This window comes from Cryptosporangium phraense, from assembly GCF_006912135.1.
GTDB classification, from domain to species: domain Bacteria; phylum Actinomycetota; class Actinomycetes; order Mycobacteriales; family Cryptosporangiaceae; genus Cryptosporangium; species Cryptosporangium phraense.
Genome location: NZ_VIRS01000036.1, coordinates 1 through 56,599, shown reverse-complemented (window position 1 = coordinate 56,599; position 56,599 = coordinate 1). Strand labels below are relative to the sequence as shown.

49 protein-coding genes and 2 pseudogenes (1 of these 51 cut by a window edge) are annotated in these 56,599 nt (G+C 73.8%); 29 read left to right on the top strand and 22 right to left on the bottom strand.

What is annotated here, in order from left to right:
- Window positions 1-680 carry the 3' portion of a 3-hydroxyacyl-CoA dehydrogenase NAD-binding domain-containing protein gene (locus tag FL583_RS33720; RefSeq protein ID WP_142708945.1) on the top strand. Its footprint begins 250 nt before the window's first position, so 680 of the gene's 930 nt are visible here — the last part of the coding sequence; the start codon falls outside the window, past its left edge; its stop codon occupies window positions 678-680.
- On the top strand, window positions 677-1,258 hold the full coding sequence (locus tag FL583_RS33715) for a TetR/AcrR family transcriptional regulator (protein ID WP_142708944.1): 582 nt from the start codon (window positions 677-679) through the stop codon (window positions 1,256-1,258). The genes FL583_RS33720 and FL583_RS33715 overlap by 4 nt, the downstream gene beginning before the upstream one ends.
- Window positions 1,259-1,534: 276 nt before the next feature.
- Here the strand turns inward: FL583_RS33715 and FL583_RS33710 are convergent, their stop codons facing one another.
- Together FL583_RS33710 and FL583_RS33705 are read right to left on the bottom strand one after the other, a co-directional pair.
- On the bottom strand, window positions 1,535-2,008 hold the full coding sequence (locus FL583_RS33710; RefSeq protein ID WP_142708943.1) for a (2Fe-2S)-binding protein: 474 nt from the start codon (window positions 2,006-2,008) through the stop codon (window positions 1,535-1,537).
- Window positions 2,009-2,011: 3 nt separating this feature from the next.
- Window positions 2,012-4,256: pseudogene (locus FL583_RS33705) on the bottom strand (molybdopterin cofactor-binding domain-containing protein).
- Between the two features lie 125 nt (window positions 4,257-4,381).
- Here FL583_RS33705 and FL583_RS33700 point away from each other — a divergent pair.
- On the top strand, window positions 4,382-5,776 hold the full coding sequence (locus FL583_RS33700; protein WP_142708942.1) for an NAD(P)/FAD-dependent oxidoreductase: 1,395 nt from the start codon (window positions 4,382-4,384) through the stop codon (window positions 5,774-5,776).
- Here the strand turns inward: FL583_RS33700 and FL583_RS33695 are convergent.
- Window positions 5,773-6,351, bottom strand: coding sequence for an HD domain-containing protein (locus tag FL583_RS33695; RefSeq protein WP_142708941.1), 579 nt, complete (start codon window positions 6,349-6,351; stop codon window positions 5,773-5,775). The two genes, FL583_RS33700 and FL583_RS33695, sit on opposite strands and share 4 nt — an antisense overlap.
- 161 nt (window positions 6,352-6,512) lie before the next feature.
- Here FL583_RS33695 and FL583_RS33690 point away from each other — a divergent pair, with 161 nt between their 5' ends.
- Window positions 6,513-6,815, top strand: coding sequence for a hypothetical protein (locus FL583_RS33690; protein WP_142708940.1), 303 nt, complete (start codon window positions 6,513-6,515; stop codon window positions 6,813-6,815).
- Between the two features lie 62 nt (window positions 6,816-6,877).
- On the opposite strand, the gene FL583_RS33685 is transcribed toward FL583_RS33690, so the two are convergent.
- Window positions 6,878-7,534, bottom strand: coding sequence for an SDR family NAD(P)-dependent oxidoreductase (locus FL583_RS33685; RefSeq protein WP_142708939.1), 657 nt, complete (start codon window positions 7,532-7,534; stop codon window positions 6,878-6,880).
- Window positions 7,531-8,217 (bottom strand): TetR/AcrR family transcriptional regulator, encoded by a 687-nt coding sequence (locus FL583_RS33680; protein WP_142708938.1) that lies wholly within the window; start codon window positions 8,215-8,217, stop codon window positions 7,531-7,533. Before FL583_RS33680 ends, FL583_RS33685 begins: the two co-directional genes overlap by 4 nt.
- 82 nt (window positions 8,218-8,299) lie before the next feature.
- Between FL583_RS33680 and FL583_RS33675 the strand changes: the two genes are divergently transcribed.
- Complete coding sequence (locus FL583_RS33675; RefSeq protein WP_142708937.1) at window positions 8,300-9,931, top strand: amidohydrolase; 1,632 nt, start codon at window positions 8,300-8,302, stop codon at window positions 9,929-9,931.
- Here the strand turns inward: FL583_RS33675 and FL583_RS33670 are convergent.
- The 3 genes from FL583_RS33670 to FL583_RS33660 are packed head-to-tail and all read right to left on the bottom strand — an operon-like array spanning window position 9,922 to window position 12,293.
- On the bottom strand, window positions 9,922-10,395 hold the full coding sequence (locus tag FL583_RS33670; RefSeq protein ID WP_142708936.1) for a nucleoside deaminase: 474 nt from the start codon (window positions 10,393-10,395) through the stop codon (window positions 9,922-9,924). The genes FL583_RS33675 and FL583_RS33670 overlap by 10 nt on opposite strands.
- A gap of 15 nt (window positions 10,396-10,410) precedes the next feature.
- On the bottom strand, window positions 10,411-11,064 hold the full coding sequence (locus FL583_RS33665; protein ID WP_142708935.1) for a response regulator: 654 nt from the start codon (window positions 11,062-11,064) through the stop codon (window positions 10,411-10,413).
- The gene (locus tag FL583_RS33660; RefSeq protein ID WP_142708934.1) at window positions 11,061-12,293 is read right to left on the bottom strand and encodes a sensor histidine kinase; all 1,233 of its coding nucleotides are present in this window, start codon (window positions 12,291-12,293) and stop codon (window positions 11,061-11,063) included. Before FL583_RS33660 ends, FL583_RS33665 begins: the two co-directional genes overlap by 4 nt.
- A gap of 164 nt (window positions 12,294-12,457) precedes the next feature.
- Between FL583_RS33660 and FL583_RS33655 the strand changes: the two genes are divergently transcribed.
- On the top strand, window positions 12,458-13,969 hold the full coding sequence (locus FL583_RS33655; protein WP_142708933.1) for an alpha/beta hydrolase: 1,512 nt from the start codon (window positions 12,458-12,460) through the stop codon (window positions 13,967-13,969).
- A gap of 6 nt (window positions 13,970-13,975) precedes the next feature.
- Here the strand turns inward: FL583_RS33655 and FL583_RS33650 are convergent, their stop codons facing one another.
- On the bottom strand, window positions 13,976-16,906 hold the full coding sequence (locus tag FL583_RS33650) for a helix-turn-helix transcriptional regulator (protein ID WP_142708932.1): 2,931 nt from the start codon (window positions 16,904-16,906) through the stop codon (window positions 13,976-13,978).
- Window positions 16,907-17,369: 463 nt separating this feature from the next.
- On the opposite strand from FL583_RS33650, the gene FL583_RS33645 reads away from it, so the two are divergent.
- Window positions 17,370-18,767, top strand: coding sequence for an MFS transporter (locus tag FL583_RS33645; protein ID WP_142708931.1), 1,398 nt, complete (start codon window positions 17,370-17,372; stop codon window positions 18,765-18,767).
- A 47-nt stretch (window positions 18,768-18,814) separates the two neighbouring features.
- On the opposite strand, the gene FL583_RS33640 is transcribed toward FL583_RS33645, so the two are convergent.
- From FL583_RS33640 to FL583_RS33630, 3 genes are all read right to left on the bottom strand, one after another.
- A complete protein-coding gene (locus FL583_RS33640; protein ID WP_142708930.1) occupies window positions 18,815-19,855 on the bottom strand; it encodes a hypothetical protein in 1,041 nt (346 codons plus the stop codon).
- Window positions 19,856-19,859: 4 nt separating this feature from the next.
- Window positions 19,860-20,375, bottom strand: coding sequence for a SigE family RNA polymerase sigma factor (locus tag FL583_RS33635; protein WP_142708929.1), 516 nt, complete (start codon window positions 20,373-20,375; stop codon window positions 19,860-19,862).
- Window positions 20,376-20,475: 100 nt separating this feature from the next.
- Window positions 20,476-21,030 (bottom strand): helix-turn-helix domain-containing protein, encoded by a 555-nt coding sequence (locus FL583_RS33630; RefSeq protein WP_142708928.1) that lies wholly within the window; start codon window positions 21,028-21,030, stop codon window positions 20,476-20,478.
- Window positions 21,031-21,068: 38 nt separating this feature from the next.
- On the opposite strand from FL583_RS33630, the gene FL583_RS33625 reads away from it, so the two are divergent.
- From FL583_RS33625 to FL583_RS33615, 3 genes are read left to right on the top strand one after another with little or no spacing between them, the layout of a single operon-like run.
- Window positions 21,069-22,232, top strand: a complete 1,164-nt coding sequence (locus FL583_RS33625; RefSeq protein WP_142708927.1) for a DUF3887 domain-containing protein — start codon at window positions 21,069-21,071, stop codon at window positions 22,230-22,232.
- Between the two features lie 36 nt (window positions 22,233-22,268).
- On the top strand, window positions 22,269-24,926 hold the full coding sequence (locus tag FL583_RS33620) for an ABC transporter substrate-binding protein (protein ID WP_142708926.1): 2,658 nt from the start codon (window positions 22,269-22,271) through the stop codon (window positions 24,924-24,926).
- Between the two features lie 34 nt (window positions 24,927-24,960).
- Entirely contained in the window at window positions 24,961-26,934 is a 1,974-nt protein-coding gene (locus tag FL583_RS33615; RefSeq protein WP_142708925.1) for a serine/threonine-protein kinase, read from the top strand.
- Here FL583_RS33615 and FL583_RS33610 read toward each other — a convergent pair.
- Together FL583_RS33610 and FL583_RS33605 are read right to left on the bottom strand one after the other, a co-directional pair.
- Window positions 26,925-27,260 (bottom strand): winged helix-turn-helix domain-containing protein, encoded by a 336-nt coding sequence (locus tag FL583_RS33610; protein WP_142708924.1) that lies wholly within the window; start codon window positions 27,258-27,260, stop codon window positions 26,925-26,927. The genes FL583_RS33615 and FL583_RS33610 overlap by 10 nt on opposite strands.
- Window positions 27,257-27,745, bottom strand: coding sequence for a hypothetical protein (locus FL583_RS33605; protein WP_142708923.1), 489 nt, complete (start codon window positions 27,743-27,745; stop codon window positions 27,257-27,259). Before FL583_RS33605 ends, FL583_RS33610 begins: the two co-directional genes overlap by 4 nt.
- A 121-nt stretch (window positions 27,746-27,866) precedes the next feature.
- Between FL583_RS33605 and FL583_RS33600 the strand changes: the two genes are divergently transcribed.
- From FL583_RS33600 to FL583_RS33580, 5 genes are read left to right on the top strand one after another with little or no spacing between them, the layout of a single operon-like run.
- On the top strand, window positions 27,867-28,382 hold the full coding sequence (locus FL583_RS33600; RefSeq protein WP_205752703.1) for a PadR family transcriptional regulator: 516 nt from the start codon (window positions 27,867-27,869) through the stop codon (window positions 28,380-28,382).
- A complete protein-coding gene (locus tag FL583_RS33595) occupies window positions 28,379-29,110 on the top strand; it encodes an ABC transporter ATP-binding protein (RefSeq protein WP_240746899.1) in 732 nt (243 codons plus the stop codon). The genes FL583_RS33600 and FL583_RS33595 overlap by 4 nt, the downstream gene beginning before the upstream one ends.
- Complete coding sequence (locus FL583_RS33590) at window positions 29,107-29,889, top strand: hypothetical protein (RefSeq protein WP_142708922.1); 783 nt, start codon at window positions 29,107-29,109, stop codon at window positions 29,887-29,889. Before FL583_RS33595 ends, FL583_RS33590 begins: the two co-directional genes overlap by 4 nt.
- An 8-nt stretch (window positions 29,890-29,897) precedes the next feature.
- Window positions 29,898-30,398: a hypothetical protein gene (locus tag FL583_RS33585; RefSeq protein ID WP_142708921.1), complete on the top strand. Its 501-nt coding sequence runs from the start codon at window positions 29,898-29,900 to the stop codon at window positions 30,396-30,398.
- A 4-nt stretch (window positions 30,399-30,402) separates the two neighbouring features.
- Window positions 30,403-31,374, top strand: a complete 972-nt coding sequence (locus FL583_RS33580) for a sugar nucleotide-binding protein (protein WP_142708920.1) — start codon at window positions 30,403-30,405, stop codon at window positions 31,372-31,374.
- On the opposite strand, the gene FL583_RS33575 is transcribed toward FL583_RS33580, so the two are convergent.
- The 5 genes from FL583_RS33575 to FL583_RS33555 are packed head-to-tail and all read right to left on the bottom strand — an operon-like array spanning window position 31,313 to window position 36,792.
- Window positions 31,313-32,305 carry a nucleoside hydrolase gene (locus FL583_RS33575; protein ID WP_142708919.1) on the bottom strand — a complete coding sequence of 331 codons (993 nt, stop codon included), beginning with the start codon at window positions 32,303-32,305 and terminating at the stop codon, window positions 31,313-31,315. The genes FL583_RS33580 and FL583_RS33575 overlap by 62 nt on opposite strands.
- Window positions 32,302-33,216, bottom strand: coding sequence for an ABC transporter permease (locus FL583_RS33570; protein ID WP_142708918.1), 915 nt, complete (start codon window positions 33,214-33,216; stop codon window positions 32,302-32,304). Before FL583_RS33570 ends, FL583_RS33575 begins: the two co-directional genes overlap by 4 nt.
- Window positions 33,213-34,244, bottom strand: coding sequence for an ABC transporter permease (locus FL583_RS33565; protein ID WP_142708917.1), 1,032 nt, complete (start codon window positions 34,242-34,244; stop codon window positions 33,213-33,215). Before FL583_RS33565 ends, FL583_RS33570 begins: the two co-directional genes overlap by 4 nt.
- Entirely contained in the window at window positions 34,244-35,767 is a 1,524-nt protein-coding gene (locus FL583_RS33560) for an ABC transporter ATP-binding protein (protein WP_142708916.1), read from the bottom strand. Before FL583_RS33560 ends, FL583_RS33565 begins: the two co-directional genes overlap by 1 nt.
- Window positions 35,764-36,792 (bottom strand): BMP family ABC transporter substrate-binding protein, encoded by a 1,029-nt coding sequence (locus tag FL583_RS33555; protein WP_142708915.1) that lies wholly within the window; start codon window positions 36,790-36,792, stop codon window positions 35,764-35,766. Before FL583_RS33555 ends, FL583_RS33560 begins: the two co-directional genes overlap by 4 nt.
- Window positions 36,793-36,887: 95 nt before the next feature.
- On the opposite strand from FL583_RS33555, the gene FL583_RS33550 reads away from it, so the two are divergent.
- Complete coding sequence (locus FL583_RS33550) at window positions 36,888-37,610, top strand: GntR family transcriptional regulator (RefSeq protein WP_142708914.1); 723 nt, start codon at window positions 36,888-36,890, stop codon at window positions 37,608-37,610.
- 49 nt (window positions 37,611-37,659) lie between these two features.
- Entirely contained in the window at window positions 37,660-38,604 is a 945-nt protein-coding gene (locus FL583_RS33545; RefSeq protein WP_142708913.1) for a DUF4352 domain-containing protein, read from the top strand.
- Between the two features lie 12 nt (window positions 38,605-38,616).
- Here FL583_RS33545 and FL583_RS43205 read toward each other — a convergent pair.
- A pseudogene (locus FL583_RS43205) lies at window positions 38,617-39,226 on the bottom strand (helix-turn-helix domain-containing protein).
- A gap of 710 nt (window positions 39,227-39,936) precedes the next feature.
- Window positions 39,937-40,692 carry a GntR family transcriptional regulator gene (locus tag FL583_RS33535; protein WP_142708912.1) on the bottom strand — a complete coding sequence of 252 codons (756 nt, stop codon included), beginning with the start codon at window positions 40,690-40,692 and terminating at the stop codon, window positions 39,937-39,939.
- Between FL583_RS33535 and FL583_RS33530 the strand changes: the two genes are divergently transcribed.
- The 12 genes from FL583_RS33530 (at window position 40,691) to FL583_RS33480 (ending at window position 53,984) form a co-directional block, all read left to right on the top strand.
- Entirely contained in the window at window positions 40,691-42,166 is a 1,476-nt protein-coding gene (locus FL583_RS33530) for an FGGY family carbohydrate kinase (protein WP_142708911.1), read from the top strand. The genes FL583_RS33535 and FL583_RS33530 overlap by 2 nt on opposite strands.
- On the top strand, window positions 42,163-43,536 hold the full coding sequence (locus FL583_RS33525; RefSeq protein ID WP_142708910.1) for an NAD(P)/FAD-dependent oxidoreductase: 1,374 nt from the start codon (window positions 42,163-42,165) through the stop codon (window positions 43,534-43,536). The genes FL583_RS33530 and FL583_RS33525 overlap by 4 nt, the downstream gene beginning before the upstream one ends.
- The gene (locus FL583_RS33520) at window positions 43,533-44,726 is read left to right on the top strand and encodes an NAD(P)/FAD-dependent oxidoreductase (RefSeq protein ID WP_142708909.1); all 1,194 of its coding nucleotides are present in this window, start codon (window positions 43,533-43,535) and stop codon (window positions 44,724-44,726) included. Before FL583_RS33525 ends, FL583_RS33520 begins: the two co-directional genes overlap by 4 nt.
- Before the next feature lie 76 nt (window positions 44,727-44,802).
- Window positions 44,803-46,128 carry a hypothetical protein gene (locus FL583_RS33515; RefSeq protein WP_142708908.1) on the top strand — a complete coding sequence of 442 codons (1,326 nt, stop codon included), beginning with the start codon at window positions 44,803-44,805 and terminating at the stop codon, window positions 46,126-46,128.
- The gene (locus FL583_RS33510) at window positions 46,125-47,120 is read left to right on the top strand and encodes a glutamate ABC transporter substrate-binding protein (protein ID WP_142708907.1); all 996 of its coding nucleotides are present in this window, start codon (window positions 46,125-46,127) and stop codon (window positions 47,118-47,120) included. The genes FL583_RS33515 and FL583_RS33510 overlap by 4 nt, the downstream gene beginning before the upstream one ends.
- 5 nt (window positions 47,121-47,125) lie before the next feature.
- The gene (locus FL583_RS33505; protein ID WP_142708906.1) at window positions 47,126-48,253 is read left to right on the top strand and encodes a hypothetical protein; all 1,128 of its coding nucleotides are present in this window, start codon (window positions 47,126-47,128) and stop codon (window positions 48,251-48,253) included.
- Window positions 48,250-50,427: a serine/threonine-protein kinase gene (locus tag FL583_RS33500; RefSeq protein WP_142708905.1), complete on the top strand. Its 2,178-nt coding sequence runs from the start codon at window positions 48,250-48,252 to the stop codon at window positions 50,425-50,427. The genes FL583_RS33505 and FL583_RS33500 overlap by 4 nt, the downstream gene beginning before the upstream one ends.
- A 2-nt stretch (window positions 50,428-50,429) precedes the next feature.
- Complete coding sequence (locus tag FL583_RS33495) at window positions 50,430-51,371, top strand: PP2C family protein-serine/threonine phosphatase (RefSeq protein WP_142708904.1); 942 nt, start codon at window positions 50,430-50,432, stop codon at window positions 51,369-51,371.
- Window positions 51,368-52,654: a VWA domain-containing protein gene (locus tag FL583_RS33490; protein ID WP_142708903.1), complete on the top strand. Its 1,287-nt coding sequence runs from the start codon at window positions 51,368-51,370 to the stop codon at window positions 52,652-52,654. Before FL583_RS33495 ends, FL583_RS33490 begins: the two co-directional genes overlap by 4 nt.
- Before the next feature lie 151 nt (window positions 52,655-52,805).
- A complete protein-coding gene (locus tag FL583_RS41245) occupies window positions 52,806-52,964 on the top strand; it encodes a hypothetical protein (protein WP_205752699.1) in 159 nt (52 codons plus the stop codon).
- A 43-nt stretch (window positions 52,965-53,007) separates the two neighbouring features.
- Window positions 53,008-53,400: an FHA domain-containing protein gene (locus FL583_RS41240; protein ID WP_205752698.1), complete on the top strand. Its 393-nt coding sequence runs from the start codon at window positions 53,008-53,010 to the stop codon at window positions 53,398-53,400.
- A complete protein-coding gene (locus tag FL583_RS33480) occupies window positions 53,397-53,984 on the top strand; it encodes a DUF4232 domain-containing protein (protein WP_170324005.1) in 588 nt (195 codons plus the stop codon). Before FL583_RS41240 ends, FL583_RS33480 begins: the two co-directional genes overlap by 4 nt.
- Window positions 53,985-53,986: 2 nt before the next feature.
- Here the strand turns inward: FL583_RS33480 and FL583_RS33475 are convergent, their stop codons facing one another.
- Window positions 53,987-55,240, bottom strand: coding sequence for a family 8 glycosyl hydrolase (locus FL583_RS33475; RefSeq protein ID WP_142708901.1), 1,254 nt, complete (start codon window positions 55,238-55,240; stop codon window positions 53,987-53,989).
- Window positions 55,241-56,599 lie beyond the last annotated feature (1,359 nt).

Below are 56,599 nucleotides of genomic sequence, written 5' to 3'. Positions count from 1 at the left end.
GCGTGCCCGAGCGGGTCGCGCTCAAGCACGAGCTGTACGCGCTGATCGAGCCGGCGCTGGACGCGGACGCCGTGGTGGCGTCGTCGGCGTCGGGGCTGACGCTGGGGGAGTTGCAGGGTGGTTGGGCGGCGCCCGACCGGTTCGTGCTCGGGCATCCGTTCAACCCGCCACACCTGATCCCGCTGGTCGAGGTCATGGGCAACGAGCGCACCGGGCCGGGGGTCGTCGGGCGGGCCCGGGCGTTCTACGAGTCGGTGGGGAAGGTGACGATCGAGGTGCGGCGGGAGGTGCCGGGGCACGTGGCGAACCGCCTCCAGGCTGCGCTGTGGCGGGAGGCCGTTCACCTGGTGAACTCCGGTGTGGCGAGCGTCGAGGACGTCGACCTCGCGGTGTCGGCCGGGCCCGGGCTGCGGTGGGCCGCGTTCGGGCCGACGACGCTGTTCCACCTCGGGGCCGGGGAGGGCGGGCTGGCCGAGTTCTGCGTCCGCTACGCCGACAGCTTCCACCGCTGGTGGGACGACCTCGGCGATCCCCGACTGGACGAGGCCACCGTCCGGCGGCTCGTCGACGGCCTGACCCCGGCCGACGACCTCGCCGCCCGCCGGGACGCGCTGATCGTCGCCTACCTGGCCGCCCGGGGCCTCGGCTCGGGCGGGAGTGCGGGATCCTTTCCGGCATGACCGAACCGGCCCGGAGCTCCGCACCGAACCCCGATCGCCAGGAGCGCATCCTCGACGCGGTGCTGCACCTGCTGGCCCACCACGGCATCTCCGGAGTCAGCGCCCGGGCCGTCGCGCGCGAGGCCGGCGTCGCCCTCGGACTGGTCAACTACCACTTCGGCGACAAGGTGGGACTGATCCGGGCCGCGCTCCGCCGGGTCGAGGAGCAGGATCTGGCGCTGGTCGAGCCCGATCCGCTGAAGCTTCCTGAGGACCGGCTGCGGGCCGCCTTGCGCCGGGTCGCCGACCCGGAGTTCCTGACGACCGAGTACCTGTCGCTGCGCCTCCAGCTCTGGGCGCTGGCCCGGGCGAACCCCGAGTTCGCGCACCTCAACACCGAGGCCCAGGCCCGGTACCGGACGATGCTCGCCGCGCTGATCCGGGGCGCGCGCCCGGGCCTTCCGAAGGCCGAGGCGGCCAGGCGCGCTACGGATATCGATGTTCTGCAGAACGGGCTCTGGCTCACCGCGCTGCTGGGCCTCGACCAGGCCGCGATCCGCCGCACGGTCCGCCGCTCGGAAGAGATCGCCTTCGCCTAGCGAGGGCCCGGCCGGAGGCCGGGGGTCGGCTCCCGGGGAGCCCTGCGCGGCTCGGCGGCCGATCCGGTCGGAGCGTTCCGGACAGGTGAACGGGATCCGCCGCTCGCGGGAGCACCCGATCGGGTCGGGTGGGGAACCCGCTGGCGTTGATGCGGGCCCGCGTTTGACCGCGGTGTTCGTCAGGCGCCGGCGGCCGGCTTGGCGCAGGCTGCGCCCCCGGGATCCGGATCGCAACCGGGAGCCGCCCAGAGGCCGCAGCTACCCACAGGACACTCGCTAGGGCATGCGGCTCGCGCCATCTCGGATCGCCTCTCGGATCCGGAAATACGTCCCGCACCGGCAGATGTTCCGGATCCCGTCCAGATCAGCGTCCGTGATCTCCCGACCCTCAGCACGCACCCGCCGCACGAGCGCGACCGCGGCCATGATCTGCCCCGGCTGGCAGTAGCCGCACTGCGCGACGTCATGGTCCAGCCACGCCTGCTGCATCGGATGCAGGCCGGAATCGGTCGCCAGGCCCTCGATCGTCGTGACGTCGTCGGTCGGCTGCAGGTCCCCGACCGGGATCGCGCACGGGTTGACCGCCTTTCCGTTCAGGTGGCTGGTGCAGGCCTTGCAGACGTTGATCCCGCACCCGTACTTCGGCCCGGTGATGCCCAGGACGTCACGCAGCACCCACAGCAGCCGCACGTCGTCCTCGATGTCGACGCTCACCGGCTCACCGTTGACCCGGAACGTATGCACAACAATCTCCTACTCGGCCAGCGCGCGGCCATTGGTCGGTGACGGCGGAACCGGCGGAACCGTGGGCTTGACCGGGAACGACACCGTCCCGTGGTTGATCGGGAAACTCGTCGGCATGGTGCCGGTCGCGCGCCCGTAGGCGCAGGCGACGGCGGCGAACGTCGTCGCGACGCCGAGCTCCCCGGCGCCGCCCGGGTGGTCGGACGTGTTCGGCAGCACGACGACCCGGACGTCGGCCGGCGTGTTCCACTGCCGGGTGTAGAAGTAGTTGTCCCAGCTGGCCTCCAGGAAATACCCGTCGCGCAGGTGCAGGCTGGAGGTGAGCGCGAGCGCGATGCCGTCCGAGACGCAGCCGATCATCTGGGCCTCCAGGCCGCGCGGGTTGACGGTCAGCCCGACATCCACGGCGACCACCGCCTTCGTCACCCGCGGCCCGGTCACCCCTTCCCGTACCGACCGGCCGACGGTCTCCGGCCGGGCGTCGATCTCCACCAGCACGGCGCTCACCGACTTGTACTCGGTGTGGATCGCCAGGCCCTGGGCGGTGCCCGCCGGCATCGCACGGCCCCAGTCACCGGCCGACGCGACCGTCTCCAGCGCGGTCCGCGCCCGCGGATCCCGCAGCAGGCCGAGCCGCAGGTCGTACGGGTCCTTCCCGAGCTTCGCGGCCAGCTGGTCGAGCATCAGCTCCCGCGCGCAGGTGACGTCGGGGGAGTAGACGTTGCGCATGCTCCCGGTGTTGAAGCCCTCGTCGGTCTCGGCGAGCAGCCGGCTGACCGCGCCGAACCGGTACGGCGTCGACTGGCTGAGCTGGAAGAACGTCTCGGAGAAGCCGGCGTCGCCGACCGGCAGCTTCGCGACCGTCGCGGTGATGATCTCGCCGATCCCGTGCCCGAGGTCCGTCGAGACGCTGGTGTGCCGCTGGCTGAACCCGAGCACCCGATCGCCGACGTACGTCATCCGCACCCGCGAGCGCGCCATCGGGTGGGCCCGTCCCTGCCGGGCGTCGTCGGCGCGGTGCCACATCAGCCGCACCGGCTTCCCGACCGCCTTCGACACCTCGGCCGCCTCCAGCGCCGCGTCGAAGAACAGCTTGCGGCCGAACGACCCGCCGCCCTCGACGACGTGCACGGTCACCGCGCCCACCGGCAGGCCCAGCCGGGCGGCGATCGTCTGCTGGGCGACGATCGGCGACTTCAGCCCGGCCCAGATCTCGGCCCGCCCGTTCCGGACGTCGGCGACCGCGCAGTTCGGCTCCAGCTCGCTGTTCCCGCGGAACGCGAACGTGAACACGCCCTCGATCGTCGGCGTCAGCGGCTTCGGGCCGAGCGGTACCTCGGCCCGGGCCAGCTCCTGCTCGACGTCCTGATCGGACTTCCCCTCGGCCGTGCCCGGCCCCCACGACACCCGCAGCGCGCGGACCGCGTCGATGCACTGCCCGAACGTGTTCGCCCGCACGGCTATCCCGGTCGAGATCGGCACGACGTCGGTCACCCCGGGCATCGACCGCACCGCGTCGAGGTTCGCGACCGCGCCCGGCTTCCCGTTGATCGTCGGCGCGCGGCACACCATCGCCGGCTTCGCGTCCGCGACCTTCAGGTCCATCGCGAACGTCTTGCGTCCGGTGACCGCGGCCAGCGCGTCGACCCGGTTGCGGGGCGTCCCGATGACGTCGAACTGTTCCCGCGGCCGCAGCTCCACCGCGACCGTCGTCGTGCGTCCGCTCGCGGCTTTCGCCGCCAGGTCCCCGATGCCGACGCTCCGCCCGGCCGCGTCGCTGATCACGCCCGCCTTCAGAACGAGGACGCCTACCGGCGAACCGAGCTGGGCCGCCGCCGCCTCGAGCAGTCGCCCCCGGGGCCACCGCGGCGGCGACCCGGATCGGCGTGTACGTCGAGAACGTGGTGTTCGACCCGCCGGTGAGCTGGTTGAACACCAGCTCCGGACGGGCGTCGGCGAGCGTGACCCGGACCCGCTCGAGCGGCACCGACAGCTCCTCGGCGATGAGCATCGCCGACGAGGTCGTGATGCCCTGCCCCACTTCGGCCCGGGGCAGCGCGAACGAGACCGTCCCGTCCGCGTTGACCACCACCGAGATCAAGTTCGACGTCGGCGCCGCGGCCAGCGTCATCAGGTCGTTGAGATCGACGATCTCGGTGAGGTCGGCCGCGGCCGGACCGGAGCCGAGCAGGTCGGCCGCGGCCACCAGGGTCGGCGCGGCCAGGACATACCCGAGGAAACGTCGTCGTCCCATCGTCACGCGGGCCATCATGGCGTCCGCTGAGGCGGTTGATGGCAAGAATGTTGATTTCAGTCGTCTTTTCCGGCGCTTATGACAACACCCTTGACCCCGGCTGCCGGACCGGATTCGCTCAGGTCATGGACCCCCGGAAGGCCCTCGCCGACGTCCGTCACGGTGTGTACTGGCTCGAGGACCCGGGCCGGCCGGCCGTGACCCCGGCGCTGACCTCCGACACGACCTGCGACCTCGCGGTCGTCGGGGGCGGCTACTCCGGGTTGTGGACCGCGTTGATCGCCAAAGAGCGCGACCCGTCGCTGGACGTCGTCCTGCTCGAAGGGGCCCGGATCGGGCACGCGGCCTCGGGCCGCAACGGCGGGTTCTGCGCGGCCAGCCTCACCCACGGCCTGCGCAACGGCCTGGCCCGGTGGCCGTCGGAGCTGGCCGAGCTGGAACGGCTCGGCGCGGTGAATCTGCAGGCGATCGAGGACACGCTGACCCGCCACGACATCGACGCCGAGTGGGAACGCACCGGCGCGCTGAACGTCGCGACCGAGCCGTACCAGGTGGACGACCTACGCGCCGAAGCCGCGCAAGCCGCCGACCATGGCGTCACGCTCGACTATCTGGACGCCGACGCGGTCCGCGCCGAGGTCGACTCGCCCACCTACCTGGCCGGAACCTGGGACCGCACCGGCACGGCGCTGGTGCACCCGGCCAAGCTCGCCTGGGGCCTGGCCGACGCCTGCCGCCGGCTCGGCGTCCGCATCTTCGAAGTGACGCCCGCGTTGGGGCTGACCTCGGCCGGAGCGGGTCTGGCGATCCGGACGCCGCAGGCGACCGTGACCGCACGGCAGGTCGCGCTGGGCACGAACGTGTTCCCGTCGCTGGTGCAGCGGGTCCGGCCGTACACGATCCCGGTCTACGACTACGCGCTGACGACCGAACCGCTGACGCCGTCCCAGCGGGACGCGATCGGCTGGCGCAATCGGCCGGGGCTGGGCGACTCGGCCAACCAGTTCCACTACTACCGGCTCACCGCCGACGACCGGATCCTCTGGGGCGGCTACGACGCGATCTACCACTTCGGCGGCCGGGTCCGGTCCCGCTACGAGTACCGGCCGGAGACGTTCGCGACCCTCGCCGAGCACTTCTTCACCACGTTTCCGCAGCTGGAGGGCTTGCGTTTCACGCACGCGTGGGGCGGTGCGATCGACACCTGCACGCGCTTCTCGGCGTTCTTCGGCACTGCGTACCGGGGCCGGGTCGCCTACGCGGCCGGCTACACCGGCCTCGGCGTCGGAGCGACGCGGTTCGGGGCCGAGGTGATGCTCGACCTGCTGGCCGGGGAGTCGACCGAACGGACCAGGACGCGGATGGTCCGCTCGACCCCGCTGCCGTTCCCGCCCGAACCGCTGCGGTACGCCGGGGTCGAGCTCACCCGTCGATCGCTGATCGCGGCCGACCGGCGCGGCGGCCGCCGGAACCTCTGGCTCCGGGCGATGGACGCGGTCGGCTTCGGTTTCGACAGTTAGGCGAGGCCGCCCGCCTCTTCGAGGCGTTTCTCGACGCGCTCGGCGACGCCGAGCAGGTACGGGTCGCGCTGCGCGCGGGCGCGACCCTGCACCGAGTCCTCGCCGTGCCGCGCCGCCTTGTCGTCCAGCCGGGCCTGGACGCTCATCCGCTGGCCGAAGGTGCCGACGCGCTGATCGGCGTAGGTGAGGGCCTCGGAGACGACCGACCGCTCGTCGGGGTAGCGGGCCAGGGCTCGGGCCCAGTCGTCGGTGTCGGCGGCTGCGGCCGCGAGGAAGCGGGTGCCGGAGTGGTGGGCGACCAGGCCGCAGATCCGGGCCGGCCAGCCGTGTCGTTCCAGGTAGGCGGCACCGTCGAGCGGGTGCAGGCCGGTGTCGGAGAGCGTCGGGCTGTAGCCGATGTCGTGCAGCCAGGCCGCGACGACGAGCGTCTCGGCGTCCTCGACCGGCACCGTGACCGCGAGAGCGGCGGCGCACTCGGCGACGCCGACCGTGTGCCGCCACCGGTCGTCGTTCGCGCCGAGCAGGTCGCGGGCCAGGGCCTGCGCTGCGGTGAGGGCGTCTGCCGCGGTCTGCATGTACCGACCGTAAGCCGCGAACCGGACGACCGGACCGCTGGGGGAGGACGTTCATACCGCGTGCACGTCCGTAATCAAACGGTGACGAACGGTGGCCCACGAAGGGTGTCGATCGTTCTAGTCTGTGCGCCGGATGAACGTGGGGTATCCGGGAGGCGACTGTGCTCGGCGAGAATGGCGTTCCCAGTCTTCGGCTGCGGCAGATCCTGCGCACGTACTGTCATCAGCTCGATCCGCTCGGGGTCGCCGATCTGCGGGCGAGCCTGGCCGCGGGGAAATATCCGTGGCTGCACGACGAGCTCACCGCGGCGCTGACGACGTCGTCGCCGGACGGGGCGTGGTGGCTCGAGTCGGTCGGCGCGGCCGCCGAGAGCAGCCCGGCGCCGGCCCGTCTCGGCACCGCCGCCGCTCAGCGCTACCTCTGGCACACCCTGTTCCCCGCCGAGTCCGCCCCGGTGCGTTAGCCCGGTCCCTCGTTCTTCGTGACGGGCCCACCAGCCACCGCACGCGCCGCGGCCGCTCGGGGCTAGTCCAGGTCTCGGGCGAAGACGCGGAAACCGGTTCGGTCGGTGTGCAGGTGCCAGAGGGTGGCGGCCAGGGTGTCCGGGTCGGTGTGCGGGTCTCCCGCGGTGATCGCGCCCGGGATGATCAGCTGCCCGACGTGGATGTTCTCCGGTGCCAGCTCGGTGTGCAGCATCGACGCGTACGCGCCCTCGCCCGCGAAGGCGATCGACGTGCCGGCCACGCGCGGGTTGGGCCGGGCGCCACTGCCCCCGTTGGCGAACAGGATCGTGCCGCGGCCGAGCGTCCGCATGCCGGGGAGCACCTGACGCACGGCGGTGACCGGTCCGTAGATGGAGAACTCGACCGCGCCGGTCAGGTCGGCGACGGTCGTGTCGAGCAGCGGACGGAGGAAGTCGCGGTGCGGCAGCGGGCTGTACTGGAGAACCTCGATCGGGCCGAGGTCGCGGGCGGCCGCGTCGAGCGCGCCGGTCAGTGCGGTCGGGTCGCGGACGTCGGCGGCATAGCCGGCACAGTCGGCACCACCCACCTCCTTGGCGAGCTCGTCCACGTGCTCCTGCGACCGGGAGATCAGCGCGACCGAGAACCCCTCGGCGGCGAAGCGCCGGGCGACCGCGGCCCCGAGTCCGCGGCCGGCTCCGACGATGGCGAGAGTGGTCATGGGGTCCTTCCGATCAGGCCGTCCAGGAACAGGTCCAGCGCGGCCGGGTAGGCGCTGGTCCGCATCGTTGCGGCCAGCGCGTCCGAGCAGGCCGCGATGTTCGGGTGGGTATCCGCGCCGAGCCGCGCGTACACCGTGGTCCAGGCCGCGTCGTCGGCCGTGTCGGTGTCGTGCGGAAGGGCCGCGGCCGACGCGTCGAGCGCGGCGAAGCCGAGCGTCAGGTCGATGAACGCGTGGTAGTGCCGGGCCGCCTCGGCCGGGGTGAAGCCGGCGGCGCGCAGGATCCCCAGACCGACCTCGATCGTGCTGATCTCGTGCGGACGCCCGGTGACCCGGGACGCGGTCAGCGCGGAGATCCGTGGCTCGGCGACGAGCGCCGAGTGGATGCGCAGGCCCAGGTCGCGGAGCGTGCGGCGGAGGTCGGGGCCGGGCCGGAAGTCGGCCAGGTACTGGCCGATCAGGTCGTCGGCGACGGCGCGGATCAGGTCGTCGGTGTTGCGGAAATACCGGTAGACCGACGACGGATCGGCGCCGAGCGCCAGGCCGAGCCGCCGGACGCTCAGCCCCTCGGAGCCGTGCTCGTGGATCAGCCGGATCGCGGTGCGCACGATCAGCTCGTGGCTGAGCACGACACCGGTCTTGGTCGGCCGGTTCCGCCGGCGGGTGGTCGTCACTCGGGCCATGCCGTTATGACAACACTCTTGACCCACCGGCGCCACCGGTAGTTCTCTCGGGGGCGGCCCCGACGAACGGAACCCTGACCCGATGAGCAACCACCACGCGGACATCGTCTTCGCCGGAGGACCGGTGCTCTGCACCGACGGCGCGCGCACGCGGGCGCGCGCGCTCGCCGTGCGCGACGGCCGGATCGTGGCCGTCGGCCACGACGTCTCCGACCTGGTCGGTCCGAAGACCGAGACCGTCGACCTCGCCGGTCGCTTGCTCCTGCCCGGTTTCCAGGACGCCCACGTGCACGCGGTCATGGGCGGGCTGGAACTGGGCCAGTGCGATCTGACCGGCACGGTCGAGGTGGACGAGTACCTCCGGCGGATCCGGGCGTACGCGTCCGAGCACCCGGAGGCGCCGTGGATCCTCGGCGGGGGCTGGTCGATGGAGAGCTTCGCCGGTGGGGTGCCGACCGCGGACGTGCTGGACGCGGTCGTGCCCGACCGGCCGGTGTTCCTCTCCAACCGCGACCACCACGGGGCCTGGGCCAACACGCGGGCGCTCGAGCTGGCCGGCATCACCGCGGACACGCCCGACCCGGTCGACGGGGTGATCAACCGGGACGACCGGGGCCGGCCGGTCGGGGCGCTGCAGGAGGGCGCGATGTCGCTGGTGGCGGCCATCCTCCCGCCGGTGACCCCGGCCGACCGGCTGGCCGGGCTGCTGCGGGCGCAGACCCTGCTGCACTCGCTGGGCATCACGGCCTGGCAGGACGCGATGGTGTGCGCGTCGAATGGGTATCCGGACGTCTCGGACGCGTACCTGACCGCGGCCCGGGACGGGCTGCTGACCGCGAGCGTGGTCGGGGCGCTGTGGTGGGACCGGGCGCGGGGCGCCGAGCAGATCCCCGACCTGCTGGAACGGCGGGAAGGGCTGACGCTCGGCCGGCTGCGGTGCTCGACCGTGAAGATCATGCAGGACGGGGTGGCCGAGAACTTCACCGCGGGCATGACGACGCCTTACCGCGACGCGTGCGGGTGCGCGACGACGAACGCCGGGCTGAGTTTCGTCGACCCGGTGGCGCTGCGGGAGTACGTGACGTCGCTGGACGCGCTCGGGTTCCAGGTGCACTTCCACGCGCTGGGCGACCGCGCGGTGCGCGAGGCGCTGGACGCGGTGGAGGCGGCGCGGGCCGCGAACGGGTTCCGGGACACCCGTCCCCACCTGGCCCACCTGCAGGTCGTGCACCCGACCGACGTGCCGAGGTTCCGGCGGCTCGGGGCGACGGCGAACCTGCAGGCGCTGTGGGCGGTGCACGAGCCGCAGATGGACGAGCTGACGATCCCGTTCCTGGGTGGGGAGCTGGCCGGGTGGCAGTATCCGTTCGGTGATTTGCTGCGGGCCGGGGCGACGCTGGCGGCCGGGAGCGACTGGCCGGTGAGCAGTCCGGATCCGCTGGCGGCGATTCACGTGGCCGTGAACCGGCGGTTGTTCGGGGTGTCGGGTGCGGCGTTTCTGCCGGAGCAGCGGTTGGATCTCGGGACGGCGTTGGCGGCCTATACGGCCGGGTCGGCGTACGTGAACCATCGGGACGACTCGGGGTCGTTGCGGGTCGGGGGCCGGGCGGATCTGGTGGTGCTGGATCGCGACCCGTTCGAGGGGCCGGCGGAGGAGATCGGGGCCGTCCGAGTGGCCGAGACGTTCGTCGACGGGTTGCGGGTCTACGGCTGACGTTCCGGGAGGGCGGAACGGTGAATGGCTCGCATCCGGTCGTCGAACGGGGGGACTGGGCCGACGACCGGGATGCCCGGGGCGACGTCGGTGATCGCAAGCGGGCGGACCGGCGACGCCGGGAGGCCCCAGGACTCGCGCCAGGACGCCAGCTGCGCGCCGGACGCCGCGTACACGATCCGGCCGAGCCCGGCCCACCCGTGCGCGGCCGCGCACATCGGGCAGTGCTCCCCGGAGGTGTAGACGGTCGCGGTGGCCCGGTCGGCCTCGGGCAGGTTCGCGGCCGCCCACCGGGCCAGCGCGAACTCCGGGTGAGCGGTCGGGTCGTTCGTGCTCGCTTCGCGGTTCGAGTCCTCGTGCAGCACGCGCCCGTCGGCGTCGACGAGGACGGACCCGAACGGTCCGTCGCCCCGGGCCAGCGCCTCTTCGGCGAGTTCGACGCAGCGCTCCAGATAGGTGATCACCGGCCCACCGTAAGGCTAGGTGACCAGGCCGGTGCGGTAGGCGTAGACGACCGCCTGGACGCGGTCGCGGAGGCCGAGCTTGGTGAGGATCCGGGACACGAACGTCTTGACGGTCTCCGGGCTGACCTGCAGCGCGACCGCGATCTCGCGGTTGGAGAGACCGTCGGCGATCAGGCGCAGCACCTCCAGCTCCCGCGGGGTGAGGACGTCGGTGGGCCCGCGGCCCTCGGGCGGGCGGATCCGGGCCGCGTACCGGCCGACGAGCCGGCGGGTCACCTCCGGGTCGAGCAGCGCCCCGCCCGACGCGACCGTCCGGATGCCGTTGAGCAGGTGGGCCGGCGGGGCGTCCTTGAGCAAGAAACCGCTGGCGCCGGCCCGCAACGCCTCGTAGACGTACTCGTCCAGATTGAACGTGGTGACGACCAGCACGGTGACCGGGTCGGCAACACCGGCCCCGGCCAGGCGACGGGTGGCCTCGATGCCGTCGCCGCCGGGCATCCGGACGTCCATGACGACGACGTCCGGGCGGAGCCGGTGGGCCAGGTCGACCGCGGCGCGGCCGTCGCCGCACTCGCCGACGATCTCCAGGTCGGGCTGGGCGTCGATGATCGTGGCGAAACCGGTCCGGATGAGGGCCTGGTCGTCGCAGACGAGAACCGAGATCGTCACGGGCGCGTCCCGGCCGGGATCCGGGCTTCGACCAGGAAGCCGCCGTCGTCGCCCGGTCCCGCGCGGAACTCGCCGCCCACCACCGCGACCCGCTCCCGCAGGCCCGACAGCCCTCGGCCACCCCCGCCGGCCGAGCTCCCGGCCCAGCCGCCGGCCGAGCTCCCGGCCCAGCCGCCGGCCGAGCTCCCGGCCCAGCTGCCAGCCTGCCCCGCCGAGCTTCCGGCCTGCCCGGTCGAGGTCCCGGCCGAGCTTCCGGCCGAGCCCGAGCCGTCGGTGCGAACCCGCACGATGATCTCCCTCCCGCCGTACCGCACCCCGACGACCGTCCGGCCGCCGTGGTCGTGTTTCAGGGCGTTGGTCAGCGCCTCCTGCACGACCCGGTACGTCACCAGCTCGGCGCTCCCGCTGGTCTCGGCCGGTCGGCCCTCGGCGGTGAACTCGACCGGCTGCCCGGCCTGGCGCGTCTGCTCGACGAGCGCGTGCAGGTCGCCGGCCGCGGGCTCCCGGGCGTCCCCACCGTGGTCCGGGTCGAGCAGGTCCAGCAGGTGACGCAGGTCGGAGATCGCCCGCCGTCCGGTGTCGGAGACGGCGGCGAGCGTCCGGTCCAGACGGTCGGGCGCGGCGGTGAGGTACCGCGCGGCCTCGGCCTGGACGACCATCGCGGTCACGTGATGGGTCACCACGTCGTGGAGCTCGCGGGCGATCCGGGTGCGCTCGGCGACCCGGGCCGCCTCGGCCAGCCGCAGCCGGTGCTCGGCCTCGGCCGCCCGGCCGGCCCGTAACCCGCCGCCGACGCGCCACGCGCCGGCCATGAAGACGTACAGGATCACCGCCTCGGCCGCGCCCACGTGCAGCGGCAGACCCAGAGCGACGAAGACGACGGTCGCGGCCACGACCGTCGCCCGGCGGTGACGCTCCACGTGGACGCCCGCGCTGAGCAGCGCGAGCAGCACCGCGGACCCGGCGACCGTGTGGTACCCGAGGAGCTGGTCGGCGACGAACCCGGCCGCGACCAGCCCCAGCGACGTGACCGGGAACCGCCGCCGGATCGCCAGCGGCAGCGTCTCGCCGGCCACGACGAGAACCCCGACGGCGTCGAACGCACGGTCGGGGCCGGGGCCGATCTGGGTGCCGTGACCGTGCAGACCGGGTAGCAGCGCGGCTCCGAAGAGGACCAGCGCGAGCGGGAGGTCCCGAACCATGACGTCCGCCCGTGACCACCGTTCCATGGCCACTCACGGTACGGAGCGCTCCGTCCACAGTCGTCACCGCGTGGGGGACACCTTCGCGTAGCTCGCTCGGGGGACGGGCAGGTGCGCTCCGATGGGTGACGATTTGCCGGTCTTCGCTCCCTAGCGTGTGGCGGGACATCGTCACCGAGCGAGGAGTGAACGTGAAGAGGCTGTTCTGGTCGATGACGGCGGTGGCCGCCGTCCTCGCCGCCGGATCACTGTCCGTCGTGGCGCAGGCGTCGGACGCACCGGGCATCGCGTGGGGGAAATGCCCGGCGCCGCCAGTCGGCGTCACCGTCGACCCGACGCAGCAGTGCGGGACGGTAACGGTCCCGCTGGACTACCGGCATCCCGACGGTAAGACGATCTCGATCGCGGTGTCCAAAGTTCCGGCGACAAATCCGGCGAAGCGTCGCGGTGTGCTGCTGATGAACCCGGGCGGGCCCGGCGGCGAGGGGCTGAACCTGCCCAGCACGTTCCCCGCGTCGCCGTCGGTGGCGGCGGTCTACGACCGGATCGGGTTCGACCCGCGGGGCGTCGGGCACAGCAACCCGGTATCGTGCGGTTTCACCGCGGCCGAGATGACGCCCCCGTACCCGTATCCGGCGCCCGACGGGTCGATCGCGGCCAACGTGGCGTTCGCGAAGTCGGCGGCCGCGCGGTGCGCGGCCCGGTCGGGCGGCGTGCTGCCGTTCCTGACCACCGCGAACACCGCCCGCGACCTCGACCGGATCCGGGCCGCGCTCGGCGAGAAGACGATCTCCTACGTCGGGACGTCGTACGGCACCTACCTCGGCGCGGTGTACGCGACGCTGTTCTCCGCGCGGCTGGACCGGGCGCTGCTGGACAGCTCGATCGACCCGGCCAAGGTCTACTACGGCAACTTCCGGCTGGAGAGCACGGGCTTCGCGGCCCGCTTCCCGGACGCGGCCTCCTACGCGGCCGCTCGCGACGCGTCACTGCACCTGGGGGCGACGCCGGAAGCAGTGACCGCGTCGTGGGTCGCGCTGACGAAGAAGCTCGACCGGAAGCCGGTGACCGTGGCGGGCGCCCCGGTCGCGTTGTCGGGCAACGTGCTGCGCGGGCTGACGACGATGCTGCTGACCTCCGACCAGGCCCTACCGCTGCTGGTCGGGGCCTGGCAGGCGGCCGCCTCGCTCGCGGCCGGCTCCGCGACCGACGCCGACGTGCAGGCCCTGCAGCAGCTGTTCGCGCTGGCCGACCCGGCGAGCGCGGTGTCACCCGGCGTGCCCGCCGACAACACGCTCTCCGCTGCCTACGCGGTGGCCTGCGACGACGTCCGCTGGCCCTCCGACGTCCGGGTCTACGCGCGGAACGTGGCCGCGGACCGGGCCGCGCACCCGCTCTCGGCCGGCGCGCTGTCGAACATCTGGCCGTGCGCGTTCTGGCCGACCGCGCCGGTCGAGCCGCCGGTGCGGGTCACCGCGAGCGGGCCGCGGAACATCCTGATGCTGCACCACGAGCGCGACCCGCTGGCCGCGCTGGAGGCCGGCCGGGGCATGCACCGAGCGCTGGGCCGCCGGTCGGTGCTGGTGACCGTCGACGGCGGGGGACACGGCGTCTACGGGGTGCCGGGGTCGTGCGCGACGGCGGCCGCCGACGCGTTCCTCCTGTCCGGGACGCTCCCGGCCCGCGACACCCGCTGCGCCTGACCCCGGTCAGGCCGGCAGCAGGCCGTGGCGGTGGGCCATCGTCGTCGCCTCGGTGCGGCTGCCGACGCCGAGCTTGGCCAGGATGTTCGACACGTGCACGCTGGCCGTCTTCGGGCTGATGTAGAGCACGCCGGCGATCTGGCCGTTGGACCGGCCCTCGGCCACCAGGCCCAGCACCTCCCGCTCCCGGTCGGTCAGCTTGAACTCGTTCTCGACGTCGGGGACCGGACCGTCGGGCTGCTCCAGGCGGATCCGCGCGCGTCGCACCAGCGCGCGGACGTCCTGGGCGGTGGCCGCGGCCAGGTCGTCGGCGTAGCGGAGACATTCCTGGGCGTCGGCGGCGGCCCCGGTGTCGAGCGCGGTCGCCGCCCGGGCCTCGGCCAGCCGGAACAGGCCGTAGCACAGCGGGAACAGCTCGGACGCCTCCCGGCACGCGGTCACCGCCGCCTGCCAGGCCCCCACCTCGCCCCGGCCGCCGGCGCGGGCCAGCTCGGCCCGGGCCATGGCCGCCGCGGCCCGGGCCGGTGGCGTCGTCGCGGGCAACGTCTCGATCAGCGTCCGCAGGGCGTCGACGTCACCCGGGTCACCGACCGCGCCCGGCCGGGCGTCGGCGTGAACACGGGCGCCCAGCCAGGCCAGGGGCCAGCAGTAGCGGACCGCCATCGGGACGATCGGCGGCCGTAGCGCCGGACGAACGTGGTCCCAGGCGGCCTCGAGGTCGCCGGCGGAGCGGGCCAGCTCACCGTCGAGATAGGCGAGCGGGACCGAGTACTGGACCTCTTCGTTGCCGCCGAGGTGGCGGCCGGCCTCCTGCCGGTCGGCGGCCGCGGCGGCGCGGTCGCCCTGCCAGAGGTGCAGCTCGGCGCGGAGCAGGAAGAGCGACGCGGCGAACATGCTGACCGGGTCGTCGGCGAGGGTCTCGGTGATCAGGTCCTGGGCCTCGCGCCAGCGCCCGAGCCGCAGCAGCGGCTCGACGATGTTGCCGGCCAGCATCGCGCCCCAGGACCGGGCCGAGCCCACCCGGCCGCTCAGCGCGAGGCCGTCCCGGGCCGCCTGGGTGGCCTCGGCGTGCCGGCCGATCATCTCGAGCAGGTCGGAGAGGTTGATGTAGCCGCGCAGCGCGGTGTTGTCGTACTGGTGCGCCCGGGCCAGGTCGATGCCCTGGTGCAGCGTGGCCAGGCCGGCCGGGACGTCGTCGAGATAGCCGGTCGCCGACCCCAGCGTGATCAGCGACTCGGCCTCGTAGGCGGTCGCGCCGGACTCGGCCGCGGCCGCGGCGGCGCGCCGGGCGATCGCCTGCGCCCCCTCCTCGTCACCGCTGCGCCGGACCATCGTGGCCAGCGAGGCCAGCACCGCGGCGTGGGTCACGGTGACCGGCCGCTCGGGCAGCAGCGCGAGAGCCTCCCGCAGTTGCGCGGCGGCCTCCTCGGTGCGTCCGCCGTGGCCGAGCAGATGCGCCCGGCGTTCGGCGACCCGCGCGCGGCGGACCGGGTCGGCGACCGACGCGGGGTCGGCGAGCACCTCGTCCACCAGCGACAGGCCGCGCTGGAGCTCGCCCGCGTAGAACGCGGCGTCGATCGCCGCGAGGTTGGCGTCGGTCCAGTCGATGCCGGCCCGTTCGACGGCGTCGCCGACCCGGGGCCAGAGCTGCAGCACGCGCTCGAAGTGGTGCAACGCTTCGGCGGGCGCGTACCGGGCGGCCGCGTGCTGGCCGGCCCGGACCGACGCCGAGAGCGCCCGGGGCAGGTCGAGCGCGGCGTACCAGTGGTGGGCCAGCGTGGCCGCGATCGAGCCGCTGTCCTCGCCGAGCAGCGTGGCGTCGCCGCTCAGGGCCTCCCCGTAGGCGGCGTGCAGCCGGACGCGTTCGCCGGGCAGCATGTCGTCGTAGAGTGCGTCGCGGGTGAGCTCGTGGCGGAACTCGTAGCCGTGGCCACTCGAGTCGATCACCAGCAGGTGGTGCTCGACGGCTTCGCGCAGCGCCGGGTGCAGCTCGGCCGGGCCGGTGCCGGACACGGCGGCCAGCAGCCGCTCGGAGATCCGCGGACCGGCCGCGGCGGCGACCCGTAGCACCGACTGCGCGGCCTCGGACACGGTCTCGGTGCGGGCCAGCAGCACGTCACGCAGCGAGGGCGGCAGCGCGGACGGATCGGCGCCGCCCTCGACCGCGGCCAGGATCTCCTCGACCAGGAACGCGTTGCCCTGCGACCGTTCGAAGACGACGTCGAGGAACGCGGCGTTCGAGCGTCGGCCGCGGATCGCCCGGAGCTGTTCGTCGACCTCGCGGCGGGTGAACCGGCCGACCTCGAGCCGTTCCACCGACCGCATGCGCTCCCAGCCGGTCACCAGCGGACGCAGCGGATGGCGGCGGTGCAGCTCGTCGGAGCGGTAGGTCATCAGCAGCATGACCCCGAGTTCCTGCAGCGTCTGGGCCAGGAACGAGACGAGATCGCGGGTGGAGCGGTCGGCCCAGTGCAGATCTTCGACGACCAGCAGCAGGGGCTGGTCGGCGGCGAGCCGGGTGATCAGGCCGAGGACCTGCTCGAGAAGCCGGCTGGTCGGATCCTCGGCGCTGGTGCCCGCGGTCGGGCCCAGCTCCGGCAGCAGCCGGGCGAGCTCCCGGCGGGCCGGGCCGAGCAGGCGGTCGAGCTCGTCGGGCGTGCTGGTCCGGGACAGGGTCCGGAGGACGTCCACCAGCGGGGCCAGGGCCAGGCCGGCGCCACCCAGGTCGACGCAGCGGCCGCGCAGCACCCGGACGCCGAAATCGTCGGCGGCTTCGCGGGCGACCTCGGCGACGAGCCGGGACTTGCCGACCCCGGCCTCACCGGAGAGCACCGCGACCGCGGGCTGCCCGGCGGTCACCCGCTCGAGAAGTGCCCGCAGCCGCGCCAGCTCCGCGCGCCGGCCCACGAGCACCGAGCTCACCAGCCCTCGCTCCATCGCTCCAGGGTGGACGTCGGCCGGGGGTTAGGGCAGGGGCCTAACGACCGATGTGCGGGCCAACAAAAGAGCGAGGGCCGTGCAACGCACGGCCCTCGCCTATCGGGAAGTTCCTCAGGCAAGACGCTTGCGACGCATGGTCGGTCTCCTTTCGGGCGGGGCCGGCGAGGTGCTCGGCGTGCTGAGGAAAACGCTAGGTCTAAGCAGGCAGGCGTTCCCATATGGCGCGTGCCGTATCTCGTTCGGACGCCTCCCGGCTAAGCCGCGGCGGCCGGTGCCGGCTCGGTTGACCTGCAGGTTCGCGGTCGACGCGCAACCGGGACCGCTGTCGCGTTGGCGACGCGTCCGAGCCGGTCGAATCCGGGGTCCTAGACGGTCCCAACAGCGCAATCAGCGAACCTGAGGTACCGCTAGGGAGGTTGCCCGATGCGCCCGGGAACGCCTTAGCCCGACTCTCGATCCCATGGAGATGCTCACGCTCGTGCGGAAGAATCGGACGCTGCGCCGGCTGCTGGCCGCGCTGGCGGTGTCCCAGGTCGGTGACTGGCTCTACAACCTCGCGCTGCTGGCGTTCGTGTACGACCGGACCCACTCGGTCGGCTGGACCGCGGCGACGACGGCCGCTCGGGTGATCCCGATCGTGCTGCTGACCCCGCTGGGCGGGGCGCTGGCCGACCGCTACGACCGGCGAGGGCTGATGATCGCGTCCGACGTCGTGCGGATGGCGACGATGGGGCTGCTGGCCGTCGTCGCGCTGGCCGGGCTGCCGGTGGTGCTGGCGCCGGTGCTGGCGGCGCTGGCGACCGTGGCGTCCACGGTGTACCCGCCGGCGGTGGCGGCGTCGGTGCCGCGGATGGTCGACGAGGCCGACCTGGCCCCGGCCAACGCCGCCCGCAGCGCGATCGCCTCGGCGTCGGTGCTGATCGGGCCGGCCGGTGGGGCGGTGTTGCTGCTGGCCGGTTCGCCCGCGGTCGCGTTCCTGATCAACGCGGCGACGTTCGGTCTGTCGGCGTTGTTGCTGGTGGGGTTGCGGCTGGGGTCGTCGCCCGGTTCCGCGGGCGCCGGTGGTCTCGTCACCGAGATGCGCGAGGGGCTCGGCGCGCTGCGGGCCAACCGGGCCGCGGTGTGGCTGATCGGCGCGGACGTGCTGTGCAGCCTGCTCTACGGCGGCCAGACCGTGCTGTTCCTGCTGCTGGGGCGTCAGCTCGGCTGGGGCGACGCCGGGTACGGGGTGCTGCTGGCCGGGGTGGGCGTCGGCGGGCTGCTCGGCGCGGTGATCGTCGCCCGGCTGGGCGTCGATCGGCAGACCCGGGGCGCGATCGCGGTCGTGCTGATGCTGGTCGCGGTGGCGGCCGCCGGGCTGGCCGTGGCGCCGGTGATGGTGGTGGCGGTCGTGCTGGCGGCGGCGGTCAGTGCCGGGTCGATGGTGGTGGAGATCGTGGTGGACACGGTGCTGGCCCGGACCCTGGACGAGGCCGTGCTGGCCCGGGCGTACGGGTTCTCGTACCCGGCGGCGATCGCCGGGATCGTGGCCGGGTCGCTGGTGGCCGCGCCGCTGGCCGGGGCGTTCGGGCTGGCCGGGGCGTTGGCGGTGCCCGCGGTGCTGATCGGTGGGTACGCGTTGCTGCTCGGGGTGGTGGCGACCCGGCCGGCCGCGCGGCCGGTGGCGGCTCCGGTCCCGGTTGCGGGTCCGGGTCCGGCGGTCGGGCGGGCCGTCGTGCGGTATCCGGCCGGGCCGTCGGCCGAGTGGTCCGGCACCTGGCGCCCGCCGGTCCCGGCCCCGTCCCCGGCGCCCGGCCCGTCCTCGGCGCCCGGCCGGGGTCCGGTGGTGGGCCGGGTGGCCGTCCAGCCCGCCGCCTGACCGACCGCGCCGACCCCCCCGGGGAGGAGCTCCCCGGGGCGTCGGCGTCACCGCAGGTAGGACGCGGTCCAGTTCGCCTGGTCTCCGGGATTCGACACCAGCCTCACCGACGAGCCGAGCCGGGTGATCCCGGCCTGGTCGAGGGTGGGCACGGGCTGGTCCGTCGGCCGCGCCGTGGACATCGACGCCGCCAGCACGAAGTCGTGCGCCAAGCGCACCCCGAACCGGTTCAGCTCGCGCGCGGGGGCCAGAATCGACCCGTTGACGGCCCGCCGGTACGGCTTGTTCGCCGCGAGTGACGCCGGGTCGTTGGTCACGTTGACGCTCGCCCACTCCGAGAACGCCCAGCCCGACGGCTTCGCGAACAGCAGCTCGGCCGCGTACTGACCGTTGGGCCCGGTCACCGTCAGTACGTCGACGAGTTGCAGTCCGGCCGGTCGGGACACCGTGAACGGCACCCGGACCATGGTCTCGGACTCCGTCCGCACGGCCCGGGCCAGCTTGACCGCCAGCTCGAGCGGCCGGTCGGCGTCGTACACGGTCAGGAACGCCCACGCGCCCGGCCCCCAGAACCAGTACAGCGTGCCGCCGGCCGCGCTCGGGACCCAGTGGCTCGGGATCCCGTTGCCGTAGATGTCGTCGGCGACCTGCGCGTTCGGGTGTTCCCCGGCCAGCACCTGGCCCTTGCCCCACACCTCGACGGTCGCGACCTTGGTGAACGCCGGCCCGCGACCGCGCAGCAGCGTGAGGCGCTGGCCCCAGCCGTTGGTCTCGGTCTCGACCCGGGTCACCCCGTCCGGCTGCCAGTCCAGGCTGATGTTCAGGTGCGCCGGGTTGAAACGGAACGCCGGCGACAGGTTCTGCGGCGGCGGTTGCTTCGCCACCGGGGCGTCGGACGTCCGCAGTCCGGGCAGGACGGCGGCCCCGACCACGAGCGCCACCACCGCGGCGGCGACCAGCATCGCTCCGGCTCGTCTCCTCCGGCGCCGCTTCGCGGCCAGAATCGCCTTCTCGACGTCGATCCGGCTGGCCGGCGGCTCGTCCGCCAGCAGTTCGCGCAGCAGCGTGCCGGCAGTTCGATCGTCCATGTCGTCACCTCCTCGTCTCGACGACGGCACTGTCGGTGAGTGCCTCGCGCAGCTTGTCCAGACCCCGCGCGGCCTGGCTCTTCACGGTCCCGGTCGCGCACTGCAGGGCGTCCGCGGTCTCCTCGACCGACAGGTCGCAGAAGAACCGCAGCACGAGCACCGCCCGCTGCCGGGGCGGCAGCTCGCGCATCGCGGCCTCGAGCGCGAGGCGGTCGGCCAGGTCGGGAGCGGCCGCGGCCGCGTCCTCCGGCAGCCGGTCCAGGAGCACGACCCGGCGGGCCCAGGCCATCCGCTGCTCGCCGAGGAAGACCCGGACCAGCACGGTCCGCGCGTACGCGGCCGGCGCGTCGGCCTTGGAGGCCTTCGACCAGTGCCGGTACAGCCTCTCGAGCGTGCTCTGCACCAGGTCGTCGGCCCGGTGCCAGTCCTGGCACAGCAGGTAGGCCACCCGTCTCAGCCCGGGGATCAGACCGTCGACGTACTCCCGGTATGCGTCATCGCTCCGGCCTGCCTCGGCCATCGCGTCCCTCCGTTCGCCGGTTCCACCCTTCTTGATGCGGACGTCCGACGGATCGGTTGCTCGCGATTTCGGCTACTGCGGACGCGTGAGCGCGCGGACGTCATCGGCGCGACGTTCGAGGCGTCTCGTCCGTCTCGGCGGGGAAGAGGATCGGGCTGAGCAGGTAGCGGGAGCGGGTCGCCGAGTACGGGTGGTCGAGAGCCGGTCGGATCGCGGCGCGGAGACCGTCGATCAGCGCGGTCAGTTCGTCCGGCGTGAGCCAGAGCGCGTGCTGCCGGTAGCCGACCGCGTCCTTCGACAGATCGGAGGACGTGCGGTCGAGGTAGGCGTCGAACTCGGCGGCGAGCGTGGCCATCGCGGTCGCGAACGCCCGGCGGTGGTCGTCGGGGGTGAGGGCGGCGGCGGTGTCCGGGTCGATGCCGGCCGCGGTGCGGTTCAGGCGGTAGTGGCGTTCGACCGCGCCACGGACCCGTCGCTCGGCGGCGATCTCGAGGACGCCGCCGGCCGCCAGCGCGTCGACGTGCCGGTAGACGGTCGCCTTGGAGACGTCGGGGAGCTTCTCCGCGAGCTCGGCCGTGGTCAAGGTCCGGTCGCCGCGCAGCGCGTGCACGATGCGGAGCCGGGCCGGATGCCCGAGCAGTTCGAAGACGTCCATGGCCGAACAATCTCATTTCCTGCTACCGTTTGCAAACTATGAGAAGGGTAGTGGAGGCGTTGGTGGCGGGCCGGTTCGACGAGGTCTCGTCGATGTTCTCGCCGCGGTTACGGGCGGTGGTCTCGGCGTCGGCGCTGGCCGCCGCGTGGGACGGGGAGATCGCCCGGGTGGGTGCGGTGGTGTCGGTCGGGGAGGCGGCGGAGGAGCCGGGGGTGGAGGGCCTCACCCGGGTGAGTACGCCGGTGACCGGCGAGCGGGGCGGGTTCACCGTGGTGATGTCTGTCGACGCCGACGAGGTGATCCACGGGTTGCGGCTGGCCCCGTCCGGACCGACCTCGGCGGGCTGGGCGCCGCCGCCCTACGCGCGGCCGACGCGGTTCGTCGAGCGGGAGATCCTGGACGGGGCCGGGACGCTGACCGTGCCGCGCCGGCGCGGGATCCGGCGACGGTCGCGGGTGGGCGTCGTGCTGCTCAGCGGTGGAGGACCGTTCGACCGGGACGAGACCAGCGGGGTGAACAAGCCGCTCAAGGACCTGGCCTGGGGCCTCGCGTCGCAAGGGATCGCGGTCGCCCGATTCGACAAGCCCGCGGTCGAGCCCGGCTGGACGATGTCCGACGAGTACCTGCCGCGCGCGCTGGCGGCAGCCGAGACGCTGTCCACCGACCGGATCTACCTGCTCGGACACAGCATGGGCGGGCGGGTCGCACCCCGGGTCGCGGCTGCCCTCCCGTCGATAGCGGGGTTGATCCTGCTGGCCGCGGACGCGGAGCCGCTGCACCACGCGGCCCTCCGGGTCGCGCGCCACCTCGGCTGGGATACGTCCACTCTGGAGCGGCAGGCCGCGCTCATCGACTCGCCGTCGCTGACCGCGGCGACCCCGGCCGCGGACCTTCCGTTCGGCTGGCCCGGGTCGTACTGGCTGGACCTCCGCGACGACGATCCGGTCGCGACCGCTGCGGCGGTGGACGTGCCGGTGCTGCTCCTGCAGGGAGGGCGCGACTACCAGGTCACGGTCGACGGGGACCTGGCGCGCTGGCGGGCCGGGCTTCCCCGGGCCGCGGTCCGGGTGTACGACGCGGACGACCACCTGTTCTTCCCGGGTTCCGGTCCTTCGACGCCGGCCGGATACCTCCCCGCGCAACACCTGGACGCAGCCGTGGTCGCCGACGTCGTGCGCTGGACCGCTGGTGACGGATCGTGAGCACGGGGCCGGTGGGGCCTGGATAGGCTAGTGCGCATGCCGTCGGCCGGGTATCTGATCGGGATCGATTTCGGAACGTCGAACACCGTCGGTGTTCTCCGGTACCCGGACGGCCGGAGCGAGTCGTTGCTGTTCGACGGGTCGCCGGTGCTCCCGTCGGCGGTCTGCCTCGACGAGGACGGCCGATTCCTGACCGGACGCGACGCGACGCACGTCGCCCGGACGCGGCCGGACGCCTACGAGCCGAACCCCAAGCGCCGCATCGACGACGGCACCGTGCTGCTCGGCGGCCGGGACGTCCGGGTCACCGAGCTGCTGGGCGCGGTGCTGTCGCGGGTGATGGCCGAGGCCGCGCGGGCGACGGGCCGGGCGCCGGAGCGGGTCGTGCTGACGCACCCGGTCGCCTGGGGCCCGCGGCGCCTCGACGTGCTGGACCAGGCCGCCCGGGTGGCCGGGATCTCGCTGCCGCTGATGGTGCCGGAACCGATCGCGGCGGCGTTCAGCTCGCTGACGTTACCGCGGATGAACCTGGCGCCCGGGCAGAGCGTCGTCGTCTACGACTTCGGGGGCGGGACGTTCGACGCGACGGTCGTGCGCCGGAACGCGTCCGGATTCGACGTCGCCGCCTACCAGGGGCTCGACGACGTCGGCGGGCTGGACATCGACGCGGCGGTCGTCGGGTATCTCGGGAACGCGCTCGGGCACCGGTCGCCGGAGGTGTGGGAGCGGCTGACCGCGCCGTCCTCGGGGACGGACCGGCGGGCGTCGCGGTTGCTGTGGGAGGACGCGCGGCAGGCCAAGGAGACGCTGTCGCGGACGTCGACCGTCCACATTCACGTACCGCTGCTGGACGACGAGGTGCCGCTGGGGCGGGAGCAGCTCGAGGAGCTGGCCCGGCCGTTGCTGGCCCGGACCGTGACCGTGACGCGGGACGTTCTCCGGACGGCGGCCGTGCCGGCCGGGAGCGTCGCGACCGTGCTGCTGGTGGGTGGGTCGAGCCGGATTCCGCTGGCCGCGACGCTGCTGCACCAGCAGCTCGGGGTGGCGCCGACGGTCGTGGAGAACCCGGAGCTGGTCGTGGCTCAGGGAGCGATCGCGGTGGGGGAGGCATTCGCCCGGGGCGCGTACATCCCGCCGGGCGCGCCGCCGACCGGGCCGGCCGCCGGCGGCCCGCCACGCGCGCCGGGCCCGGGTGAGTCGCCGTCCGGGGCGAGTCCGTTACCGGCGTCGAGCCCGCTGCCCGGTGCCGGAGGGTACGGGCCCGGCGGAGCCGGGTCCGTGTCGGGCGGGGGAGCGTACGGGCCCGGTGGGTCGGTGTCCGTTGGTGGCGCGTACGTGGGAGGCGGGCCGGGGTCCGTATCCGGGGGCGGCGCGCACGCGGCCCCCGGCGTCCCCGGCGCGGGCGGTGCGCCGCCCGGCGGGGGTGGTGCGCCGCCCGGCGGGGGTGGCCTCCCGGCGGGGCCGGGTGGGCCTTCGCTCGGGGTGGTCGGCCGGGCTCGGTCGAGGGCGTGGATCATCTGGGCGGTGGTCGGCGTCGTGTCGCTGACGCTGCTCGCCTGCTGCGGCTCGTGCGTCCGCGAGATCGCCCGCAACACCACCGTCACCGACCCCGACGCCACCGAGTCCGCCGCCGCGGCCCCGTCCGCACCCCCCTGCGACCAGCACCTGGCCTTCCTCGGCCCGCAGACCGGCCCCGACCGAGACCTCGGCGTCCGCGTCGACTACGGCGTCCGGCTCGCGGTGGCGCAGTACAACGCCTCCCACGACGGCTGCGACGTCGCGCTCACCACGCACGACACCGGCAGCGACCCGGCCAAGGCCGGCCGCCTCGCGAAACAGCTCGCCGACGACACCAGCGTGCTCGGCGTCGTCGGCCCGGTCACGCCGGCCGACACGGCGTCGGCCGGGGAACCGTTCGACAACGGCGGGTTACCGTTCGTCTCCCCGGTCGGGGACGCGACCGCCCTCGCCACCTGGAACCTGTACCACCAGGTGATCGGCGACGAGGACTCCTCGAACCTGGTCGCGCCGAACTACCTGACCAAGATCCTCAAGGCCCAGAAGGTGTACCTGGTCGACGACGGATCCACCCACGGCACCAAGCTGGCCGGCTACCTCAGCGACAGCCTCGACGACATCGCCGCCGGTCGCGACACGATCAAGCCCGACGTCGCCGACCCCACCGTCTACTCCGGCCTGGCCGCGCGGATCCAGGCGGCCGGCGCGACCGCGGTGTTCTACGCCGGTGACCCGGCCGTCGGTGGTCGGCTCCGCAAGGCGCTCACCGACAACGGCGGCCGGGACGTGAAGCTGTTCGGTTCGTCCGACCTCGACGCCCCGGCGTTCTTCGACCAGGCCGGCGACGCCGCCGAGGGCACCGCGCTGTTCGGCCCGTTCTTCCCCGAGGCCGACGCCCCGCCGACGTTCCGCGACGCCTACCGGGCCGCGTACGGCGAGCAGCCGGGCCGCTACTCGGCCGAGGGCTTCGACTCCGCGAAGATCTTCCTCGACGGCATCGAGGCCGGCACCGCGGACCGCGCGACGATGGCGACGTTCGTGAACAACTACGACGCCGACGGCCTGACCAAGCACCTCCGGTTCAACGATCTGGGCGACCTGGCCAGCCCGGTGATGTGGCTCTACGAGGCCAAGAGTGGCCATTTCGTCAGCGCGGGCAAGCTCTCAACGTCCTGATTTGGGACCTCCGGTGTAACGGTAGGGTGGCCGGGTGCTCGCCCAGGGACTCCGGCTCGGGAATCGGTATCTGCTCACCCGTCGTATCGCCAAGGGGGGCATGGGCGAGGTCTGGGAGTGCACCGACACGCTGTTACACCGCACGGTCGCGGTGAAGGCGCTGTTACCCGCGCTGATCGACGACGAGCAGTTCATCACCCGGTTCCGGGCCGAGGCGCGGATGATGGCGGCGCTGCGCCATCCGGGAATCGTCCAGATCTACGACTACGGCGAGAACGTCGAGGTCGGGGACGTGCGGATCGACTACCTGGTGATGGAGTACATCGAGGGTGCGCCGCTGGCGCAGCGGATCGAGTCGGCGCGGCGGCTCGGGGTCGCCGAGACGCTGTCGATCGTCGCCCAGGCCGCGGAGGCGTTACAGGTCGCGCACGACTCCGGAATCGTGCACCGGGACGTGAAGCCGAGCAACCTGATGGTGCGCGCGGACGGCGCGATCGTGCTGGTCGACTTCGGGATCGCGCGGTCGGGGGCCGGGAACGGCACGTCGGTCATCATCGCGTCGCCGCAGTTCATGGCGCCGGAGCAGGCCGCGCGCGGTCCGGTGACGCCGGCCATCGACGTGTTCGCGCTGGGGGCGGTGGCGTACTGCTGTCTGAGCGGGAAGCCACCGTTTCCCGGGGACGATCCGGTGCAGGTGATCGCCGCGCTGATGCACGGGTCGCCGGCTCCGTTGCCCGCGGACGTGCCCGGGCCGGTCGCGGACCTGGTGTTCCGGGCGTTGGCGAAGGAGCCGTCGCAGCGGCCGCCGAGCGCGGCGGCGTTCGCGGCCGCGGCCCGCGCGGCGTCGACTACGGATCCGATCGCCGCGGTGGCGTCACCGGCCTCGGGGGCCGGTCCCGGTGCCTGGCCGGCCTTCGACTCGGGCGCCGGCTACGTCGATGGTCCTGACCCGGGCGGCTATCCGGCGCCACCGCCGGTGCCGGCCGGCCCGGCGCTGCCGTGGCCGCCGCTGTTCCCCTCCGGCCCGGTCCCGCCCGGCGCGTCCCTCCCGACGATGCCGACGCCTCCGTCGTCGGCCGCCCCTGCCGTCCGGAGTGCCGCACTCCGGCGGACGCCCGACGGCCCGCCGACGCCAGTCGCCGGCGGTCCCGGCGGACCGGCGGTGCCGCTCGCGGGTGGGCAGCGCGGGCCGGTGAATCCGGGCGGAGGCGGGCCGGTCGCCGGCGGGCATCGGGGGCGGAAGTACGCGATTGGTGGGGTTGCGGCGGCGGTTGCGCTCGGGCTGATCGCGATCGGGGGAGTGATCGTGCTCCGGTCCGGCGGCGACGAGAACCTGCAGGCCACGGCCCAACAATCGCTGGGCGCACCCCAGGGCGCGGGCGTCGGCGAGAACCCGAGCGTCCCGTCCGGCGGCGGCTCCACCCCGTCGGCCCCACCGTCGCCGACGACCAGCACCACGGTGACCCCGTCGCCGCGGCCCGGGAAGACCACCGGGCAGTCCGCCGAGGACCCGGTCCGGTCAGCGCCCACCGGCTTCTACCAGCTCGAGAACGCCAACTACGACGGCTACTGCCTGTCCGCCAACCTCGGCCAATCCTCCAGCGGCGCCGGCACCCACTCGATCTACCTCGTCACATGCAACCCGGGCGCCGACGGCCAATGGTGGTCGGTGCAGTCGTCCGGCCAGCTGAAGAACCGGCTGGCCGGCGACGGAGGCACCAGCTGGTGCCTGTCCGGCAACCTCACGACCCCACCGAACGGCTTCTCCGGCACCCACGGCGCCTACACGTCCCAGTGCAACGCGAACACCGCCGGCCAGTACTGGCAGCTCCGCGCCGGCGCCGGGGACACCTGGAAGATCGGCAGCAACGTCCCGGTCGACGGCGCCACCTGGGAACTGAGCACCACGTCGTCGAGCCCGCTCGCCGGCGGCGGCTACCAGGTCTTCACCGCCAACCCGGGCAACGGCTCCGTCGCCACCCACCTCTGGCGGCTCGCTCAGCCCTGACCGTCCGGCGGGCGGGGCGTGCGCTCGACGATCGCGCGTAGCGCCTCGACGTGCGCCAGGAACCGGGCCCGCCCCTGGTCGGTCGCCCGCACGGTGGTCTTGGGTACCCGACCCAGATAGGTGCGCCGCTGCTCGACGTCGCCATTGGTCTTGAGCGTCGCCAGTTGCTTGGAGAGCGCGGAGTCCGAGAGCGCGACCTGGTCGCGCAGGAAGGCGAAGTCGCACCAGTCGACCGAGCAGAGGACCGACATGAGGGCCAGCCGGGTCGGGTCCGACAGGAGTCGGTCCAGGCCCGGCGTCCGGCTCCAGGCCGGGGATTCGGTCATCGAGCCGGACGGTGGGGCGCGCCGACCAGCTGAGCCAGCGCGAGCACCCCGACGATGAACGCGCCGGCCAGGACGCCGTCCACCGTGTACGGGAACCGGTGCAGGCCGAGGTCGTCGGCCAGCCGCTCGGCGGCCCCGCTACCGAAGCGCGCGGCCAGCCACCCGCCGACCGCTCCGGCGATCACGACGACCATCACCGCACGCGCGTCGTACGACCGCGGCTGCACCCCGCGGAGCTGGCTGAGCAGCGCGGTTCCGCTCGCGTACCGCGCGATCATCACGACCGCCAGCACGACGACGATCACCCCGGCGAGCACTTTCGCCCCGCTGAGGCTGACGAAGTCGTTGCTCGCGACGCCGGCCGCGATCAGTACGAACGCCGCGGCGTAGAACCACCACGGCAGGCGGGCCGCCCGCCGGGCCCGGTCCTGATGGGACTGCACGGCCGCGAGCGCTTCGGCCGCAGTGCGCTGTTCGTCGTCCATGACGCCTCCCTCGACTACTTGCCTATCTAGAAAGTAGTCACTGTTTTCCGTTCGGGCAAGTAGTGGCTCACGGCTGGGGCCAACCGTTAGAGTGACGGCTAACCGTTAGCTAGGAGGGGCCGTGCAGCAGGAGGTCGTGCTCGCGATGCTGGCCAAGGAGCCCTCGCACGGATATCAGCTCCGCGCCCGCCTCCGTGACGCCCTCGGTCCGCTCGGCGAGGCCCTGAACGCGGGCCAGATCTACGTCACGCTGACCCGGCTGGAGAGAGCCGGCCTGCTGACGGTGGACAACGCCGAGCGGTCCGACCGGAAGGTCTACGCTCTCACCGCAGCGGGCCAGCATCGTGTCGCCGAATGGATCGCCGAGGTCAGCTGGCCGAAGCCCGACCTCGCGGAGTTCCACCTCAAGCTGATCGCCGCCGCCCAGGCCGGTCTCGCCGACCCGATCACGATCGTCGACACCCAACGCCGCGAGCTGCTGCGCCGGTTGCGCGAGGCGCAGCGGGCGGCGATGTCCGAACCGGACGGATCGAACGCCCGACTGCTGCTCGAAGGCATCGTGCTCCGCCTCCAGGCGGATCTGCGGTGGCTCGAGGCCTGTGAACAGAGCTGGACCCAGCGAAGGAGTGGATCGTGACCGTGCTGTCCGCCCGTGGCCTGCACAAGTGGTACGGCCGGGGCGAGGGGTTGGTCCGCGCCGTGGACGGCGTCGACCTGGAGGTACGCGCGGGGGAGACCGTCGCGGTGATGGGGCCGAGCGGCTGCGGGAAGTCGACGCTGCTGCACCTGCTCGGCGGCCTCGACCGCCCGTCCCGAGGCGAGATCGAGCTCAACGGCCGCCGGATCGACGACGTCAGCGAGACCGGCGTGGCCCGGATCCGGCGGAGCGACGTCGGGTTCGTCTTTCAGACGTTCCACCTGATGGAGGAGCTCACCGCGGTCGAGAACGTCGAACTCTCGGCCCTGCTCGCCGGCCGGTCACCGCGGACGGCCCGGCGCCGGGCGCTGGAACTGCTCGAGCAGGTCGGGCTGGCCGACCGGGCCCGGTTCCTGCCGTCCGCGCTCTCCGGCGGGCAGCGGCAGCGGGTCGCGATCGCCCGCGCGCTCTCCAACGAGCCGCTGGTCGTCTTCGCCGACGAGCCGACCGGCAACCTCGACAGCGCCGCCACGATGGACGTCCTCCAGCTCTTCGACCAATTGCACGCGGCCGGGCAGACGCTGGTCATCGTCACCCACGATTCGCGGATCGCAGCCACCGCCGACCGCCTGATCACGATGCGCGACGGCGTGTTCGTCGACGAGACCTGGCTCTCCGGCGGCGCGACCGGGCAGCTCTCGGCACTGATCGGGTTCGACGAGCAATGATCCGCCTGATCGCCCGGCTCACCCTGCGCGACGCGGCCGCCGACCCGTACGCCGACACCCGGGCCGCGACCGCCGGGCCCGACGTCGTCGCCGTGGGACGGGCGACCGATCTGGCCGGGCTCGCCGGCGCCGACGGCGTCACCGGCTCCGTCGACCGGCCCGAGGTGCTGTACGGCAGTTGGGTCCGCTCCGGCGGCGTCGTGGTCGAAGGTGCTCTTGCGGACGCCTTCGGCGTGCGGGTCGGCGATCCGGGCACCGTGGACGGGCGGTCGTTCCCCGTGGTGGGCGTCGCGGTCAGTGCGGCGCTGCCGCCCTATCCGGCGGCCTACTGTCTGGTGCACTGCGGGCACGGCGCGGCCGACGACCTCCCGGCCGACGTGCTGCGCAATCCCGGGCTGATCTGGCTGACCCGGTCCGACCTGCAGAGCCTCGGTGCGGACGTCTACGTCGACTACCTTCGGCTGGCCATCCGGACGCGGCGCCGCGACCGAGCTCGCCGCAGACACGCAGATCCTGCTGCTGATCGGGGACTGGCTGCTCGGCCTGCTCGCCGTGGCCGGGCTGTCGGTGCTGGTCGGCGGACGGATGGCGGATCAGTCCCGGCGGGTCGGGCTGCTCGAGGCGGCCGGCGGTACGGCCGGGCTGGCCGCGGCCGTGCTGCTGGCCGAGTACCTGCTGGTGGCCGTCGTCGCGGCGGCGGCCGGGCTGACGCTCGGCGCCGTGGTGGTGGAGCGGGACGCGTCCGGCCACCGGGCCGTCCTGCGCCGCACCGCTGCTGACCGGCTCGGTGGCGGGCCTGCTGGGCCGCGCGGGCACGCCGGCGCTCACCCCGGCGACGATGGGGACCGTGCTCGGCGCGGCCCTGCTGGTCGTCGGCGTCGCGACCGCGGTTCCGGCTCGGCGCGCGGCCCGGACCAGCACCGCGGTCGCGCTGGCGGACGCCGCCCGGGGTCCGGCGGGCGCGTCGCGGCGGGTCGGGTGGCTGATCGGGGTGTCGTCCCGGCTGCCGGTGGCGTTGCTGCTGGCTCTCCGGGTGGCCGGGCGGCGACCGCGCCGGGCGGTGCTGGCGGCGGTGAGCGCGATCGTGCTCGCCTGGGTGACCGTGCTCGACAACCGGCGGTCGTCGGCGCTGGCGCAGGCGCTGGGGGCGTCGCCGGGGCAGGCGAGTGTCGGGCTCGCGGTGCTGGTCGTTGCCGCGGGTGGGGTGATCGCCGGGCTCACCGCGGGGCCGGGCGGTGCTGGGCGGCCGCCGGTCCGCGGCCGAGGGGCTCCGGGCCGGATAGCGTGAGCGGGTGAAGATCCTGGTCGTCGGGGGTAGCGGGTTTCTCGGGTGGGAGGTCGTCCGGGTGGGGCTGGCGGCCGGGCACGACGTCGTGGCCACGTACTACGGCAACCCCGTCCGCGGCGGCGCGGTCGGGGGCGGCGCGGTCGGGGGTGGCGCGGTCGGGGGTGGCGCACCAGGGGGCGGCGCGGGGGCGGTTGGGGTCGAGTGGCGGCGGGTCGACGTTCGGAGTCGGGAGGGCACGGTTGCGCTGGGCACCGCCGTCCGGCCCGACGTGATCGTCAACGCGGCGTACCGGCAGTCGGACTGGGCCACCACCGCTGCCGGCGGGGCACACGTGGGGCTCGCGGCGGCCGCGGCCGGGGCGCGGCTCGTGCACGTCTCCAGCGACGTCGTGTTCTCCGGGGCGGCGCCGAGCTACGACGAGACCGCGTTGCCGGATCCGATCACCCCGTACGGCGCGGCCAAGGCAGCCGCCGAGACCGCGATCGCCGCGATGGCGCCCGACGCGGCGATCGTGCGAACGTCGCTGATCGTCGGGCCCGGGCTCGTCGGGCCCGGGCTCGTCGGGCCCGGGGTCGTCGGGGAAGGGGAGTCGCAGCACGAGCGGTTCCTGCACCGGCTGGCCGCCGATCCCAGCCGCGGGGTCCTGTTCACCGACGACATCCGCTGCCCGGTGCACGTCACCGACCTGGCGTCGGCGCTGCTCGAACTGGCCGCGCACCCCGGCGTCCACCACGTCGCCGGTCCCGACGCGGTCAGTCGGCACGAGCTCGGGGTGCTGATCGGGCGCCGCGACGGCGTCCCGACCGATCACCTCCCGACCGGGCGGCGAGCCGAGCTGGGCCCGCCCGCCCCGCTCGACGTCCGCCTCGACTGCACCGCCACTCAGGCGAAGCTCACCACCCGGCTCCGCGGTGCTAGGACCTTCCTGGCCCCTCGCCCGCCAGGCGAGCGTCCGCATTGGCCAGGACGTCGGTGAACTCGGCGAGGAAAGCCCGCTGATCGACGTCGAGCACGACGTGCGTGTCCGGCGTTTCGACGAGCGGGAAGGCCGGCAGCTCCAGGTCGGCCGTGCGCATCAGGCGGGCCCGGACGGCGTAGCCGTCGTCGCGGACGTTGACCGGGCCGTCGGCCGACCGGGTGATCCACGACGGGTGCAGCAGGATCCCGGCGGCCAGCGGGTCGTGCGCCGAGCAGATCCGGCGGCCCCACTTCTCCTGGTAGAAGTCCAGGTAGTACCCGAGGATCGCCGAACAGAACGAGGTCACCGGGCCGGCCTTCGCCGCCAGCGCGGCCATGAACTGCTCGTCGAGGATCGCCGGCGTCGTCACGTTCACGCCCACCATCACCAGATTCCCGTGCTCCGCGCCGTACACCACTTCGGCCGCCTGCGGGTCGGCGTCGACGTTCGCGTCGACCTCGAGGATCGTGCCCGCGGGCTGGTAGGGCCCGGAGCCGCCCATCACGACGACCGACCGGTACCGGGTGAGGACCAGCGGGTCGATCGCGATCGCGTCGGCGATATTGGACATCGCGCCGAGGACGAGCAGGTCCACCTCGCCCGGCCGTTCCCGGCTGATCCGGACCAGCGCCTCGGCCGCCGGCTCGGCCGACTGGTGGCCGGGCAGGCGATCGATCCCGAGGTCACCGAGGCCGTCGTGCCCGTGGACGTGGAACGAGTACCGCGGGTCCTTGCCGCTGATCGGGCCGGGGCGCCCGAGGTGGATCGGCACGTCCGGAAGCCCGCACAGCGCGAGCACGTGCCCGACGTTGAGCGCCGAGTCGGCCGTCGAGCAGTTCCCGTGGGTCGCGGTGGCGGCGACGATCTCGACGCCGCCGACCGCGGCCAGATAGACGAGCGTGAGAGCGTCGTCGATGCCGGTGTCGGTGTCGATCACTACCGCGGTCATGGGGTTCCTCCGGTGGGTTGCACGGTCCGGCGCCAGCGGACCGAGGTCAAGATCAGGGCGAGCAGCGTGATGACGTAGGGCGCAGCGTCGGTGGCCTGCTGGGGGAGTCCCAGCCCCTGCAGGCGGAAGCCGAACGCCTCGGCCGCGCCGAACACGACCGACGCGCCGAGCACCCAGCCGGGCCGGCCGCGGCCGAGCATGACCGCGACGACCGCGACCCAGCCCCGACCGGCGGTCATCTGCTCGCTGAACAGCTGGACGTTGCCGAGCGCGAGCTGCGCACCGGCCAGCCCGCAGAGCGCACCGGCGACCAGAACGGCGGCCTGCTGATAGCGCGACACGTCGACCCCGAGGCTGCGGGCCGCGTCCGGGTTCTCGCCGATCCCGCGCAGCCGCAGGCCGGCCGGGGTGCGCGACAGGAAGACCGCCAGTACGACGACGAGCACCAGGCTGAGCACGACGAGCCAGCTGCTGCCGGCCAGCACCGTCCCCAGCACCGGGATCGAACCGACCCAGGTCGACCCGAGCGGCGTCAGACCGGCCAGGTCGGGGCTGCTGTACGTGCCGCTGGTGCCCAGCACCGAGCGCAGCAGGAAGCCGGTGAGCCCGACCGCGAGCAGGTTCGTGCCGATCGCCAGCACGATCGGGTCGGCGTTGAGCCGTACCGACCCGATCGCGAGCACGAGCGCGGTCAGCACCCCGGCCCCGGCGGCGGCGGCCACCCCGAGCTCCGCGCTGCCGGTGCGAGCGCTCACCGCGACCGCGGTGAAGCAGCCCAGCAGCATCTGCCCTTCCAGGCCGATGTTGAACACCCCGACGCGGGCGCAGAGCGCACCGCCGAGCGCGGCGAGCAGCACCGGTGCCAGCGCGATCAGGACCGCGGCGACGAATCCGAGCGTGAAGACGTTCATCGGGCGACCACCTTCCGGCGGGCCCGCACGGCGACGATCAGCACGAACGTGATGACGACGGCGGCCTGGATGATCGCGGTGAGCTGGCGGGGGATGCCGACGTCCCGCTCCATCCCGGTGCCGCCGACCTGGAGCGCGGTGAACAGCAACGCCCCGGCGAGCAGCCCGGCCGGACGGGCCGACGCGATCAGTGCGACCGTGACGCCGGTGAACGTGTAGCCCGGCGCCACCAGCGCGCCGTCGATGAACCGGTACGGCGGCCCGGCGACGATCAACGCGCCGGTCAGGCCGGCGATCGCCCCGCTGACGGCCAGCGCGCCGAGCGTCCGCCGTTCGACGTCGATGCCGACGTACTGCCCGAAGCGGAGATTCGCGCCGAGCGTCCGGAGCTCCAGGCCGGTGCCGGTTCGGGCGTCCACGACCCAGTACGCGGCGAACAGCACGATCGCGACGACCAGGCCGACGTTGACGTACGCGCTGGCCGGGAGCGACGGCAGGTGCATCGCGTCCGGGAGGCGCGGGGTCTGCGGGATGCCGGTGCCCTTGTCGGTGAGCGGGTAGCGCGCCAGATAGGACGCGAACGACACCGCGGGGAACCCGAGGAGCAGCGTCGAGATGATGATCGGGACCCGCCCCCAGCGGGCCAGCGGCACCGAGAGCGCCGCCCAGACGGCGGCCGCCGCGGCCCCGGCCAGCGCGGCCAGCGCGAAGCCCGGCAGCCCGGCGTCCGGGACGGCCGATGCGACCGCCGCCGCGGTGATGCCCCCGAGCACCAGCTGGCCGTCGCCGCCGAGGTTGAACTCGCCCATCCGCAGCGGGACCGCGAAGCTCACCGCCATGCCCAGGATCGGCGCGAAGGCGGCGGCCAGGTAGGGCAGGTTGGTGTCGAGCAGCACGCCCCGCACCAGGGCCTGGTAGCCGGTGAGCGGGTTGGTTCCGGCGCTGAGCAGCACGAGCGCCCCGACCAGGAAGCTGGCGACGAGCGCGGGAAGTGCGGCCCCGGTGAGTACCCGCCGCAGGATCGCCATCAGTCTCCTTCCGGCGGGGTCAGGGCCGCGGTCCCGGCGCCGGCTCCGGCATTCGTCATCGCCTCGCCGAGGCGGCCCTCGGAGAGCTGAGCCCGCTCGAACGACGCCACGAACCGGCCGCCGACCAGCACGTGTACCCGATCGGCCAGCGCGATCAGCTCGCTCAGTTCGTTCGACACCAGCAGCACCCCGTTGCCGGCCGCCCGGTACGCCAGCAGCTCGCGGTGGATGTACTCGATCGCACCCACGTCGACGCCCTGGGTCGGGTTCTCGGCCACCAGCAGCGGCGCCCGCTGCGAGAGCTCGCGCGCCAGCACGACCTTCTGCGCGTTCCCGCCGGACAACGACGACATCCGGGCCTCCGGGCCGGCCCCCCGGACGTCGTTCCGTTCCATCAGGTCGGCGGCATGTCTGCGCAGCGCGGAGGGCTTGAGCCAGCCTCGGAACCGCCCCACCGCCAGGTTATCGGAGATGCTCAGAGCCCGGGCCGACCCGACGGCAGCGCGGTCTTCCGGCACGTACGCCATCCCGGCCCGGCGCCGCCGCCGGACGTCCGCCCGGCTGACGTCCACGTCGTTGATCGTGACCGAGCCCGACGCTGGCCGGAGGCCGACGACGGCCTGGACGAACTCGGCCTGGCCGTTGCCGGCGACGCCGGCGATCCCGACGATCTCCCCGGCGCGGACCCGCAGGTGGTCGCAGGCGATCGCCGCCCGGGTCCCCTCGGCCGGAATCCGCAGGTCGGTGACCGTGAGCACGGCCGCTCCGGGAGACGCCGGGGCGTCGTTGACCGCGGTCTCGATGTCCCGCCCGGTCATCGCGTGGGCCAGCGCCGCCGGGGTGGTGTCGGCGGTCGGGACCGTCTCGACGACGCGGCCCTGCCGCAGAACCGTCACCCGGTCGCTGACCTGCATCACCTCGTCGAGCTTGTGGGTGACGAGGACGATCGCGACGCCCCGCTCGGCCAGCCGGCGCAGCGACGTGAACAGCAGCCCGGTCTCGGCCGGGGTGAGCACCGCGGTCGGCTCGTCGAGGATCAGCACGTCGGCGTGGCGGTAGAGCGCCTTGAGGATCTCGACCTGCTGCCGCAGCCCCATCGGCAGCGTCCGGACGGCCGCGGACGGATCCAGCGTCGAGCCGTACTCCTCGATCAGCGCGGCGACGCGGTCGCGGGCGGAGGCCCGGTCGATCACCCCGCGCCGGGACGGCTCGGCGCCGTAGATGACGTTGTCGGTGACGCTGAAGCTCTCGAACAGCTGGAAGTGCTGGTGGACCATGCCGATACCGGCGGCGATCGCGTCGCCCGGCGACGTGAACCGGACCGGGACGCCGTTCGCTGCGATCTGGCCGGCGTCTGGATGGACACTTCCATACAGAACAGACATCAATGTCGACTTACCGGCGCCGTTTTCGCCGACGACGGCGTGGACCTCGCCCGAGAGCAGGTCGAGATCCACGTCGTCGTTGGCCAGGACCGGCCCGAAACGCTTGGTGATGCCGGTGAGCCGGACCCGGGAGGTCATGCGGCCGCGGGGTCCTTGATCGTCAGCGTGCCGGCGACGATCTGGTCACGCGCCTCCTTCACCTTCGCGAGCACGTCGGGGTGCTGCGCGATGAGGCAACCGGACGACGCCACGTCGTCCTCCAGGCCGGTCAGACCGACCCCGTCCTCCTTGAGGCCGTACTCGGTCACCCCGCCGGGCTTCCCGCCGTAAATCGCCTTCACCGCGTTCTCGATCGCGACGTCCACCCGCTTGATGGCGTTGTCGACGACGACGCCGGGCTGCTTGCCGCACTCGTTGACGTCGACGCCGAACGCGTTGAAGCCGCCGGCCTTCGCGGCCTGGAAGACCCCCGTGTTGCCGGCCGACGAGGCCGCCATGACGTAGTCGACGCCCTTCTGGCCGAGCGTCGTGGCCTGGGCGTTCGCCCGCGCCGGGTCGCTGAACGGGTTGTTGCCGCCGACGAAGAGCGGGGTGAACGCGGTCTTCGGGTTGACCGACTTCGCGCCCTCGCCGAACGGGTCGGTCCAGCGGTGGATGAACGGCGAGTCGAGCGCGGCGACCGCGCCGATCGCGTTCTTCTTGGTCAGCAGACCGGCCTCGACGCCGGCCAGGTAGACCGCCTCGTACTCCTTGAACCGGGCGCAGGTGAGGTTCTTCGCCGGGTTCTCCGGGCACGAGTCGACCTGGAGGAACTGCTGGTCGGGGTTGTCGACCGGCGCGGTCTTCATGAGGTCGTCGAAGTTGAAGCCGATCGCGATGATCAGCTTGGGCTTCGCGTCGATCGCGGCCTGCAGGTTCTGCGAGATGCTCGTCGGGTCGGTGCTCTCGTACACCTTGACGTCGGCGTTCTGCGCCTTCGCGGCGGCCTTCGAGCCGTCGACGCTGAGCTTGAGGAACGCGTCGACGCCGACCGGGTTCGGCGTGATCACGACGATCTGCGACGAGCCGCCGCCGGACGAGCCCGAACCGCTGTCGGCACTGCAGCCGGTGACGGCCATCACGGTCAGCGCGGCTCCGAGGCCGATGGCCAATAACCGTCTCATCTTCACTTCTCCTACCGGCTAACTGGGTTACGTTCCGAGCAGCTTAAGGGATTGAATCAGTGATTCAACAACTTCGGCCTTCTGGGGGTTCGCCTGTGCCTCGACGCCCGGTCCGCGCTACCGCACTGCCGGAGGCGATCGCCGCCTCGCTCCGGGAACGCATCGGAGCCGAATGGTCCACCGGAGACCAGTTACCGACCGAGGCCGAGCTGGCGGCCGAGTACGGGGTGTCGCGGCACACGATGCGCTCGTCGCTGCTGCAGCTGGCGCGGGCCGGGCTGGTCGAGACCCGGCACGGGTCGGGCACGTACGTGACCAGGTACAACTCGTCGATCCGGGCCGGGCTGCAGGAGCTGCGGTCGCTGCACGACGTCATCGCGTCGCAGGGTCACCGGCCCGGGTCGTCCTACCGGTTACGGCAGCGGCGTCCGGCCTCGGCCGACGAGGCCGGACGTCTGGAACGGGAGCCGGGGGCCGACGTCTTCGAGATCGAGCGGGAGATCACGTCCGACGACCGGACGGTCGCGTTCGACTACTCGGTGATCGCCGCCGACGTCGTCGACCTGGAGGTCTCCGACCTGTCCGGGTCGATCTTCGAACGCTTCGCGTCGGTGAACGCGCTGCCCGAGCGCGCCGTCTGCCAGGTCCGCGCCGTTCTCGATCCGGACGCCGGGTGGGGCGCCGGTCGGAGCGGCTCCGGGTTGTACCTGCTGCTGGACCAGGTGCAGTACCTGCCGGGCGGGCGGCCGCTGTCCTGGTCGCGGATCTACTTCCTCGACGACGGCTTCGACTTCCTGCTCGTCCGTCACGGCCATTGACACGAATCCGGGAGAGGGGGTCGGCCCGGCACCGGTAGCGTCGCTGCACATGACGTTCCCTCACGACCCGCAGCAGCCGTACGGTGAGCCGCTTCCGCCGCCGCCCGGGTCATCGCCCTCGTACGGTCAGTCATCCGGTTACGGTCAGCAACCTTCGTACGGGGAGCCGGGGTCGGGGGGTCCGTACGGGCAGCCGGCGTCCGGAGGGCCGGCGTCCGGAGGCCCGTCGTACGGGCAGCCGTCGTACGGGCAGCCGTCCTATGGGCAGCCTTCCTACGGGGATCCGTCGTACGGGCAGCCGGCGTACGGGCAGCAGCCGTACGGGCAGCCGCCGGTCGGGCCGCCCGGGGTGGGGCAGGCTCCGTACGGGGCGCCGGGCCACGGGGCGGGGTTCGGGGCGCCGCCGTACGGGCAGGTGCCGCCGCCGAAGAAGTCCTCGGGTGGCAAGATCGCGCTGGCCATCGTCGGGGGCATCGTCGCGTTATGCCTGGTCTTCGGCATCATCGGCGCGATCTTCATCTCGAACCTCGACTCGGGCTCGTCTTCCGGGTCGAGCAGTGACCCGGTCTCCCAGGGCGGCCGCGAGGTCGCCGACCAGAGCAAGATCAATCAGGCCGTCCGCGACGGGAACGCCGAGTTCACCGTGAAGTCGGTGAAGTGCGAGGTCACGTCGGTCGGCGGCAAGTACACGCGGAAGACGCCGCAGGGTCAGTTCTGCGTCGTGAGTTCGTCGGTGAAGAACGTCGGCAATGCGCCGTTGTCGCTCTCGGTGAGCACGAATACCGCGTACAACGCGAGCGGGCAGGAGTTCCGCGCCGACATCGGCGCGACGATCTCCGCCAACGACGATTCGTCGCTGTTCATCAGCGACTTGAACCCGGGGAACAGCACCGCGGTGAACTGGGTGTTCGATCTCCCGAAGGGCCAGACGATCGCGCGGCTGCAGCTCCACGAGTCGTTCTCCAGCACGGGAGTGGACGTGACGGTCGCCTAGCGCGTTGACCATTCAAGGTTCGCGGCGTCGTGCTGCCAGGAGATCGGGATGCCGGACGTTGGTGTTGCGCCATCGAAGGTATCGGTGCAGGTCCCGGGGCAGCGCGATGTGGTTGGAATCACCGTCTGGCCGGGCGGCCCGGATCGACTTCAGGGCTGCGAGGGTGTGATCGCCGCCTTTGCGGCGGCGCAGCACGCCGCAGAGGCGGTCCTCGGCGAGGGACTAGCAGCCGTGGATATACCGGATCCCCCTGCACCCGCCGGTACGTGGCCGGCCGACGATCCGGACGGGTCCGGGGCGCCCATCCGGCACCGTGGTGAGGGCGGATGGCCAGGGGCCCGAACTGGCCGAACGCGAAACGGCGGTGCGGCGAGTTTCCGCAGGCTCCACCGCGTGAACGGCGGGGACGGCCTCCCGCCCAACGAGGGTCCAGAGCTTTGAGCCCGCCCTCGCTGAACCGGTGGATCACCTTCCGCACGGTGCCCTCATCCGCGGCCACCTGCGAGGCGATCACGCTGACCGGCGTCCCCGACGACGACGCCAAGATCATCGTCGCCCGCCGCACCCGGATCAGGTTCCGACCCGGCGGACCAGCCTCATCGGTCAACCTGCGAGCTTTCACCGGATCTGGTGACAGCCCACCACCCGGCCTCGGGCACCCCCACCAGGCTGGACGAACCTGACCGCCGCGATCAGCCCCGAACACCGGGACGGGGCGTCGCGGCGGGGGTGGTGGCTCGTGGATCGCGCCTGAGCGTCGGCGGTGGTGATCCGCGGATTTGATGCGAGAGCGGCCGCGCCGGGCGGTGGCGACGATCGTCGCGAGGCCTCCGGACCGGGGCCGCCAGGCCAGACCGGGCTGACCGGCCGCTGGGGTCAGATCCGCCTGGCGTTTGGCGCCCGGAGACGGCTGGCGCAGGCTGTTCGCGATATGTCGCGGGTGCGGCCGACGGCGAGCGCGTGGCGCGTGGCCCGGCGCGCGGCGGTCTGTTGCCCGGAGTTCGCTGGGGCGGCCTGGCTGCGGTGCGCTGCTGGCGTGCGGCCGACGCCCGGCGCGTCGACCGCGGAGAGCCTTCCGGCCCGTCCAGCCGACCCGGCCGCTTCGACCCGGCTGATCTGACCCGGCTGATCTGACCCGGCCGATCTGACCCGGCCGCTTCGACCCGGCCGATCCGGCCGATCCGACCCGGCCGGCGGCCGGCCCGGCCGGTGGCGGTACCGCGATGGTGGCTTGGGCGGCGAGGCCGGGCCCGGGGTCCGCCTGCGGCGCGTCGGCGCTTCCCGGCTCGGTCGGCTACCGGTCACACAACTTGACCCGAGTCCGAACGACTCTCACTCCACCGGCACCGGAATCGTCGCCTCCACCTCGAACGACGCCCTGTCCGCCCGGTACACGTCCCGCGCGAACTCGATACACCGCCCGCCCCCGTCATACGTCCACCGCGTCAACAGCACCCCGGGCGACGCGCTCCGCACCTTCAACCTCGCACACGACGCGTCGTCGATGACGATCGACTGGATCGTCGCCCGGGCGTGCGTCGGGACGATCCCGTACTGCCGACGCAGCACTTCCCACAGCGACCCGGTCAACCCCTGCTCCAGCAGACCCGGCGTCAACCCGCTCGGAAAATACGTCGTCTCCAGCGCGATCGGCTCGTCGTCGGCGAAACGCAGACGGTGCAGCGCGTGCACGGTGACGCCGGGCGCGAGGTCGAGCGCCTCGCGGGCCGACGGGCTCGGCTCCCGCTCCTCGGCCCACACGACCTGCGCGGACGGCCGTCGCCCGACCCGGGTGATCTCGTCGGAGAAGCTTCCGATGTGGAACCGGACGCGCGGCTCGGCCACGAACGTGCCCCGCGGCGGGCGCCGGTAGACGTAGCCCTCGTTCTCCAGCAGCGACAGCGCATGGCGCGCGGTCATCCGGCTGACCCCGTACTGGTCGGAGAGCTCTCGCTCGGACGGGATCAGCGTGTGCGGCGCGAGCTTCTCGGTGGTGATCCGGTCGCGCAGTTCGCCGGCGATCGTGAGATAACGAGGCGCGGACGCACCCTTGGTATTCTTCGCCGCCACGCCCGACAGCCTAACCATGACCGACGGTACCTTCCGGTCCACACCGCATGGTCTATACAGTAAAGCCGTGAACATCCTCGCCATCGATCAGGGGACGTCCGGCACCAAGGCGATCGTCGTCGACGAAACCGGGCGGGTCCTGGCGATCGCCGAGGAGACGCTGCACCCGCGGTACCTCGACGGCGGGGGCGTCGAGCAGGACCCGCGCGCCCTGCTCGACTCGGTGCTGACCGCCGGGCGCCGGGCCGCGGCCGAGGCCGGCCGGCCGCTGAGCGCGGTCGCGCTGGCCAACCAGGGCGAGACCGTCCTGGCCTGGGACCGCGCGACCGGCGAGCCGCTGACCCCGGCGATCGTCTGGCAGGACCGGCGGGCCGAAGCGATCTGCGCCGGCCTCGCCGCGCACGCCCCGGCGGTCGCCGAGCGGACCGGCCTGGTCCTCGACTGCTACTTCTCCGCGCCGAAGATGCGCTGGATCCGCGACTCGCTGACCCGCGACGGCGTGGTCACCACGACCGACACCTGGCTGGTGCACCACCTCTGCGGCGCGTTCGTCACCGACACGTCGACCGCGTCGCGGTCGCTCCTGCTCGACGTCGACGCGGTCGCCTGGAACGACGACCTGCTCGACGTGTTCGGGCTGGGCGACGAGCAGCTGCCGGAACTCGTCGCCTCGGACGACGTCGTGGGCACGACCACGGCGTTCGGCGGCGAGCTGCCGGTGACCGGGCTGATCGTCGACCAGCAGGCCGCGCTGCTGGCCGAGTCGTGCCTCTCGCCCGGCGAGGCGAAGTGCACCTATGGCACCGGGGCGTTCCTGCTCGCGCAGCTCGGCGGCACCGCGGCCCGGTCGAGGGCCGGGCTGGCCACCTCGGTGGCCTGGACCCTGCGCGACGGCACCGCGTACTGCGTCGACGGGCAGGTCTACACGGCCGCGTCGGCGGTCCGGTGGCTGATCTCGCTCGGGCTGATCACCGGCGCCGACCAGCTCGACAACGCGTCGGCCGCCGCCTCCGACGGGGTGCTCTGCGTGCCCGCGCTGGCCGGCCTGGCCGCGCCCTGGTGGGACCCGGGCGCGACGGCGACGTTCTCCGGGATGACGCTCTCCACCGACCGCGGTCACCTGGTCCGGGCCGTGCTCGAAGGGATGGCCGCGCAGGTCGCCGCGCTGGCCGTGCTGGTCGGCGACGACCTCGGCGCCGCGCTCACCCGCCTGCGGGTCGACGGCGGCCTGACCCGCTCCCGCGTGCTGCTGCAGGCCCAGGCCGACCTGGCCCAGCTGCCCGTCGAGGTCTACCCCTCGCCGCACGCCACGCCGCTCGGCGCCGCCGCCTGCGCGCGCCTCGCGCTCGACCCCACCGCCGTCGTGGCCGACGTCGTCGGCGGCTGGCGGCCCTCGTCGGTCTTCGAACCCCTCTGGACGCCCGACCGCGCGGCCTCGCACCTCGCACGGTGGCGCGAAGCGGCCGCCTTCTCCTCGAAGGGAACCTCGTGACGTTCGACATCGCGGTGATCGGCGGCGGACTCGTCGGGGCCGCGCTCGCCCGGACGCTGGGCGGCACGTCCCGCTCGGTGGCGCTGCTCGAGGCACGCGACGACGTCGGCGACGGCACCAGCAAGGCCAACACCGCGATTCTGCACACCGGGTTCGACGCGACCCCCGGCACCCTCGAGTCGAGGCTGGTCGCCCGGGGATACGCGCTGCTCGGAGCGTACGCGGCGGAGACCGGCGTCCCCGTGGAACGGACCGGTGCGCTGCTCGTCGCCTGGACGTCCGAGCAACGGGACGCGCTGCCGGGCCTGCGTCGGAAGGCCGAGCAGAACGGGTACACCGCGTGCGGGATCGTGTCCGCGGACGAGGTGTACCGGCAGGTGCCGGACCTCGGGCCGGGCGCGCTCGGCGGGCTGAGCGTGCCGGGGGAGTCGATCATCTGCACCTGGACGACGAACCTGGCGCTGGCGACGGACGCGGTGAACCGCGGGGTGACGTTGCTGCGCGGGCACCGGGTCACGTCGGTGGCGGTCGGGCCGTCGACGACCGGGATCTCGACGACGGCGGGCCGCGTCTCGGCCCGGTGGGTGATCAACGCGGCCGGGCTCGGCGCGGACGTGCTCGACCGGCTGTTCGGGTACGACCGGTTCACGGTGACGCCCCGGCGCGGCGAGCTGCTGGTGTTCGACAAGCTGGCCCGGCCGCTGGTGCCGGTGATCGTGCTGCCGGTGCCGTCGAAGGTCGGCAAGGGCGTGCTGGTCTCGCCGACGATCTACGGCAACGTGATGCTCGGCCCGACGGCCGAGGACCTGTCCGACCGGACCGCGACCGGGACGTCGGCGGACGGGTTCGCGTTCCTGCGGGAGAAGGGCGCGGAGCTGATGCCGCGGCTGCTCGAGGAGGAGGTGACCGCGACGTACGCGGGCCTGCGGGCCGCGATCGACCGCGGTGACTACCTGATCGACGTGGACGCCGACCAGCGGTACGTGCTGGTCGGCGGGATCCGGTCGACCGGGCTGACGGCCGGGATGGCGATCGCCGAGCACGTGTCCGGGTTGCTGAGCGGGTTTCTCGACCTGGCCCCGCGGGAGAACCTGCCGGCGCCGCCGCGGATGCCGAACCTCGGCGAGGCCGGCATGCGTCCGTACCAGGACGCGGCCGCGATCGAGGCCGACCCGGAGTACGGGCGGATCGTGTGTTTCTGCGAGCGGGTGACCAGCGGGGAGATCCGGGACGCGTACGCGTCGGTGATTCCGCCGTCGGATCTGGACGGCCTGCGCCGCCGGACTCGGGTGATGAACGGCCGCTGCCAGGGTTTCTACTGCGGCGCGCACGTCGCCGAACTGGTCGAGGCCCAGGGCGCCGCCCGATGAGCGGGCGCGTCGTGATCGTCGGCGGGGGGCCGGCCGGGCTGACCGCGGCGGCCGCGCTGGCGTCGTCGGCGGAGGTGCTCGTCCTCGAGCGGGAGGCCGAGACCGGCGGGATCCCGCGGCACAGCGACCACCCGGGATTCGGGCTGCGCGACCTGCACCGGTTCCTCTCCGGACCGGAGTACGCCCGCCGGCTGACGCGGACGGCCCGCGACGCGGGCGCCGAGCTGGAGACCGAGGCCATGGTGACCGGCTGGGCCGGGGCCCAGGCCCTCGAGGTCACCTCGCCCCGGGGCCGACGGGTCGTGACCGCGGACGCGATCGTGCTGGCCACTGGAGCCCGCGAACGCCCGAGGGCGGCCCGGCTGATCCCCGGCGACCGCCCGGACGGCGTCTACACGACCGGCCAGCTCCAGAACCTCGTCCATCTCCACCACCGGGAGGTCGGCACGAGGGCGGTCGTGATCGGCGCCGAGCTGGTCAGCTGGTCCGCGGTCCTGACGCTGCGCGAGGCCGGCTGCCGGACGGTACTGATGACCACCGAGCACGAGAAGGCGGTCACGTTCGGCGTGCCGGTGCGGCCGGCCTCCCGGGTCGTCGCGATCCACGGCAAGCGCCGGGTGACCGCGGTCGACGTCGAGGACCGGCGCACCGGGGAGCGCCGCAGGGTGCCCTGCGACACGGTGATCACCACCGGCGACTGGATCCCCGACCACGAACTGGCCCGCACCGGAGGCCTGGACATGGACCGCGGCACCCGCGGCCCGCGGGTCGACACGGCGCTGCGCACCAGCACCCCGGGGGTCTTCGCGGCCGGGAACCTTCTCCACCCGGTCGACACCGCGGACGTGGCCGCGCTCGACGGCCGGCACGTGGCTCGGGCGGTACGCGCCCATCTGGACGGTCGGACGGAACCCTCCGCTGGGCTCGGGCTCTCGGTCGACCCACCGCTGCGCTGGATCGCCCCGCAGATCTTCGAGCCCGGGGGCGCCGCGCCCGCCCGCGGCCGCCTGCTGCTCCGGTGCGACGTCTTCCACCGGTTCCCGGTCGTCACCGCGCTCCAGGACGGCCTGCCGATCGGCGTCGTCCGTCCACCGTGGCCGGCGGCCCCGGGCCGCGTCTTCCGGGTCCCGTACTCGATCCTGCGTCACGCCGACCCCCGCGGAGGCCCGGTCCGCCTCACCGTGGTCTGACCGACCCGCATTTCTCGCTTCGCATCTTGCGGCCCCGTCCTAGCCTGAAATGCAGTCGGAAGATCGGGGGCGGTCCGTGGTCCTGACGACAACTCCTCCTGCCCCACCCACGCTCCGGACGAGAACCGCGCCCACGCTCCGGCGGGTCCGAACCACCCCCGGGCTGCTCCTCGCCGTCACCGCCGGGCTCGTCGTGCTCGGGCTGCTCTGGGTGGCGATGGCCAACAGCGGCACCCGTGCCCGCGAGGACCAGGTCCGGGACGTCCGGACGGTCAGCGGCCCGCTCAGCGTCCACGCGCTCGACATCTACCGCTCGCTCTCCGACGCCGACGCCTCGGCCGCCACCGCGTTCCTGGCCGGCGGCGACGGGACGCCCGCCCTGCGTCAGCGCTATCAGGACGACATCGCGCGGGCCGGCTCGGCCCTGGCCCAGGCGCTCCGGGCCACGAACGAGCCCGACCGGCGCAGCGAGGAGAAGCTCCGCTCGCTCGCGATCGGCCTGCCGGTCTACACCGGACTCGTCGAGACCGCCCGGTCCTACGACCGTCAGCAGCTCCCGCTCGGCGCGGCCTACCTGCGGGAGGCGTCCGGGCTGATGCGCGGCACGCTGCTGCCCGCCGCCCAGGACCTGTTCACGCGGGAGACCGACCGCCTGGCCGCCTCCCAGCGGGCCGGCGCCGACTTCCCGGTGAGCGTTCCGGTCCTCGGGCTGCTCCTGCTCGGCGCGCTGGCCGCGGCCCAGGTCTTCCTCCTCCGGCGGACGAACCGCGTGCTCAACCCCGGTCTCGCGGTCGCGACCGCGGTGACGGTCGTCGGCCTGGTCTGGTCGACGGTCGCGATCGGCTCCGCGGTCGGGTACCTCGACGACGGACGGAAGCTCGGGTCGGAGCAGTTCATCCGGCTGGCCGAGGCGCGGGTCCTCGTCCTGCAGGCCCGGGCCGACGAGTCGCTGACGCTGATCTCCCGGGGTGACGGCGCGGCCGACGAGAGGCACTACGTCCAGGTGCTCACCCGGCTGGTCGGCGCCGACGGCCGGTCCGGACTCCTGGGCGACGCCGCCGACCGGGCCTCGTCCGACCGGGACCTGTTCGACCGCGTCGCCGGGCTGACCCGGTACTGGTGGGGGCTGCACAAGAAGGTCCGGGCCCTCGACGACCGCGGCGACTATCGCGGCGCCGTCGCGCTGGTGTCGGGCCCGGGGGAGACCACGTCGGTGGCGTTCGAGCGGCTCGACCAGCGGCTGGCCGAGTACGTCGAGCTCACCGGTGACTACTTCGACGACCGCGCCGACGGCGCGGCCGGTGACCTGGCCTCGGCCCGGGTCGCGATCGTCGCCCTCGGCCTGCTGGCCGTCGTCGCGGTCGTCCTCGGCACCCGCAAGCGCATCGGAGAATACCGATGACCCGGGCCGCCGTGCTTTCCCGCGCGGCGGTGCGGCTCGGTGCCGCCGGGGTCGTCGTCGCGCTGCTCGCCGCCTGCGGGGCCGCGCCCGGCGAGACCGGTACGCCGGCCCCGGCCCCGGTCGTCCCGGAGCCGCTCAACGTCGCCGACCCGGCCGTCGTCCCCAGCCCGTCGCCCCAGCCGACGTGCAACCCGGTCGCCAGCTTCCGGCCGCCGGCGTCGCTCCCGGCCCCGAACAGGATGCCCGCCGGCAGCACGATGGCGCGGATCGTGCGCCGCGGCCGCGTCATCGTCGGCATCGACCAGAACGCCTACCTGCTCAGCTACCGCGACCCCACCACCGGCGCCCTGGCCGGCTTCGAGATCGACCTGGCCGAGGCGATCTCGCGCGCGCTGTTCGGAACCCCGGACCGCGTCCAGTACCGCCACATCACCACCGTCGACCGCATTCCGGTCCTCCAGCGCCGCGAGGTCGACATGGTGATCCGCACCGTGACGATGAACTGCGAGCGCTGGCAGCAGGTCAACTTCTCCACCGAGTACCTGCGGGCCCGGCAGCGCATCCTCGTGAACAAGGGCTCCGGCATCACGTCCATCCAGGACATCGCCGCCCGGCACGGCAAGGTCTGCGCGACCAAGGGCAGCACGAGCATCGCCAAGGTCGCCGCGGTCCCCGGCGTCGTGCCGGTGTCCACCGACATCACGCTCGACTGCCTGGTGCTGCTCCAGCAGGGCCAGGTCGACGCGGTGTCCACCAACGACACGATCCTGCTCGGCATCGCGGCCCAGGATCCCGGCACCGAGCTCGTCGGGCCCCCGATGAGCAGCGAGCCGTCCGGCGTCGCGATCCCGCGGGACGACCGCGACCTGGTCCGGTTCGTCAACGGCGTCCTCGCCCGGATGCGGTCGAGCGGAGCGCTGGCCCGCAGCTACGACCGCTGGCTCGGCCGGCTCGGCCCCGCGCCGACGCCCGTCGCCGTGTACCGGGACTGACGGCCGTGCCGGCGATCGTCGACCGGGCCTGGATCGCCCGGACGCTCACCCAGCTGGCCGGTGACCGGCACCGGGTGGCGGACGCGCTGTTCGCGCTGGACACCGCCGACAACGGCCTGGCCTACCTGCGGACCGCCGAGCTCGCCGGGGCGACCCGCGAGCTGTGGGAGCGGCTCGCGCCGCGGCTCGACGCGCTCTGGGGCGCCTTCCGCGCGTTTTGCGGTGCACTCGACGCGGCCGGTCCGCCGGACGCGGCCCGCCCGGGCCGGTCCCCTCTCACGGCGGTCTCCGCGCTGCTCTTCGCCCCGATCGCCGACGAGGACGTCCCGGCCGGCCTGCGCTCGACCGACCTGGTCGACGTCGGCCCCTGGCTCACCGAGGAGTGCCGCCAGGTCACCGCCGTCGTGGCCGAGGTCGCCACCCGGCTGACCGAGGTCACCGCCCTCACGTCCTTACAGACCCGTCTGGACGCCGCCCAGCGCGCCGTCGGCGCCGGGGACAGCACGGCGGCGCTGCGCCGGTTGGCCCGGCGGGCGGAGGCGGATCCGATCGGCACCGATCTCACGGACCCCGGGGCGGCCGCCGTCGTCGCGGCCGCCACCGACCGGCTCGACGAGCTGACCCGGCTCGCCGCCGCCCGGGCCGGGTACCCCGGGCGCATCGCGGCGCTCGGCGAGGCGCTGGAGCGGCTGGCCGCGGCCGAGGAGGCGGTGACCGCGGCCAACGCCCGGGCCACGGCCAAGATCCGCGATCCCCGGCTGCCGGCCGGCGACGCGTTGACCGGGCGGCTCAGCGCCCGGCTCGGAGCCCTCGACCGGATTCGCGGCACCGCGCTCGACCAGGCGCTCCCGGACCTGGAGCAGGCGGTCGCCGCCGCCCACGACGCGGCCCGCGACCGGCGCGCGTTCGCCGACGGGCTGATCGAGCGGCGCGAGGAACTCCGGGGCCGGCTCGAGGCCTACCGGATGAAGGCGGTCCGGTCCGGGCTCGGCGAGCGCGCCGACGTGCTCTCCGCGTACGACGACGCCCACGCCCTGCTCTGGACCGCGCCCTGCGACCTGGCCGCCGCGACCCGGGCGGTGGTGGCCTACCAACGGTCCCTGCGACCGAGCTCAGGAGGCGGTACGGCATGAGCGGCTCCTGCATCCGGCCCGGCTGCACCGGCAGCTACGACCCCGACGGCTACTGCGACGACTGCGGACGCAAAGCCCCGGCCAGCCCGCCGAGCCCGACGAACGACGACGGACCGTCGTCCAGCGGTACGTCGTCGATCGAAACGGGGGACCGGTCGACCCGGGGAACCGGGCCCGGCCGTCTCGGCGGCGGGATGGTCGATCTCCCGCGGGTCCCACCGCCGGACCCGGCCGGGGCCGTGCTCGCGGACCCGCAGGTGCCGGAGAACAGCCGGCACTGCGGGAAGTGCGGCGCGGAGGTCGGCCGGAGCCGCAACGGGAAGCCCGGCCGGGTGGAGGGTTTCTGTCCGAAGTGCCGGACGCCGTTCTCGTTCGTGCCCTCGCTGACCCCCGGAACGCTGGTCAGTGGGCGCTACGAGGTGCTGGGGTGTCTGGCCTACGGCGGACTCGGCTGGATCTACCTGGCCCGGGACAAGAACGTGGGCGACGACGTCAGCGACCGCTGGGTGGTGCTCAAGGGTCTGATCAACTCCGGCGACCCGGACGCGATGGAGGCCGCGGTGTCCGAGCGCCGGTACCTGGTGACCGTGGACCACCCGTCGATCGTGAAGATCCACGACTTCGCGAAGCGCCGGGACCGGAAGCTCGGCGCCGACGTCGGGTACATCGTGATGGAGTACGTCGGCGGCCGGTCGCTGCGTGACCTGCGGGTCGACCCTCCGCGGCCGCTGCCGCTGGCCCAGGTGCTCGCGTACGGGCTGGCGGTGCTGCCCGCGTTCGGCTACCTGCACGACCGCGGGCTGCTGTACTGCGACTTCAAGCCGGACAACGTCATCCACACCGACGACAGGCTCACCATCGTGGACCTGGGCGCGGTGCGCCGGATCGACGACCACGTCAGCGCCGGTTGGGAAACGCCCGGCTACTCGGCGCCGGAGGTGGGGACCGCCGGGGCGTCGGTCACGTCCGACCTGTACACGGTGGCCCGGACGATGGCCGTGCTCAGCCTCGAGTTCGCCGAATTCTCCACGACGTACCGCTACCGGCTGCCGAGCCCGGCCCAGCACCCGGTGCTGGCGGACAACGAGTCGTACCACCGGCTGCTGCTGCGGGCCACCCACACCGACGTCGCCCGGCGGTTCGAGTCGGCCGCGGACCTGGCCGACCAACTCGTCGGCGTCCTCCGGCAGGTGCTGTCGGCGGCCGACGGGACGCCCCGGCCGGCCGCGTCGACCCGGTTCGCCGGGGAGGGGGCGGCGTTCGCACCGTCGACCGGCCGGGGGGTGCTCGACGGACCATCGATCGCGGCCGCGCTGCCGGTGCCCCAGGTCGACCCGGCCGACCCGGGCACGACGTTCCTGCTCGCGACGCGTGAGCGCGGCGCGGCCGAGCTGACCGAGGCGGTGAGGAGCGCACCGGCCGACAGCGTCGAGGTGCCGATCGCGCTGGCCCGGGCCCACCTGCGCGAGGGCGATCCGGCCGCGGCCCGCGCCGTCCTGGACGCGCTGGCCGCGGTGGCCCCGCTGGACTGGCGGATCCCCTGGTACCGGGGCCTGGCCGCGCTGATCGACGAGCGGCCGGGCGAGGCCCTGGCCGCGTTCGACGACGTCTACGGCGCCCTGCCGGGAGAGCTGGCGCCGCAGCTGGCGATGGCCGTGGCGGCGGAGTGGGCCGGGGAGACCGAAGCCGCCCTCGGCCGGTACCAGCGGGTGTGGAATTGCGATCACGCCTACGTCGGAGCGGCGTTCGGGCTGGCCCGGCTCCTGCTCGCCGGCCGGAACCCCGGGGGCGCGATCGGGGTGCTGGAGTCGGTGCCGTCGTCGTCCGCGCAGCACTCGGCCGCGCAGGTCGCGGCCTTGCGGGCCCGGCTGGCCGGGCCGGGGTCGGCGCAGATGTTCCGGGATGTCTCCGACCGTGTGCAGGGCCTGCCGCTCGACGACGGGCCGCGGGCGCGGCTGTCGGTGGAGATCCTCGACGCGGCGCTGGGTTGGGTGAGCGGCAACGGCGCCGGCCACGGGACCGAGCACGTGCTCGGGCACCCGCTGACCGAGCGGGGGCTGCGCCTCGGGCTGGAGCAGGTCTACCGGGCGCTGGCCAAGGCCGCGCCGACCGTGGACGAACGGATCACGCTGGTCGACCGCGCGAACGCGGTCCGCCCGAGGACGCTGGTGTAGCGATGACCGTTGCCTGCCCGGAGTGCGCTCACGTCGCCGACGACGCCGACGTCTTCTGCGAGGCCTGCGGCACCGAGCTGGCGCCGCCCCCGCGGTCCGAGGCGCGGGTGTGGGCGAGCTCGGCGGTCGCGGCCGGCGAGTGCGGGCACTGCGGAGCCGCGCCGGCGAGCGAGTTCTGCCCGGAGTGCGGCCGCCGGACGGGCGCCGGGCGGGACCGGTCCGAGCTCGCGCTGCCGGGCGTCGGCGCGGTGACCGACCGCGGCCACCGGCGCTCCGCCAACGAGGACGCGATCGCGGTCGGCGCCGACGACGGGGTGGCGGCGGCGATCGTCTGCGACGGGATCTCGACGTCGCCGCGGGCCGACGTCGCCGCGGTGGCCGCGGTCGAGGCCGGGCTGCCGGCCGCGCTCCGGGCGGTCACCGGTGGCATGCCGCCGGCCGGCGCGGTGCGCGCCGGGTTCGCCCGCGCGTTCACCGCCGTCGACGCGCTGACCCACCCGTCTCCGTCCGATCCGGCCCCGGTCGGCATCCCGAGCTGCACGTACGTCACCGCGATCGTCACCGCCGACGGCTTCGCGGTCGGCTGGCTCGGCGACAGCCGGGCGTACTGGGTGCCCGCCGACGGTGACCCGCGCCTGCTGACGGTCGACGACGCGCTGCCGGAGAGCGACGGGGGAGCGCTGACGCACTGGGTCGGCGCCGACGCCCCCGACGACGAGATCCACGTGGTCACCGAGCAGCCCGACGGGCCTGGCGTCGTCGTGCTGTGCTCGGACGGGCTGTGGCGCTACCTCGCCGGCCCGTCGGATCTGGCGCCGATCGCCGTGCGGCCGCCCGCGGACGGCGCGCGGCTTCTCGTCGACCTTGCTCTGGAGAGGGGCGGGGCCGACAACGTCGCGGTCGCCGTCCTCGTCGTCGCCCGACCGGAGGGAGAGACCGCATGACCAGCCCGTCGCAGGTCAGCATCGAGACACACCAGAACGAGTACCTCCCGGCCGGCGGGCGGACCGTCGACGCGGTGGTGACGGTGACCGGATCGGAGAGCGCGGCGCAGCCGCGGGCCGTGTCCCGGAGTTCGACCGCGGAGATGATCCTCATCGACGTGTCCGCGTCGATGAGCGGGGCGAAACTGCAGGCCGCGAAGCAGGCCGCGGCGGCGGCGATCGACACGCTGCCCGACGGGGTCGCGTTCGGGATCGTCGCCGGGGACACCGGCGCCTGGCCGGTCTACCCGAGCCGGAACCGGCTGGCGACGTCGTCGGCGGCCAACCGGGCCGAGGCCCGCGACGCGGTGTCCCGCCTGCGGACGAAGGGCGGGACGGCGATCGGGGCCTGGCTCACGCTCGCGGCCGAGATGTTCGGCCAGCGCGGAGCCGCGCTCAACCACGCGATCCTGCTCACCGACGGGGCCAACGGCGAGGACGGCCCGACGTTCGACCGGGCGCTCGACCGGTGCGAGGGCCTGTTCGTCTGCGACAGCCGCGGGATCGGCGACGGGTGGGTGGCGCGTGACCTGATCAAGGTCGCCGAGAGGCTGCTCGGGACCGCGTCCGGGATCGTCGACCCGGACGCGCTGACCGCCGACTTCCTGGCGATGACCGAGGCGGCGATGGGCAAGACGATGGCCGACGTCGTCCTGCGGGTCTGGACGCCGGCCGGGGCGGGCGTCCGGTTCCTCAAGCAGGTGTTCCCGGAGATCGTCGACCTGACCGGGCGGCGGACCGACCTCACGAAGCGGGTCGGGGCGTACCCGATCGGGTCGTGGGGCGCGGAGAGCCGGGACTACCACCTGCGGGTCGACGTGGAGCCGGGTGAGCTCGGCGAGGAGATCCTGGCGGCGCGGGTCAGCGTGGTGCACGGGGACGACGTGCTCGGCCAGAGCCTGGTGCGGGCGATCTGGACCGACGACCTGTCGTCGACGACGACGATCAACGGGCGGGTCGCGCACTACACCGACGCGACCGAGCTGGCCGACGCGATCCGGGAGGGCACCGAGGCGCAGAAGGCCGGCGACCTGGAGCGGGCCACGGCCAAGCTCGGGCGGGCGGTGCAGCTCGCGACCGCGTCCGGGCAGGAGGGGACGGCGAAGATGCTGGCCGAGGTCGTCGAGGTGGTGGATGCGCCGTCCGGGACGGTGCGGTTGCGGCGGCGGGGGGCGAGCAGCGCGTCGGAGTTGCTGGAGGTGACGTCGCGGAAGACGCAGCAGATTCGTCCGGCGCGGCCGTGAGCGGGGTCGTCTGTCCGAACGGGCACGAGTCGGAGGCCGAGGACTACTGCGACGAGTGCGGGCTCCGGATCGGTGAGGCGGTGCCGCCGGCCGTTCCTGCGGCGGTTTGCCGGGAGTGCGGGGCCGAGGCCGGGGGGCGGTTCTGCGAGGAGTGCGGAGCCGATCTACTGGCTCGGCCGGCTGGGCCGGCTGGGCCGGCTGGGCCGGCTGGGCCGGCTGGGCCGGCTGGGCCGGCTGGGCCGGGCGGGCCGGCTGGGCCGGGCGGATCGGCTGGGCCGGGCGGATCGGCTGGGCCGGGCGGATCGGCTGAGGTGGCCGCGCCAGTCGCGGTTGACGATGAGTGGTGGATCGTGGTGAGCGCGGATCGGGGGTTCTACGACCGGATGCGGGCGCTGGACGGACCGGACGCGGGCGAGGTCGACTACCCGGTCTACTGCCCGGACCGGCGCTTCCCGCTCACCGGCGGGCAGCTCCTCATCGGACGCCGGAGCCGGGCCCGGGGCATCTACCCGGACATCGACCTCATCGGCCCGCCGGAGGACGCCGCGGTCTCCCACACCCACGCCCTGCTCGTGCCTCAGCCCGACGGCCGCTGGGCGGTCATCGACCTCCGCTCGACCAACCACACGTACCTCGACGGCAGCCCCGACCCGATCGACGCCGAACGGCCGGTACCGCTCGCCGACGGCACGTATGTGAACGTCGGCGCCTGGACCCGCCTCACGCTGCACCTCGGGGAGCCGTGAGGGTTCGTCTCGTCCTCGTCGCGGCGTTGCTGCTGCTCGCGGGCTGTACGGAGACGCCGGACACGCTCCGCCCGGCCGCGGGGCCGGAAGCGGGGCCGGCGGCGCGGCCGGCACCGGCCGCGCCGGTCGCCACCACGCCGGTGCCGGCGCCGAGCTCCGGACCCCGGTGCCTCGACCCGGGCGTCGAGATCTCGGTCGGCGAGACCGAGGGCGCGGCCGGCCTGCGTCTGGTCACGCTCCAGCTCCGCAACTGCGGCACCCGGCCGTACACCGTCCAGGGCTACCCGGTCGTCACGGTCCTCGACGCCGACGGCCGCGCCACGGACGTCCGCACGTTCCACGGTACCCAGCACGTCTACACCCTGGGACGCCCCGACCCGCCGCCGAGGCGGGTCACGCTCGCCCCGGGCGAGCGCGCCCGAGCGGCCCTGATCTGGCGCAACCTCACGACGGCCGCCGAGACCGTGGTGGTCGGTGAGTACCTCCGGGTGGCCCCGGCCCCCGGGGCGCCCGCCCACCGCCTCACCCTCCACGTCGACCCGGGCAATACCGGCACCATGGCCGTCAGCCCCTGGGCCCGGTGAGGTCAGAGGGGGAGGTAGCGGCCGGCTACCAGGGTCATGACCTGGAGCTGGATCGTGTCGCCGAAGTAGTTGCCGCTCTCGACGTCGTTGTCGGCGAGCTTCGTCCAGAGCCGATCGAGCCACTGCTGCGCGCCCGGGTCGGCCATCGCGCTCACCGCCAGCGGGGCCCAGAACGCGTTCTCCGGGCCCGCGTTCTCCCGGGTGCCGTCCAGCCGGTAACCCGACCCCACCTTCCCCGGATCGCCGCCGGTCGACGTCCGGAACCAGGCGTCCACGGTGCGCGCGGCGGCCACCGACCCGGCGTCGCCGGTGAGGATCGCGTCGGTACCGAGGCGCCACGGCGTGCGGCAGGCGTTGAACGAGTAGTCGCCGTCGTTGGCGGTCTCCAGCACCTTGCCGGTGACCGGCTCGAGCCCGTCGCCGGTGGTGTGGGCGAAGTCGGGCAGCAGACCGGTGTCATCATCGCCCTGCAGGTCAGCGACCGCGCGCTGGTGGGCCTCGCGGATGCTCGTCCACGACCGATCGCCGGTGACCTCGGCGAAGACCCGGAAGTAGTACGGCATCCAGTCCGACGTCCGGGTCGTCGCGTAGAGCGTCGGATTCGCCGGGGTGCTCCAGTCGCCGAGCAGCATCAGGTCGGTCGCCGGACTGACGGTCTTGTTCTTGATCGCCCGGATCCGCTTCAGCGCCAGCCCGCGGTAGTCCTGGTCGCCGTCGCTGCCCCAGAGCTTGTCGGCCAGCAGCAGGCCGTAGGCGATGTCCAGGTCGCCGTCGGTGGCCGAGTCACCGCCCGCGCGGTCCTCGCAGTCCTTGTTCTGCTCGGCCGCCATCAGGTCGGGCGTCCGGGTGGACGGGTGCGCGAGGACGTAGGCGAGCAGACCGTCGAACGTGTCCTTGGCGTCCAGGTCGGCCGGGGACATCATCGCGGTGATGACCAGGCCGTACCCCTGGGCCTCGGCGACGTACGGGTACTTGGCGTCGGGCGAGTGGACCTGCAGCGTGCCGTCGCCGCAGTCGTCGACGACGTACTCGTCCTTCCAGGACCGGTAGAAGTCCAGGAGCGCGCCGTCCAGATCGTCCTGCGACGCCGACGGACGGATCACGGCGTGCGCGGTCGCCGCCCGGTCCGGCGCGCTCGGGAACGCCAGCTCGGGGGAGCGGTTCAGCGCGACCACCGCGGCGACCGCCCCGAGCAGGACGACGACCACGGCGGCGACGAGGAGGACCAGGGTCCGGCGGCGGAGAACGGGCCTCATGAGGCGATCGAGGCGGGCGGCGCGGACATTCCCGCAGCCTACGGCAGCAACCCGCCCCGCCCGCCCACCCGGTCCACCGCTGGACCGGGGCCTCGTCGCCCATCAGGCCCCGGTACCAGCGGTAGCACCAGTCCCCGATGATCGCCGCCTCCAGCGGCACCAGCGCGCCACCCTGCCGGTAGGTCCGCGACGTCTTGTTCGGCTGGCACCACAATCAGCCTTTGGCGCGGGAGGCGGACGCGGCCCGGGCCACCGCGGCCTCGTCCGGGCCGGAGACCTCGTCGAGCAGGCGGCAGCGCGCCGAGGTGGTCGGCGGGGTGTCGGCCGGCGTGGGTCGCTTTTTCCCACCTGGATGTGAGGGTCGCAACGGCGGCGCGCCCGGGCATCCGTCATCACGTCGCGGGTCGCCCCGGCGCGATTGGTCATCCGTCTCACGGCCGTTTTCCGATCGGGGCCGGCCGTCGTGCCGCCGACCGCAGACGCGCCCCGAAGATTTTCGCGCCCGCGCCCGCGCCCGTGCCTGTGCCCGCCCTCGCCGATCGGACCGGCCCCGGCCGCCGCGCCGGGCGCGCCGTGGCGGGCGCCCGCCGTGGCGCGCGCCGGAGCTTCGGCCGACTCCGTCGGGGGAATGCGGCGCGGAGGTAGGTGACCCGGCCGCTTCCCAGGATCGGGTCGGCATCATGGACCGAGATCGCCCTCCCAAGCCGGCGCGCCGCCCGGGCCGTCCGCGGCGCCCGAGACCGCCGCCCCCGAGCCGCGAGCCGCCTCCGAGGCGAAGGCCGCCCGGAGGCGCGCGCCGGAGCCCCGGCGGACTCCGTCCGGGAATGCGGCGCGGAGGTAGGTGGCCCGGCCGCTTCCAGGATCGGGTCGGCATCGTGGACCGCGATCGCCCTCCCAAACCGGCGTGCCGCCCCGTGCCCTCGACGGCGGCTGAGACCTTCGAGAGGCGAGCCGCCTCCGAGGCAGATGCCGCCCCGAGGCGAAGGCCGCCCCGAGGCGGAGGCAGCCCTGAGGCGGAGGCAGCCCTGAGGCGGAGGCCGCCCGCGCGGCGGAGGCTGCGGTGATGGCGGGTGCGGCCGATGCGGACGAGGACGCGGCTGCGGTGGAATCGGACGCGGCGGCGGAACCTGCACGCCAGTGGACGTGGCCGCACTCGTCGGCCGGCCCGCGCTTCCGCACCACCCCGCGCCCATCGACCAGCACCCCCGGGCCCGCTCGCCGCGTGCAGCACGAGCGCGGATCCGGCGCCCCGGACCCCCGCGGCCTCCGCCGACCGCGTCGCGATGTTCCCGATCCGGCGCCGCGGCCCGGCCCGGCCCGACCGCTGGACTGTCCCGATCGAGGCCGCCGCCGGGCCGC

Excerpts from the sequence above, each read along its gene's own strand:
- FL583_RS33715 (WP_142708944.1), top strand. The coding sequence starts at position 677 with ATGACCGAACCGGCCCGGAGCTCCGCACCGAACCCCGATCGCCAGGAG.
- FL583_RS33700 (WP_142708942.1), top strand. The coding sequence starts at position 4,382 with ATGGACCCCCGGAAGGCCCTCGCCGACGTCCGTCACGGTGTGTACTGG.
- FL583_RS33695 (WP_142708941.1), bottom strand. The coding sequence starts at position 6,351 with ATGCAGACCGCGGCAGACGCCCTCACCGCAGCGCAGGCCCTGGCCCGC.
- FL583_RS33685 (WP_142708939.1), bottom strand. The coding sequence starts at position 7,534 with ATGACCACTCTCGCCATCGTCGGAGCCGGCCGCGGACTCGGGGCCGCG.
- FL583_RS33680 (WP_142708938.1), bottom strand. The coding sequence starts at position 8,217 with ATGGCCCGAGTGACGACCACCCGCCGGCGGAACCGGCCGACCAAGACC.
- FL583_RS33675 (WP_142708937.1), top strand. The coding sequence starts at position 8,300 with ATGAGCAACCACCACGCGGACATCGTCTTCGCCGGAGGACCGGTGCTC.
- FL583_RS33660 (WP_142708934.1), bottom strand. The coding sequence starts at position 12,293 with ATGGAACGGTGGTCACGGGCGGACGTCATGGTTCGGGACCTCCCGCTC.
- FL583_RS33650 (WP_142708932.1), bottom strand. The coding sequence starts at position 16,906 with ATGGAGCGAGGGCTGGTGAGCTCGGTGCTCGTGGGCCGGCGCGCGGAG.
- FL583_RS33645 (WP_142708931.1), top strand. The coding sequence starts at position 17,370 with ATGGAGATGCTCACGCTCGTGCGGAAGAATCGGACGCTGCGCCGGCTG.
- FL583_RS33640 (WP_142708930.1), bottom strand. The coding sequence starts at position 19,855 with ATGGACGATCGAACTGCCGGCACGCTGCTGCGCGAACTGCTGGCGGAC.
- FL583_RS33635 (WP_142708929.1), bottom strand. The coding sequence starts at position 20,375 with ATGGCCGAGGCAGGCCGGAGCGATGACGCATACCGGGAGTACGTCGAC.
- FL583_RS33630 (WP_142708928.1), bottom strand. The coding sequence starts at position 21,030 with ATGGACGTCTTCGAACTGCTCGGGCATCCGGCCCGGCTCCGCATCGTG.
- FL583_RS33625 (WP_142708927.1), top strand. The coding sequence starts at position 21,069 with ATGAGAAGGGTAGTGGAGGCGTTGGTGGCGGGCCGGTTCGACGAGGTC.
- FL583_RS33620 (WP_142708926.1), top strand. The coding sequence starts at position 22,269 with ATGCCGTCGGCCGGGTATCTGATCGGGATCGATTTCGGAACGTCGAAC.
- FL583_RS33610 (WP_142708924.1), bottom strand. The coding sequence starts at position 27,260 with ATGACCGAATCCCCGGCCTGGAGCCGGACGCCGGGCCTGGACCGACTC.
- FL583_RS33605 (WP_142708923.1), bottom strand. The coding sequence starts at position 27,745 with ATGGACGACGAACAGCGCACTGCGGCCGAAGCGCTCGCGGCCGTGCAG.
- FL583_RS33590 (WP_142708922.1), top strand. The coding sequence starts at position 29,107 with ATGATCCGCCTGATCGCCCGGCTCACCCTGCGCGACGCGGCCGCCGAC.
- FL583_RS33575 (WP_142708919.1), bottom strand. The coding sequence starts at position 32,305 with ATGACCGCGGTAGTGATCGACACCGACACCGGCATCGACGACGCTCTC.
- FL583_RS33570 (WP_142708918.1), bottom strand. The coding sequence starts at position 33,216 with ATGAACGTCTTCACGCTCGGATTCGTCGCCGCGGTCCTGATCGCGCTG.
- FL583_RS33565 (WP_142708917.1), bottom strand. The coding sequence starts at position 34,244 with ATGGCGATCCTGCGGCGGGTACTCACCGGGGCCGCACTTCCCGCGCTC.
- FL583_RS33560 (WP_142708916.1), bottom strand. The coding sequence starts at position 35,767 with ATGACCTCCCGGGTCCGGCTCACCGGCATCACCAAGCGTTTCGGGCCG.
- FL583_RS33555 (WP_142708915.1), bottom strand. The coding sequence starts at position 36,792 with ATGAGACGGTTATTGGCCATCGGCCTCGGAGCCGCGCTGACCGTGATG.
- FL583_RS33545 (WP_142708913.1), top strand. The coding sequence starts at position 37,660 with ATGACGTTCCCTCACGACCCGCAGCAGCCGTACGGTGAGCCGCTTCCG.
- FL583_RS33530 (WP_142708911.1), top strand. The coding sequence starts at position 40,691 with ATGACCGACGGTACCTTCCGGTCCACACCGCATGGTCTATACAGTAAA.
- FL583_RS33535 (WP_142708912.1), bottom strand. The coding sequence starts at position 40,692 with ATGGTTAGGCTGTCGGGCGTGGCGGCGAAGAATACCAAGGGTGCGTCC.
- FL583_RS33520 (WP_142708909.1), top strand. The coding sequence starts at position 43,533 with ATGAGCGGGCGCGTCGTGATCGTCGGCGGGGGGCCGGCCGGGCTGACC.
- FL583_RS33510 (WP_142708907.1), top strand. The coding sequence starts at position 46,125 with ATGACCCGGGCCGCCGTGCTTTCCCGCGCGGCGGTGCGGCTCGGTGCC.
- FL583_RS33500 (WP_142708905.1), top strand. The coding sequence starts at position 48,250 with ATGAGCGGCTCCTGCATCCGGCCCGGCTGCACCGGCAGCTACGACCCC.
- FL583_RS33495 (WP_142708904.1), top strand. The coding sequence starts at position 50,430 with ATGACCGTTGCCTGCCCGGAGTGCGCTCACGTCGCCGACGACGCCGAC.
- FL583_RS33490 (WP_142708903.1), top strand. The coding sequence starts at position 51,368 with ATGACCAGCCCGTCGCAGGTCAGCATCGAGACACACCAGAACGAGTAC.
- FL583_RS33475 (WP_142708901.1), bottom strand. The coding sequence starts at position 55,240 with ATGAGGCCCGTTCTCCGCCGCCGGACCCTGGTCCTCCTCGTCGCCGCC.